The following is a 56280-nucleotide window of genomic DNA, read 5'->3' on the forward strand; positions in this document are numbered from 1 at the left end:
CGGTTGCGCAGACGGGCGGCCGCGCGGCGGGGCGGGCTGAGCCGGCGCGGGCTGACCCGCGGGCGGCGCCTGGCCCGGGGGCGGCGCCATCCCGGGTGCCGGCTGGCCCGAGGGTGCCGGCTGGCCCGGCGGCGGCGCCTGGCCGGGCGGCGGCGCTTTCGGGGCGGGCTTGGGCTGGACCGCCTGCGCCGGCATCGAGTTGAGCACCGGGCGGATGTACAGCCGGGCGGTCTGCCCGAGGTTGCGGGCCTCGTTGCCGTCGTTTCCCGGCACGGTGATGACCAGGTTGTCGCCGTCGACCACGACCTCCGAGCCCGAGACGCCCAGCCCGTTGACCCGCGCGCTGATGATCTGCTGCGCCTGGGCCAGCGCGTCGCGGCTCGGGCGCGACCCGTCCGGCGTGCGTGCGGTCAGCGTGACGCGGGTGCCACCCTGCAGGTCGATGCCGAGCTTGGGGGCGGCGCGCTTGTCCCCGGTCAGGAAGACCAGCAGATACACGCCGACAAGCAGCAACAAGAAGACCGACAGGTAGCGGGCAGGGTGCACCGGCGCCGAAGACGATGCCACGTTCCTTCTATCTCCTCGAGTATCGGTTCTTACCCCGGACTGAGCCTAGTGTCGTGCACGCGCCCGTCGCGCAAGCGGTCCGGCGCCGCGGCGTCGGACCGGGATTCGCGTCAGGATTCCCTGGGCAGGTGGCCCTCGTCGAATTCCGCCAGGTCGTCGGAGTCGTCGGCGCCGGCCAGGTCTTCGTCGTCATCGGGCAGGATCCGATCGCGGATGGCCAGCTTCATCCACGTCGTCACCACACCGGGCGCGATCTCCAGGTCGACGGTGTCGTCGGTGATCGCGACGACCGTCGCCTCCAAGCCCGACGTCGTGTGCACGCGGTCGCCCGGCCGCAACGACTCGTGCAGGTCGATGGTCGCCTGCATCGCGCGCTTCTGGCGTCGCGACGCGAAGTACATGAACCCGCCCATGATCAGCAGGAAGGGCAGGAACAGGATCAAACTCTCCATGAACGGGCCTGTCTTTTCGTAGTGGCATCGAAGGGCATTTGGTGCCGGGACGACCCGCGGGCCGCGCACCTCGTTACGGCCAGTGTGCCATTGCCGCAGGTCGCACCCGAGCCCCGCGGTGCACGGGAGGCCCGTCGAAGCCCGGCCGGATAGGCTTGGGTCGCGACGTGACAGGCGCGCCGCGGTGAGGAGAAAATCGTGGCCGGCCTCGAGCAGACCCGCCAGCTGGTCACCGAAATCCCCGGTCCCGCTTCGCTCGAACTCACCAAACGCCGCGCGGCGGCGGTGTCGCACGGGGTCAACGTCTCGCTGCCGGTGTTCGTCGCGCGCGCGTTCGGCGGCATCATCGAGGACGTCGACGGCAACCGGCTCATCGACCTGGCTTCCGGCATCGCGGTGACGACCGTCGGCAACTCCTCGCCCCGGGTGGTGGAGGCGGTGCGCGCGCAGGTCGCCGAGTTCACCCACACGTGCTTCATGGTCGTGCCGTACGAGCAGTACATCGCCGTCGCCGAAGAGCTCAACCGGATCACGCCGGGCTCCGGCGAGAAGCGCACGGTGTTGTTCAATTCCGGCGCCGAGGCGGTCGAGAACGCCGTCAAGATCGCCCGGTCCCACACCCGCAAGCCCGCCGTCGTGGCGTTCAACCACGCCTACCACGGCCGCACCAACCTGGCGATGGCGCTGACCGCCAAGTCCAAGCCGTACAAGAGCGGCTTCGGCCCCTTCGCGCCGGAGGTCTATCGCGCCCCCGTGTCCTACCCCTACCGGGACGGGCTGCTCGACAAGGAGCTGGCGACCGACGGCGAGAAGGCCGCCGCCCGGGCGATCGACGTGATCGAGAGCCAGGTCGGCGCCGACAGCCTCGCCGCCGTGATCATCGAGCCGATCGCCGGCGAGGGCGGGTTCATCGTGCCCGCCGAGGGATTCCTGCCCGCCCTGCTCGACTGGTGCCGCAACAACGACGTGGTGTTCATCGCCGACGAGGTGCAGACCGGGTTCGCGCGCACCGGCGCGATGTTCGCGTGCGAACACGAGGGCATCCAACCCGACCTGATCTGCACGGCCAAAGGCATCGCCGACGGGCTGCCGCTGTCGGCGGTGACCGGGCGCGCGCAGATCATGGATGCATCGCACGTCGGCGGTTTGGGGGGCACATTCGGCGGCAACCCAGTCGCTTGTGCGGCCGCACTGGCCACCATCAACACGATCGAAAGTGACGGACTGATCGAGCGTGCCCAACAGCTGGAACGGCTGATCACCGAACCGCTGTTGCGCCTGCAGGCCGGCGATGACCGCATCGGCGATGTGCGCGGTCGGGGCGCCATGATCGCCATCGAGTTGGTGAAGTCCGGGTCGGCCGAGCCCGATGCCGAGCTCACTCGGAAACTGTCCACCGCCGCCCACGCGGCCGGGGTCGTCGTGTTGACCTGCGGCATGTTCGGCAACATCATCCGGCTCCTGCCGCCGCTGACGATCAGCGACGAGCTGCTGAGCGAGGGGCTCGACGTGTTGGGCGGGCTGCTCGGCGACCTCTAGAACCGGGGATTCGATCGGGTGGCGTGGGCAATCTCACAACACCGGCCGGGGCACGGTCATGGTGGAATACCATTACTTTAGCTAACGTTCTATCCGTTAGCGCGTTGGCGCCAAACTACTCACTATCTTTCATTGCGAGGGAATTGTTTATGTCGACAATCAACCACGACGAGCGGCTCGAGCGCCGCATCGAGGACCTGACCGCAAACGACCCGCAGTTCGCCGCCGCGCGCCCGGACCCGGCCGTCGAAGCGGCCTTGGAGACCCCGGGGATGCGACTCCCGGACGTCATCCGGACCGTGATGGAGGGATATGCGGACCGGCCGGCGCTCGCGCACCGGGCGGCGGAGTACGTCGCGGACCCGGCGACCGGGCGCACCAGGCTCGAGCTGCTCCCCCGCTTCGAGACCATCACCTACCGTCAGCTTGGCGAGCGGGTCGCGGCGCTCGGCCGCGCCTGGGCGAACGACGAGGTGCACGTCGGTGACCGGGTCTGCGTGCTGGGCTTCAATAGCGTCGACTACGCCACCATCGACATGGCGCTGGCGACGATCAGCGCAATCTCGGTCCCGCTGCAGACCAGCGCGTCGCTGACCTCGCTGCAGCCGATCGTGACCGAGACCGAGCCCACCGTCATCGCGGCCAGCGCCAACCAGCTGCCCGATGCGGTCGAGCTGATCCTCAGCGGTCACCGGCCCGCGAAGCTGGTGGTGTTCGACTACCACCCCGAGGTCGACGACGAGCGCGAGGCGCTGGAAACCGCACGCGCGGGACTGGCGGATGCCGGCGTGGTGGTGGAGACGCTGACCGAGGTCCTCGAGCGCGGCAAGGCGCTGCCGGAAGCGCCGCTGCCGACCAGCGAGGAGCCCGACCCGCTGGCCCTGCTCATCTACACCTCCGGCAGCACCGGCGCGCCCAAGGGCGCGATGTACCCCCAGAGCAACGTCGCCAAGATCTGGCGCCGGGGCAGCAGGAACTGGTTCGGGGAGAGCGCCGCGTCGATCACCCTCAACTTCATGCCGATGAGCCACGTCATGGGCCGCGGCATCCTCTACGGCACGCTCGGCAACGGCGGCACCGCCTACTTCGCGGCCAAGAGCGACCTCTCGACGCTGCTGGAAGACCTCGAGCTGGTGCGGCCCACCGAGCTGAACTTCGTGCCGCGCATCTGGGAGACCCTGTTCGGCGAGTTCCAGCGCCAGGTCGAGCGGCGGCTGTCGGAAGGCGCCGACCGCCAGGCGGTCGCAGCGGAGGTGCTCGCTGAGCAGCGGCAGTACCTGCTGGGCGGGCGGTTCATCTTCGCGATGACGGGCTCGGCGCCCACCTCCCCGGAGTTGCGCACCTGGGTCGAGTCACTGCTCGAGATGCACCTGAGGGACGGCTACGGCTCGACCGAGGCCGGGATGGTGCTGTTCGACGGCGAGATCCAGCGGCCGCCGGTGATCGACTACAAGCTCGTCGACGTGCCCGACCTGGGTTACTTCAGCACCGACCGGCCCTACCCGCGCGGTGAGCTGTTGCTGCGGACCGAGAACATGTTCCCCGGCTACTACAAGCGGGCCGAGACCACCGCCAACGTGTTCGACGAGGACGGCTACTACCGGACCGGCGACGTGTTCGCCGAGGTCGCACCCGACAAGCTGGTGTACGTCGACCGCCGCAACAACGTGCTGAAGCTGGCGCAGGGCGAATTCGTGACCCTGGCCAAGCTGGAGGCCGAGTTCGGCAACAGCCCGCTGGTGCGCCAGATCTACGTCTACGGCAACAGCGCGCAGCCCTATCTGCTGGCCGTCGTCGTGCCGACCGAAGAGGCCCTGGCCCGCTGGGACCTGGACACGCTCAAGGGGAAGATCGCCGACTCGCTGCAGAACGTCGCGCGTCAGGCCGGCCTGCAGTCCTACGAGGTGCCGCGCGACTTCATTGTCGAGACCACACCGTTCAGCCTGGAGAACGGTCTGCTGACCGGGATCCGCAAGCTGGCGTGGCCGAAGCTGAAGCAGCACTACGGCGAGCGGCTCGAGCAGCTTTACGCCGAGCTCGCCGAGGGGCAGGCCAACGAGCTGGCCGAACTGCGCCGCAACGGCGCCGACGCGCCCGTGCTGGCGACCGTGAGCCGGGCCGCCGCGGCCATGCTCGGCACGGCGGGCACCGAGCTGACCCCGGACGCACATTTCACCGATCTCGGCGGAGACTCGTTGTCGGCGTTGACATTCGGCAATCTGTTGCGCGAGATCTTCGACGTCGACGTGCCGGTGGGCGTCATCGTCAGCCCGGCCAGCGACCTGCAGGCCATCGCCCGCTACATCGAGGGCGAGCGCCAGGGCACCAAGCGGCCCACGTTCGCCGCCGTGCACGGGCGCGATGCCACCACAGTGCGCGCCGGCGACCTCACCCTGGACAAGTTCCTCGAGGCCGAGACGCTGGCCGCCGCGCCCAGCCTGCCCAACCCCGCCGCCGAGGTGCGCACGGTGCTGCTGACCGGCGCCACCGGCTTCCTGGGCCGCTACCTGGCGCTGGAGTGGCTCGAGCGCATGGACCTGGTGGACGGCAAGGTGATCGCCCTGGTGCGCGCCAAGTCCGACGACGAGGCGCGCGCGCGGCTGGACAACACCTTCGGCGTCGGCTCTCCCCAGGGCGACCCGAAGCTCGTGGCGCACTACCAGGAACTGGCCGCCGACCACCTGGAGGTCATCGCCGGCGACAAGGGCGAGGCCAACCTGGGCCTCGACCAGCAGACCTGGCAGCGGCTCGCGGACACCGTCGACCTGATCGTCGACCCGGCCGCGCTGGTCAACCACGTGCTGCCGTACAGCGAGCTGTTCGGTCCCAACGCGCTGGGCACCGCCGAACTGATCCGGATCGCGCTGACCACCAAGCTGAAGCCCTACACCTACGTGTCGACGATCGGTGTCGGCGACCAGATCACGCCGGGCCAGTTCGTCGAGGACGCCGACATCCGCCAGATCAGCGCGACGCGGGCGATCAACGACAACTACGCCAACGGCTACGGCAACAGCAAGTGGGCCGGCGAGGTGCTGCTGCGCGAGGCCCACGACCTGTGCGGCCTGCCCGTCGCGGTGTTCCGCTGCGACATGATCCTGGCCGACACCACCTATGCGGGACAGCTCAACCTGCCGGACATGTTCACCCGGCTGATGCTGAGCCTGGTCGCCACCGGTGTCGCGCCCGGCTCGTTCTACGAACTGGACGCAGAGGGCAACCGCCGGCGTTCGCACTACGACGGCCTGCCGGTGGAGTTCGTCGCCTCGTCGATCTCCACGCTGGGCACGCAGGTGCTGGACAACGTCCCCGGAGGTGACGGTTTCCAGACGTACCACGTGATGAACCCGTACGACGATGGCATCGGTCTCGACGAGTACGTCGACTGGCTGATCGACGCCGGCTACGGGATCCAGCGCATTGCCGACTACGGCGACTGGCTGCGGCGGTTCGAACAGGCGATGCGGACGCTGCCCGAGCGGCAACGCCAGTACTCGCTGCTGCCGCTGCTGCACAACTACCAGAAGCCCGAGAAGCCGATCAACGGGTCGATGGCACCGACCGACCGCTTCCGCGCCGCGGTGCAGGAGGCGAAGATCGGCCCCGACAAAGACATCCCCCATGTCTCGGCGCCGGTCATCGTCAAGTACGTCACCGACCTGCAGCTGCTCGGACTGCTGTAAAGCGCCAGAAAGCAATCGCCCAGCCCCGACGGGGCTGGGCGATTGCCCTTTGTGTACGCGTTACTGCTGCGGGTGCGGCCAGCGCAGGTACGCGGCGTTGGCTCCCGACGCCGAGCGTTGGCGACGCCACCCCCGCTTCGGTTCCGGGTCGGCCGCCGAGCGCGGCTTGGTCAGCGCGCCCGAGGAAACCTCGGCCGGCTCGTACGCCGAATCCCGGTACGGCGCGACGCCCGGCGCCGCCGCGGCGCCCGCCGGCGCCAACGGCTGCACGTCGCGCGCCAGGCGCACGGCGGTGCGCGCCAACGCCACACCGGCCACGAAGATGATCAGCGCACCCAGGCCGGAGAAATAGGTGACCTCCAACACCGCGCGCTTGCGTTCGGTGGCGGCGACCGGGTCACCGGCGGAGCCGATGCCCAACAGCGGCGCGAGCTGACCACCGACGACGAACCAGGCGCCGGCCAGCACCGCCAGCCAACCGCCCAGCATCGCCGCCACCCGATTTCCGGCGACGATCAACAACAGACCGCCCAGCACGGTCGCGGCTCCCGGCAGGACCTCGAGCCACCCCCGGGCCGTACTCCATGCCCACTCCCGGTCGGGTGTGTAGGCGAAGTTGAAGCGCGGTCCGACAAACGGTATTAACGCCCCCCAGGCTCCCAAGATGACCAGGAGCAATCCGCTGACCGCGCCACGCGAGCGAGGCATGCTCAGCCCGCGGGATTGGCCGTCTTCTGCGTATTTCATGACATCCCCTCGTTGAATACCGGGCCTATTTCCGGCCGGAGATGGGTACCCGGCGTTTTCCAGTCGTAACCCATGGGGCGCGCGAAAGCCACCGCCCCCCGAGGCCATTGGGGCTGGTGAGGCCGGTGTTACTAGTGGAGCGCGAGGAGCAAGAGCACGATCGCGACGGCCGGAAAGGCGCCCTGGCTCACCGCCGCCCGCGCCTTGTCCGGCGCGGACAACAGCAGCACCACCGCGGCCGCGGCCATCGACCCGACGCCGGCGAAGGTCAACGCCGCGCCAACGGCGTTGTGCCGCAAGGCAATCGCGACGACGCCGACTCCGGTCACGACCGCCAGGAACAAGTTGTAGAAGCCTTGGTTGAACGCCAGCAGCTTGGTGGTCTCGGCCTCCTCGGCCGTGGTGCCGAATGCGGCGCGGGTGCGCGGCGAGGTCCAGGTCAACGATTCCATCACGAAGATGTACACGTGCAGTAACGCCGCGAGTGCGGCGAATATCAGGCCGGCAGTGAGCATCGCTCCTCCTCGTCGGTCGAGGCCTGCGGCGCGACGCAGGCATCCGCGTGTCTCGGCGTGCCGGTGGACTTTACCGACTTGCGGTTGCCCGGGCCGTCCCAACGCGAAAAGGCGCCGGTAGCTCAGCGCTACCGACGCCCCTCGCGTGACTGTTACCGCACTACACGCCGGCGTGGTGGTGCCGGTGGAACAAGCCGCCGCCGGCGCGCCGGCCGAAGAAGCCGTGCCCGCGGGGCTCAGCCGCCGCCCGGTCCGTCCGCGCCGCGGTCACGCCGCGCGTCTCGTCGTACATGGCCGGTTCACCCGCCGGCACGGCGCCGGCCGCCATCGCCGGTTCCGTCACCACGACGTCGCGCGCATGCCGCACCGCCAGGCGCCCCACGGCCGCCCCGCCCAGGAACACGATCAATGCCCCCAGGCCGGTGAAGCAGGTGATCTCGAGCAGGGCACGTTTCACGTCCGTCGCGGCCATCGGTTGCCCGACGTCGCCGATGCCCAGCGTCGGCGCGAACGCGCGGCCGACGATGAACCAGGCGCCGGCAACGACCGCCAGCCAGCCACCCAACACCGCATTCGCGCGGTTGCCGGAGAGCAGCACCAGCAGGCCGCCCACCGCGGCCGCGGCGCCGGGGAGCACCTCGAGCCAACCCTTGGCCGTGGTCCAGGTCCATGCCGGGTCGGACATGTAGGCCCAGTCGACGTTGGCCCCGAAGAACGGCACCAGCGCCCCCCAGGCGCCGAGAAGAACAAGGAGTAGCCCGGTCAGCGCGCCGCGGGTACGTGGCATGTACAGCGCGCGAGGGCGTTCGTAGTCGTGGCGCGTGGTCCTCATCAGAATCTCCTTCACAGGTATTGCTGCTGTGACCCTGGTTACCCCTGCCGGACCGCACGTAACCGACTGCGGACCACCTAGGTGTTTGCTGTGCGACCCCGCGGCGGCCGCGCCGAAGGTGTCCCGCGCCCGATTACCCGTGGTGGCGATGGCCTGAGCGGGCCGAACCGCGCGCTCGGCGGGCCTTTGAGGACTTGCTCGTCCGACAGGTCACGATTTGGTAATGGTCGGGTCCGCTAGTCGAACAGGCCCGGTTGCCCCAGCCCCGTGACCCCCGGCGGCGGGCTCATGCCCAGGTGCGTCCACGCCTGGGCGGTGGCCACCCGGCCGCGGGGCGTACGCGCGACCATCCCGGCGCGGACCAGGAACGGCTCGCACACCTCCTCGACGGTGGTGGCCTCCTCGCCCACGGCCACCGCCAGCGTCGACACCCCGACCGGCCCGCCGCCGAAGCTGCGGGTCAGCGCCGACAACACCGCCCGGTCCAGCCGGTCCAGGCCGAGTTCGTCGACGTCGTAGACCGCCAGCGCGGCCTTCGCGACGTCGCGGGTGATCACCCCGTCGGCGCGGACCTCGGCGAAGTCCCGGACCCGGCGCAGCAGCCGGTTGGCGATGCGCGGCGTGCCGCGCGAGCGGCGGGCGATCTCCTCGGCGGCCTCGGCGCCCAGCTCGATGCCCAGGATGCCGGCGGAGCGGGCCAGCACGCGCTCCAGCTCGGCCGGCTCGTAGAAGTCCATGTGTGCGGTGAAGCCGAACCGGTCGCGCAGCGGCCCGGTCAGCGCGCCGGAGCGGGTGGTGGCGCCGACCAGGGTGAAGGGCGCCACCTCCAGCGGTATCGACGTCGCCCCGGGACCCTTGCCCACCACCACGTCGACCCGGAAGTCCTCCATGGCCAGATACAGCATTTCCTCGGCGGGCCGGGCGATGCGGTGAATCTCGTCGATGAACAGCACGTCGTGCTCGACCAGGTTGGACAGCATGGCGGCCAGGTCACCGGCGCGTTCCAGCGCGGGACCCGACGTCACCCGCAACGACGACCCGAGTTCGGCGGCGATGATCATGGCCAGCGACGTCTTGCCCAGCCCGGGCGGACCCGACAGCAGGATGTGATCGGGGGTGCTGCCGCGGTTCTTGGCCCCCTCGATCACCAGTTGCAGCTGTTCGCGCACCCGGGGCTGGCCGATGAACTCCCGCAGCGAACGCGGCCGCAGGCTGACGTCGATGTCCCCCTCCCCGACGGCCAGCGCCGGGGACAGCTCGCGGTCGGCGAAGTCGTCCGTCATTTCGACTTGCCCAGCAGCGACAGGGCGGCGCGCAGGGCACCGGACGTCGTCGCGTCCTGCTCGGCGGCCAACACCTTGTCGGTGGCCTCTTCGGCCTGTTTGACCGGGAAGCCGAGGCCGACCAGGGCCTCCACCACCGGTCCCCGCACCGCGTGCCCGTTCACCACCGACGCGCCGCCCGGTGCGGCCGTCACCGCGCCGACCTTGTCGCGCAGCTCGAGCACCATCCGCTCGGCGCCGCGTTTCCCGATACCGGGAACCCGGGTCAGGGCGGCGACATCACTGTCGTGCAGCACCTGCCGCAGCGCCGCGGCGTCGTGCACGGCCAGCGTCGCCATCGCCAGCCGGGGCCCGACGCCCGACACCGTCAGCAGGGTCAGGAACAGGTCGCGGGTCTCGGAGTCTGGAAACCCGTACAGCGTCTGCGAGTCCTCGCGCACCACCATCGCGGTGATCAACCGGGCCTCGGTGCCCGTGCGCAGCGTCGCCAGCGTCGACGGCGTCGCGTTCACCCGGTAGCCGACGCCGGCGGCCTCGATCACCGCGTGATCGAGCGCCACCTCGAGCACCTCGCCGCGCACCGAGGCGATCATCGGGCGGCCTTCAGTCTGGCCAGATACTTGTGCCGCTGCTGTTCGGCCAGCGCCTCGGCGGCGGCCATCCGGGCCAGCATCGGCGCGCGCCAGCAATGACAGATCGCCAGGGCCAGCGCGTCGGCGGCGTCGGCCGGCGTCGGCTTGGCTTGCAGCGCAAGGATTTTCGTGACCATCGCGGTGACCTGGGCCTTGTCCGCGCCGCCGTTGCCGGTCACGGCGGCCTTGACCTCGCTGGGGGTGTGGAAGTGCACGTCGATGCCACGCTTGGCCGCCGCCAGCGCGACCACCCCGCCGGCCTGCGCGGTGCCCATCACCGTCGACACGTTCAGCTGGGAGAACACCCGCTCGATCGCCACGACGTCCGGCTGATGGGTGGCCAGCCAGTGCTCCACGGCATCGCTGATGGCCAGCAACCTCTTGGCCAGCGGCGCGTCCGAGGGGGTTCGCACCACGTCGACGTCCAGCGCGACCACGTTGCGCCCGCGCCCGGCTTCCACGACCGACAGCCCGCATCGGGTCAGCCCGGGGTCGACGCCCATCACCCGCATTGCCCGCTCCCACCTGTAGAACAGCTGTTCGATACCCTAGCGGGCGGGACCGACCGGCTCGCGGAGGACACGCGGCGGCAGCGCCCAATTCCCGGCCGGGAGGTTCCAGCGCCGAATCCGCCGAAAAGCTGTTAGCTTTAGCCGACGTTCGCTCGAGCAAGGTGGCAACGGAAGGGCTCGCGTGGGATCACTGCTGGTCATTATCGCGATCGTGCTGTTCATCGCGTCCATCGTGGTGCTCGTCATCGCTTTGCGACGTCCCAAGCAGCCGGGCCCGCCCCGGGGACGTCAGGACCCGCTCTCGTTCAACGCGATGCCGGAGTTCGGCCCCCGCCAGCTCGGCCCGGGCGCCATCGTCAGCTACGGCGGAGTCGACTACGTGGTGCGCGGGTCGGTGACGTACCGCGAGGGCCCGTTCGTGTGGTGGGAGCACCTGCTGGAGGGCGGCGACCAGCCGATCTGGTTCAGCGTCGAGGAGGACGACGGGCGCCTCGAGCTGGCGATGTGGGTCAGCCGCAAGGACGTCCGGCTGCAGCCGGGTGACCAATATGTCGTCGACGGGGTGACGTTTCACGAGTCCGAACGCGGTCGCGCCTCGTTCACCACGGAGGGCACCACGGGTCTGCCGGCGGGCGGCGAGATGGAGTTCGTCGACTGCGCCAACTCCGACGAGTCCGCGCTGCTCTCGTTCGAACGCTGGGCACCGGGCACGCCGTGGGAGGTGTCGACCGGCAAGCCGGTGCTGACCGGCGAGCTGACGGTGTATCCCGCGCCCCCGCTCTCCCCGTCCTCCTAGGAGCGCGTCGGTGCCGCTTCACCAGCTCGCCGTAGCGCCTTCGGACGTCTCGGGCGAAAACCTCGGGCTCGCCCTCAACGCGCCCGCACCGCCACCCCTGGCGACCTGCCTGCTGGCCCACCCCGCCGGCGGCGCGCTGCTGCTCGGGGTCCTCGGCGCCTCGCACGTCGTCACGGTGGAGCACGCCGCGGGCCGGTTCTCCGAGGAGGTCTCCTGCACGGCGCGCGGCCACGGCGTCGACCTGCCGGAGCGCACGGCCACCGCCGGCTACTCCCTGGAATCCCGCACCGACACGTACGGCGAGGCGACCTTCCGCCGCATTGCCGGTGATCTCCGTGACCGGTGCGCGCGCGAAAAGGGTTGGCTCGGCGGCTCTTTTCCCGGTGACGACGCCGCGCTGACCGCGTTGGCCGCCGAGGCCGACGGTGCCGGCTGGCGCTGGCAGACCTGGCACCTGTATCCGGCCGCCCGGGTGGCGTCGGGCGGCATGGTGGTGCACACGGCGAGCCGGTGGCATCCATGAGCCGCAACCGCCTGTTCGCGATCGCGGGCGCGCTCGCGGTGGCCGCCGTCGCCTGCCTGGTGCCCGGAATCATCTTGCTGCAGAAGAACATCGGGTCCTACATCGCCGGCCACTACCACGAGTACGCCCACGACGCGAACGGGACGCGCTACGAGTGCAGCGGTTCCCCCGACGACGTGGCCGACACGCTCGCCGAATACGAGGCGCCCCAGGCCCGCGCCGCCAACGGCGACAACGAGTACCTGCGCTACAGCAACAACATCGTGATCGTCGGCCCCGACGGCAACCGCCCGTGCAGCATCCGCGTGGAGGGCCTGAACGCCGGATACAGCCACGGCGCCTTCATCTTCCTCGGCCCCGGCTTCACCCCCGGCTCCCCCTCGGGCGGCGCCGGGGGCACCCCGGGTGGCCCCGGCGGAACCAAGTGACGGCCCACCACCACAAAGGAGAGAACCATGTACCTCGCCGTCGAGATCGGCACCGTCGACCTCAATCCCGTCCTGAGAGGCGCAGTCGCGACGATCCTGTACTTCTGTGTCGGCATGGCGGTACTTCTCGTCGGGTTCTTCGCGGTCGACGTGTTGACCCCCGGCAATCTGCGCCGACTGGTGTTCATCGACCGTCGGCCCAACGCCGTGGTCATCGCGGGCGCGATGTACATCGCCCTGACCGTCGTCATCGTCACCGCCATCGCGAACAGCTATAGCCAGCTGGGTCAGGGGCTGGTCGGCGTGGCGGTGTACGGGCTGATGGGCGTGATCCTGCTCGGAATTGCTTTGGTGGCAATGCATCTGCTGATCCCGGGCAGCTTCCACGAGCACGTCGACGAGCCGGAGCTGCATCCGGGATCGTTCGCGGTGGCGCTGATCCTGCTCGCGGTGGGATGTGTCACGGCCGCCGCCGTGTCATGACATCGGTTGATCTGCCGGCGCCGGAAGTGCGCCGGCCCGCGGATTCCTCGCTGCGCTGGCGGGCCGTGCTGCTGGCCGCGGTCGCGGCGTGCGCGGCGTCCGGGATCGTCTACGAGCTCGCGCTGCTCACGCTGGCGGCGAGCCTCAACGGCGGCGGGATCGTCGCCACGTCGCTGATCGTCGCGGGCTACATCGCCGCGCTCGGCCTAGGCGCCCTGGTGATCAAGCCGCTGCTGGCGCACGCGGCCATGGCATTCATCGCGGTGGAGGTGCTGCTGAGCATCGTCGGCGGCTTGTCGGCCGCGGCGCTCTACACGGTGTTCGCCTTCATCGACGACGAGTCGATGTGGATGCTGGCGGTGGGCACCGCCCTGATCGGTGGGCTGGTCGGCGCCGAGGTGCCGCTGCTGATGACCATGCTGCAACAGGGGCGGGTACGCCCCGAAAAAGACCAGGCTCCCGACACCGGCCGGACCCTGGCCAACCTCAACGCCGCCGACTACCTCGGCGCGTTGCTGGGCGGGCTGGTCTGGCCGTTCCTGCTGCTGCCGCAGCTGGGCATGATCCGCGGCGCGGCGGCCACCGGCATCGTCAACCTGCTGGCCGCGGCGGTTGTGGCGGTGTTCGTGCTGCGCCCGATCGTATCGAGGAGGCAGCTGCTGGCGGCGCTGTGCGCGCTGGCCGCGGCGCTCGCGCTGTTGGCCACGCTGCTGGCGCGTTCGGCCGACATCGAGACGACGAGCCGCCAGCGGCTCTACGCCGACCCGATCATCGCCTACCGGCACTCGGCGTATCAGGAGATCGTGGTGACCCAGCGCGGGAACGACATGCGCCTCTACCTCGACGGCGGCCTGCAGTTCTCCACCCGCGACGAGTACCGCTACACCGAAAGCCTGGTCTACCCCGCGCTCGGGGCCGGCGCCCGATCCGTCCTCGTGCTGGGTGGCGGCGACGGCCTGGTGGCCCGCGAACTGCTGCGGCAGCCGGGCATCACCGACATCGTGCAGGTGGAGCTCGACCCCGCGGTGATCCAGCTGGCGCGCACCACCATGCGCGCGGCCAACGGCGGTTCGCTGGACAGCCCGCGGGTCAAGGTGGTGATCGACGACGCGATGCGCTGGCTGCGCGCACCGCACCCGGACGTCATCCCGGCCGGGGGCTTCGACGCCGTCATCGTCGACCTTCCCGACCCCGACACCCCGGTCCTGGGCCGGCTCTATTCGACCGAGTTCTACGCGCTCATCGGGCACGCGCTGGCCGCCGACGGCCTCATGGTGGTGCAGTCGGGCAGCCCGTTCTCGACGCAGACGGCGTTCTGGCGCACCGCCTCCTCGATCCGGGCGGCCGGCTACACGGTGACGCCGTACCACGTGTACGTGCCGACGTTCGGCGACTGGGGTTTCGTCCTGGCGCGCCGCGGGGGCGGCGCCCCCACGCCCGTCGTGCCGCCCAACGCGCCGCCGCTGCGCTTCCTCAACCAGCACGTGCTCGACGCCGCCACAGTGTTTCCCGACGACACCCGGCCCCGCGCTTTGGACCCGTCGACGCTGGACAATCCGCGCATCGTCGACGACATGCGGCACGGGTACGACTAGGGCGTTTCAAACTTCGCCGGCGCTTTTTCGCGTCTCGCGGCGCACACTGAGCAGCGAGCGCCGGACATCTCGCGGTTTCTGGTGTTGGCATCGGTAGCCCACCGCTACCGGTGTACTTGCAAAGCGACGCCACCTAGGCGACCCGCCGGACGCAAGCCGAAGGAACGCACATGGATATCGCCAGAAAAATGTTGCGGGCCGCGGCCGGCCTGCTTCTCTCAGCCGGCCTTGCAATCGCAGGCATCGGACTGACCCAGGGCATCGCGTATGCCAATAAGGGCCCGTTCACGTGGTGTCCAGGGCAGTCCATGGAGTGGCCGAGCGGGCCGAATTCGTCCCGCGGTGTCGCACAGAACTACGTCTGGGATATGTCTGTGTGCCACACGTGGTACATCGTCGCCGACGGGTGGGGCAACGTTCCGCGGATCGCGCTCAGCGGACAGCCGACGCTGCAAAGTTCACACACCTGGGACGGCGACAATCCGCCGCCCGACAATCCCTCGGGCGTGAATTGCGGCCCGGGTTGGTGCCCCGTGCCGCCGCACTATGACCCGGGGTTCCACGGATAAGCCGGTGACGGGAGAGCAAGGAGTCGACATGAGCATCAACGAACGGTCTCCCGCGTCGCGCCCGTTCGTGGCGTCCTGCTCGATCTACTCGCCCAATTGGGCCAAACTGACCGGCAAGCGCGCGACGATCTACATCCAGATCGGCTTTTGGGCGATCGTTTTGAGTGTCGTGCTGATGATGGTTGGACGCACCTTTGGCAACTCGCGCGGCTCCCACCGGTCCCTCCCGAACGTTCCCGGCCCGGTGATCGCCTACGGCTGGCTGGCGTTGTTGGCCGTTTTGGGGTTCGCCCTCGGCGCCCTGTTCCTTTGGCGATGGCGCCGCAAGTACCACCTGGACGTCACACCCGAGGGGCTCACGATCGACGGGGGTCGGGGCGATTTCTACTCATTCGCTGACGCCCAGCTAGGCCTGTGGGCGAGTACGGGGCTGGCGCTTCATCTGCGACGGGGCCGCCACCGATTCATTCTCGGCGGACGCGGCTGTCGCGTTGGACCGACGACACCGCTCAGTGCCCCGCCGGCGCCGCTCGTCGACGCCTGGTTGTCCCAGCCGGAGTTCGTCGCGATGTTGTCCCTGAGCGGCCGCTGGCGCGGCTTGGCTGTGGGCGAACCCGCACCGGGGGATCCGGTTCGCTGTGTGCTGTTTCCGAACCCTTTGTTGATCCAGCAGATGGGGCCGTTCGCGCTGATGAAGAAACAGCGATTGACGCAATCCCTGTCACAGCCGCAGCTGTTCGTCGACGTCGATGACGACACGATCCGGGTGATCGACGCGGACAGCAACGCGCTTACCGCCTCGGCATCGCTCTCGCAGGTGACCGCGACCAGGGCCACCTACCGGCTCGACGATGTTGCCGGCCAGTACTTTTCCACGATGCCCGCTGTGACCCTTGGCGTTCCCGGTTCCCAACCACTGACCATCGGATGCCGGGACTTCAGCGGGCTGAAGCAGCGATTCCTATGGGGCGAAAACGTGGCCATGATCAACGACCCTCCGGCTTATGCCGTCTCGGGCGCCGACTGGATGACGCTGACAGAAAAGCTCCACTTGGCCTCGTAATGCCGACGACCGGCCGACCCTCAGTCCTCGTCGAGGGCGGCCAGAACCTCGTCGGACAGGTCGACGTTGGTCCAGACGTTCTGCACGTCGTCGCTGTCTTCCAGGGCGTCGACGAGCTTGAACACCTTCCGGGCGCCGTCGACGTCCACCGGCACGCTGACCGAGGGCTGGAAGCTGGCCTCCGCGGACTCGTAGTCGATGCCGGCGTCCTGCAGGGCGGTCCGCACGGCGACCAAGTCCGTTGGCTCCGAGATGATCTCGAAGCTTTCGCCCAGGTCGTTGACGTCCTCGGCGCCCGCGTCCAGCACGGCGGCCAGCAGGTCGTCCTCGGTCAGCCCGTTCTTCTCCAGGGTCACCACGCCCTTGCGGGTGAACAGATACGACACCGAGCCCGGATCGGCCATGGTTCCGCCGTTGCGGGTCACCGCCACCCGAACCTCACCGGCCGCGCGGTTGCGGTTGTCGGTCAGGCACTCGATCAGCACCGCCACGCCGTTGGGCCCGTAACCCTCGTACATGATCGTCTGGTAGTCGGCGCCGCCGGCTTCCTCCCCGGCACCGCGCTTGCGGGCGCGCTCGATGTTGTCGTTGGGCACCGAGGTCTTCTTCGCCTTCTGGATGGCGTCGTAGAGGGTCGGGTTGCCGGCCGGGTCCCCGCCCCCGGTACGGGCGGCGACCTCGATGTTCTTGATCAGCCGGGCAAACTCCTTGCCCCGGCGCGCGTCCTTGACGGCCTTCTGGTGCTTGGTGGTGGCCCACTTGGAATGGCCGCTCATCGGTGTCTCTTACCTCTTCTGTCTTCGAAAGTTCGCCAGACGAGTCTACGTGCACGTCGAGCGTGGGCTTTATGTACGTGATCGGCCCCGAATTCGTCCATAGGCCCCACACTCGATGCAGCGGGCGCCAGCGTTCAGGCGACGCCGTTGACGATGTCCACGAAGAGCTGGTGGACGCGGCGATCGCCCGTCATCTCGGGGTGAAACGCCGTCGCCAACTTGGCGCCCTGCCGCACCGCGACCGTGTGCCCCGACGCCTCGGCCAGCACCTGCACCTCGGCACCGGCGCGCTCGACCCACGGGGCGCGGATGAACACCGCGCGCACCGGGCCGTCCAGACCGGCGAACGGTATGTCGCCCTCGAACGAATCGACCTGACGCCCAAAGGCGTTGCGGCGCACCGTCATATCGATCGCACGCAGCGGCAGCGCCTCCCGGCCGCCCGCGCCGGCGTCGAGGATCTCGCTGGCCAGCAGGATCATGCCCGCGCACGCACCGTAGGCGGGCAGCCCCTCGGCGAGCAGCCCGCGCAGCGGCTCCAGCAGGTCGAGGTCGAGCAGCAGGTGGCTCATGGTGGTGGACTCGCCACCGGGAATGACCAGCCCGTCGACCTTCTCCAGCTCGTCGCGGCGCCGCACCGGCATCGCCTCGGCCCCGGCTTCGTCCAGCGCGGCCAGGTGTTCGCGGGTGTCCCCCTGCAGCGCCAGCACCCCGATTCGGGGACCGCTCACGGCTGGAATCCGAGCTGGAAGCGGGTCAGCCCCTCCTGCATGACCGCCGCCACCATCTCGCCGGACTGGGTGAAGATCTTGCCCTGGCACAGCGAGCGGCCGCCGCTGGCCGACGGCGACGACTGGTCGTAGAGCAGCCACTCGTCGGCCCGGAACGCGCGCATGAACCACATCGCGTGGTCCAGCGACGCCACCTGCAGGTGCTCGCGCACGTCGAGGTGGTTGACCTGCGCCGATCCCAGCAGCGTGAGGTCGCTCATGTAGGCCAGGGCGCAGATGTGCAGCACCGGATCGTCCGGCAGCGGGTCACGGTGGCGAAACCACACCTGCTGCTGGGAGGCCTTGCCGGGCGACAGCTGCAGCTGGTCGCGCGGCACGATGCAGACGTCCCACTCCTCGAACTGCTTGAATCCGGCGTCGTCGAACACCTTGATGGAGTCCAGGCCGGGCAGCCCCTCGGGCGGGGGCGCGGCCGGCATCACGTCCTGGTGGTGGATGCCCTCCTGGTCGGTCTGGAAGGACGCCCCCATGCTGAAGATGATTTCCCCGTGCTGGATCGCGTTGACGCGCCGGGTGGCGAACGACCCGCCGTCGCGGGTGCGCTCGACGATGAAGACCGTGGGCTCGTTGGCGTCCCCGGGCCGCAGGAAGTAGCCGTGCAGCGAGTGCACCTGGTAGCGCGGGTCGACGGTGCGCACCGCCGAGACGAGCGACTGGCCGGCGACGTGGCCGCCGAACGTGCGCTGGAAATATCCCGACTCCGGGCTGAACACCCGACCGCGATAGATGTTGACCTCGAGTTGCTCGAGATCAAGGATCTCTTCGATCGCCACTGACTGTTCTTACCAGCCGCGTTCGGCCAGCCGATGGGGCTGCGCGATCTGCTCGACGTTGATGCCCACCATCGGCTCGCCCAGGCCGCGCGACACCTTGGCCAGCACGTCCGGGTCGTCGTAGAACGTGGTGGCCTTGACGATGGCGGCGGCGCGCTGCGCGGGATCCCCCGACTTGAAGATGCCGGAGCCGACGAAGACGCCCTCGGCGCCCAGTTGCATCATCATGGCCGCGTCGGCGGGGGTGGCGATGCCGCCGGCGGTGAACAGCGTGACGGGCAGCTTGCCGGCGCGGGCCACCTCGACGACGAGCTCGTACGGCGCGCGCAATTCCTTTGCGGCGACGTATAATTCGTCCTCCGACATCGAGGTCAGCCGTCGGATTTCACCGCTGATCGCCCGCATGTGCGTGGTCGCGTTGGAGACGTCTCCGGTGCCGGCCTCGCCCTTGGACCGGATCATCGCCGCGCCCTCGCTGATGCGGCGCAGTGCCTCGCCCAGGTTGGTCGCCCCGCACACGAACGGCACGGTGAACTTCCACTTGTCGATGTGATGGGTGTAGTCGGCCGGGGTCAGCACCTCGGACTCGTCGACGTAGTCGACGCCGAGGCTCTGCAGGATCTGCGCCTCGACGAAATGCCCGATGCGCGCCTTGGCCATCACCGGGATGGTGACCGCGGCGATGATGCCCTCGATCATGTCCGGGTCGCTCATCCGCGACACCCCGCCCTGGGCGCGGATGTCGGCGGGCACCCGTTCCAGCGCCATCACCGCGACGGCGCCGGCGCCCTCGGCGATGCGGGCCTGCTCGGGGGTGACGACGTCCATGATGACGCCGCCCTTGAGCATCTCGGCCATGCCGCGCTTGACCCGCGCGGTTCCGGTGCGTCCGCTGCCGTTCGGTGACGCGGCGGTATCCACTGCTGATCTCCTTCAACCGTTGTCGCCCCAGTCTAGTGGGGGGCGCGACACGGATTTGCCAACCGCCGAGCGACAAAGGGCCGATTGGCCCTAGGCCCCGAAATCGAGCCCTTGCTACACACGTCTTCGTTAGCTTGCTCACACCGTTGCTGCGAGGCGACGGATAGCGGGGCCACGTAGTTGCGGGACGGCGGCCGTCGACCGGGCTGAGGAGGGGTCGGGATGGTGCCGGATTTTGGGCTGCTGCCGCCCGAGATCAATTCCGGTCTGATCTATGCCGGTCCGGGCTCGGGGTCCGTGCTGGCCGCCGCGTCCGCGTGGGCGGGGTTGGCCGCCGAGCTGGGCTGGGCGGCGTCGTCGTATGCGACGGTGGTCGCGGCGTTGGCGGGAGGCCCGTGGCTGGGTCCGTCGGCCGTCGCGATGGCGGCCGCGGCCAGCCCGTTCGTCACCTGGTTGGCGGCCACCGCGATCGAGGCCGAGCAGGTGTCGACCCAGGCGATGGCGGCGGCGGCCGCGTACGAGGCGGCGTTCGCGATGACCGTGCCGCCGCCCGTGATCGCCGCCAACCGCGCCCAGTTGATGACGTTGGTCGCGACGAACTTCTTCGGTCAGAACACCCCCGCGATCATGGCCACCGAGGCGCAATACACGGAGATGTGGGCCCAGGACGCCGCCGCGATGTCCGCCTACGACGCCGCCACGCTGGCGGCGGCCGCCCAGTTGACGGCCTTCACCGAACCGCCCGACGGCCTGGGCGCCGCCCCTCAGGCCGTCGACAGCCTCGCGACCGCCGCGGATTCGGCGGCGACCCAGACGCAATCGGTCACGTCGGCCGCCCAGCTGATGTCGTCGCTGTTCGACTCGTTCGGGCTCTCGCCGTCGTCGGCCTCGGGGCTGTCGCCGCTGGAGATGCTCTCGATGAGCGGCGAATTCGCGCTGCAACCCATGAGCATGCTGATGAGCCAGCTCGTCGGCCAGTTCATGGGTGGCGCCAACCCGTTGATGAGCGGCGCCGTCGGCGGCATGCCGTCGATGGGTTCGGTATTGGCGTCCGCCGGTTCGGCCATGGGGACCACGAGCCCGTCCCAACTCGGCGCCCCCGCGGTGCTGGCGGACGTCGGACGGGCGGGTTCCGTTGGGGCGCTGTCGGTTCCGCCGAGCTGGACCACCGAGGTGCAGGCGACGTCGCCGACTGGGCCGGTTGCCGGGTTACCGGCCACCGGCGTTAGCCAGGTGACGCCCAACCTGCCGAGGGTGCCGTTCAAGCCCGCGGTCAGCACGGGTGGGCGCGGGGTGGCCGGGGTTGCCCCGGCGGCCGAGGCGTCGCGCTCCGGCGTGGTGGCGCGCCCGGTGGTCGGCTAGGCGGGCGGCGATGCGATGTCGTATGTGATCACGGCCCCGGAGACGTTGACGGCGGCCGCCGGCGATTTGCAGGGAATCGGTTCGGCGATCGCCGCCGCCGACGGGGCGGCGGCCACCCCGACGACCATGGTGTTCCCCCCGGCCGCGGACGCGGTGTCCCTGCGCACCGCGGCTCTGTTCGCCACGTACGGCCAGCGCTACCAGGAGCTAGCGACGCGCGCGGAAGCCTTCCATCAGCGGCTCGTGCAGACACTGCTCGGCAGCAGCGATTCGTATGCCCAGGCCGAAGCCTCCAACGCGGCCGCCACGCAACTGACGCCGGCGCTGCCCTCGCAACAGACGGTGAGTGGAGGCTTGAGCTTGGCCAGCCAAGCGCCAAGCACCCCGACGACGACGTCGTCGACCAACGTGGCGTTGATCATGGGCGGTACCGGGAACCCGCAACCCACCCCCTCCTACGTGACTTCGGTCTACAACACCTACATCGCGCCGCATTACCCCGGCTATACGCCGGAGGGCCTGACCACGCCGGAGGACTTCTGGCCCGTCACCGGCCTCACGAGCGAAACGTTCGGCCAGTCGGTCCGACAGGGCGTGACGATACTGAACAATGCGATCCTGACCGAAACCGGCGCAGGCAATCATGTTGTGGTCCTGGGTTATTCGCAAAGCGCCACCATCGCCACCCTGGAAATGCGCTATCTGGACGCCCTGCCCGCAGCCATCCGGCCGAGTTCGGACCTGCTGTCGTTCGTGTTGCTCTCCGACCCGAACGTTCCGGGCACCGGTATCCTGACGCACTTCATCCCCGGCTTCGGGGCGTTTCACGTGGTGACCCCGGTGGACACGCTCTACCAGACCGCCATCTACACGCTGCAATACGACCCCGTCGCCTACTTCCCGCGGTCGATCTTCAACATTGCGGCCGACCTCAACGCCCTGTTGGGCTTCCCCTACCTGCACGGGACCTACCCGACTCTGAGCGCGGCGCAGGTCGCCACGGCCATCCAGACGCACATCGGGATGACCACCTACTACCTGATTCCCACACAAAACCTGCCCCTCCTGGACCCGCTGCGCCTGATCCCCGTCTTCGGCAACCCGCTGGCCGACCTGCTCCAGCCCTTCCTGCGGCCGTTCGTCGACTTCGGTTACGCCACCGGCCTTCCCGGACCGTTCCAGACCCTCTCGGTCACCGTTGCCGGTGGCCTGAGCCCGGTTGGCGCGCAGGCGATTCCGGAATCACTGTCCGCAGGGTTGAGCCTGCCACCGGAGTCGCTGGCCGCGGGGTTGAGCCTGCCGCCCGACCTCCATGTCGCGATCGACGGGTTCTAGCGGTCAGCGGATGGATTGCAGCGGGCCCGGGACCCGGCCGCCGGCCAGCGCGGCCGCGTCGTTGAGCAGTTCAACGAGCTGCATCGGGTACACCGTCTCGCCGGCCGCCGCCAGCCGGAGGATGTCCGCGGCATCGCACCAGCGGTGACCGTGGATATAGCTGTGTTCCAAATTCGTTCGGCCCGCATCGGAGGGCTCGAACCGGCGGGTGCGGTAGACGAAATAGAACTCTTCACTGTCGATCAGGGAGCCGTTGAACTCGAACACCTCGTCGCGCCGCCAGACGGGGCCGACCATCTCGCCGGGTGCGACCCGCAGCCCGGTCTCTTCGGCCAGTTCCCGGGCGGCGGCCTCGGCCAACCGCTCCCCCTTGTGCACCTCGCCGCCGACGGTGATCCACCATTTCGGCGCTTCGTTCTTGAGTGGGTCGCGGCCGATCGCCGGATCCGATCCGCGCAGCAGCAGCACCGCGCCCGTCTCGTCGAGCAGGACGACGCGCGCCGACGTGCGGTGGTTGAGCACCCCGTGGTCGCCGTGGGCCAACGCGTGCGGCCGCTCGACGATTTCGAAATAGCTGGGTAGCGCGGCGGTCCCGCCGAGGCGAAGGGTTCGGACCAGGAACCGCTCGCGCAGTGCAAGGGTGTCGCGGACCGCGTCGTTGTGGAAGCGGCGGGCCAGCAGCACCCGGGCCTCGCCCACGGCCAGCTCGGCGATCAGCCCGGCCGGCAGCGATGCCGGGTCGACGATCGCGAGCGCGGCCGACAGCTGGTTCTCGCAAGCCTCGCGGTCCTGCCGCGGCGCGGCCTCGGCGGCGTCGGCCAGCGCGGCCAGCCGCCTGCCCTCGGAGGCGCCGCCGTACGCGTCGATGGCGACCGCCCGGGCGACCACCGCGCGCCGCGCCAACGCTCCGTCGAGCGCCTGCCACGACAGGTCGTAGCGGACGTGCAGCCGGTCCAGCCGGTTCGCCGTCTGATAGGCCCAGGCGCCCAAGATGGCCAGCAGCCCGACCAGCACCGCGATGGCGACCATCCACGTCATCAGCCGGCCACCTCGACCTTGGCGCCGGACGCGGCGACCGTCTCGTAGACCCGCATGATCTGGCTGGCCACCACCGACCAGTCGTAGCGCTGGACGGCCGCCGCACCGGCGGCCACAAAGCGTTCGCGCAGCACATCGTTTTCTAGCACCGAAACCAGGGCGTCCGCGAGCGCAGCGCCGTCACCGACGGGCACCAGGCACCCCACCTCGCCGTCGAGCAGCACCCGCCGAAAGGCGTCCAGGTCGCTGGCCACCACCGCGGTGCCGGCGGCCATGGCCTCGACCAGAACGATGCCGAAGCTCTCGCCGCCGACGTGCGGAGCGCAGTACACGTCGGCGCTGCGCATCGCCGACGCCTTCCCGGCATCGTCGACCTGACCCAAGAAGCGCATGTGCTTCACCAGTTCGCCTGCCTGGCCACGCAATTCGTCCTCATCGCCGCGACCGACGATGAGCAGTTGCACGTCCGGAAACCGCTGAACCACCCTGGGCAGCGCATCGAGCAGGACCGACATCCCCTTGCGCGGCTCGTCGTAGCGGCCCAAGAACAGCACCGTCTTGCCGGGCCGCGGGTAGCCGTCCAGCGGCGGCGCGGAGGCGAACGAGTCGACGTCCACCCCGTTGGGGATCTCGACCGCGTCGGTGCCCAGGGCCTCCATCTGCCAGCGGCGGGCCAGATCGGAGACCGCGATCCGCCCGACGATCTTTTCGTGCATCGGCCGCAGGATGCCCTGGAAGACGGTCAGCGTCAGCGACTTGGTGGTCGAGGTGTGAAACGTCGCGACGATGGGCCCCTCGGCGATGTTGAGGGCCAGCATCGACAGGCTGGGCGCGTTGGGCTCGTGCAGGTGCAGGACATCGAAATCACCCAGCATGAGCCACCTCTTCACCTTGCGGTGCGTCGCCGGGCCGAACCGCAGCCGGGCCACCGAGCCGTTGTACGGAATCGGAACGGCCTTGCCGGCCGAGACGACGTAGTCGGGTAAGACCGCTTGCGGCGACGCCGGCGCCAGCACGCTCACCTCGTGCCCGCGGCGGCGCATCACCTCGGCCAGCTGCAGGACGTGCGACTGCACCCCGCCCGGTACGTCGAACGAGTAGGGGCACACCATCCCGATTCGCATCAGGTCTCCCGGAGGCGCGCCCGTTTAGCGTCGGACAGGTCGGCCAGCCACTGGGGTTGCAGCATGTGCCAATCCTCGGGGTACGCGGCGATGTTCTTGGCGAACTGGTCCGCCAAGGCCTGGGTGATCGCGCCGACGTCGCCGCTGCTGCAATCCAGCGGCGGCTGCATCCACACCCTCGAGCGGTCGTCCTCGAACCAGCAGTGCGACGGCAGCAGCGCCGCCCCGGTCTCGATCGCGAGCTTCGCCGGGCCCGCCGGCATCCGGGTGGGTTCGCCGAAGAAGTCGACCTGAACCCCGGTGCGGGTGAGGTCTCGCTCGGCCATCAGGCACACCACCCGGTTGGCCCGCAGCCGCTCGCACAACACCTCGAAGGGGGGCCGTTCGCCCCCGGATAGCGGCAGCACCTCGAAGCCGAGGCGTTCGCGGAAGGCAATGAAACGCCGGTACAGCGACTCGGGTTTGAGCCGCTCGGCAACCGTGGTGAAAGTGCCGTGTGTCTGCGCGAGCCACACCCCGGCCATGTCCCAATTGCCACTGTGCGGCAACGCACATATCGCGCCGCGGCCCGTGGCCAGCGCCGCCGCCAGATTGTCTTGCCCGTCGACCGAATCGTGGAGCTGGCTCGCCAGCTTGCGGTGGTCCATCGTCGGCAGCCGGAACGCCTCCCGCCAGTAGCGGGCGTAGGAGGCCAGCGAGGCCCGCATCAGCTCGTCGGGCACCTCGGCGGGCGGCACGCCGATGACACGGGCCAGGTTCTTGCGCAACTGCTCGGGGCCGCCGCCGCGGGCGGCGTAGCGCGCTCCCGTGTCAAACGCGGTGCGCGCCGCGAATTCCGGCATCGCCCGCACAGCCATCCAGCCGGCCGCGTATGTCCAGTCGGTCGCGGTGCGAGTCACCAGGCCGCCGATCATGGCTGACCCGTTCTCGGCATGCGCTCCGTCGCGCCGGGCGAGGTCCACACCGTGCGCATCCGCTGCAGGCAGGTGACCACGCTGGCCGCCGCCAGCAGCCACATCGCCACCGGCAGCGCCGGCGGCCAGGCCACAAACGGGAAGTCCGACACCCCGGCGCCGACCAGCACGATGATCAAGCGTTCCGGGCGTTCGATGAGGCCGCCGTCGCCGCGCAGCCCGCTGGCCTCGGCCCGCGCCTTGATGTAGGAGATCACCTGCGACGTGACGAGGCAGATCAACGTCGCCACCGCCAGCAGCTTGTCGTGCAGCCCGAAGGCCGCCCACCACAGCAGCCCGCAGAACACCGCCCCGTCGCTGACCCGGTCGCACGTGGCGTCCAGCACGGCGCCGAACCGGGTGCCGCCCCCGCGCTCGCGGGCCATGGCGCCGTCGAGCATGTCGAACAGCACGAAGAACCAGACGACCAGCGTGCCGATGAACAACTTGCCCATCGGGAACAGCGTCAGCGCCCCGGCCACCGCCACGATGGTGCCCAGAACGGTGACCGCGTCCGGTGTCAGCCCGATCCGCAGGCACGCCCGGGCGGTCGGTGTGGTGAGCCGCGCGAACGCCGCTCGCGTCAGGAACGGCACCTTACTCATGACTGGTTAGCCCACTCCGTGGCCAGCAACCGGCGGGTTTCGCGCAGCAACTGCGGGATCACCTTGGACCCGCCGATGATGGTGATGAAGTTGGCGTCGCCGCCCCAGCGCGGCACGACGTGCACGTGCAGGTGTTCAGCCAGCGACCCGCCCGCCGAGGTGCCCAGATTGAGGCCGACGTTGAAGCCGTGCGGCCGCGACACGTTCTTGATGACGCGAATAGCCTTCTGTATGAAGGCCATCAGCTCCGCGCTCTCCTCGACGGTGAGGTCCTCCAGCTCGGACACCCGCCGATACGGCACCACCATCAGGTGCCCCGGGTTGTAGGGGTAGAGGTTGAGGACGGCGTAGACCAGTTCGCCGCGGGCGACCACCAGGCCTTCCTCGTCGGACAGTTGCGGGATGTCGGTGAACGGTTGCTCGGTCTTGCCGTTATCGCGCTTCATCGGCGCTTCGGCGAGATACGTCATCCGGTAGGGCGTCCACAACCGTTGCAGGTGGTCGCTCTGGCCGACACCGGTGTCCAGGATGGTGTCGTCGACGCGGTCGTCGGGATCACTCACCGCCGGTTACCTTCACGAGTTCGGCTGTAGGGACGGCGTTTTCGCGATCCGCGATCCAAGCCACGATGGCGTCGACGGCGCTGTCGCGGGGCACGCCGTTGATCTGGGTGCGGTCGCCGAAGCGGAAACTCACCGCCTCCGCCTGGACGTCGCGGTCACCGGCCAGCAGCATGAACGGCACCTTCTGGCCGGTGTGGTGGACGATCTTCTTGGCCATCCTATCGTCGCTGCCGTCCACCTCGACCCGCACTCCGTGCGATTTCAGCTGCGCGGCAACGCTGTTCAGGTAGGGCAGGTGTTCGTCGGCGACCGGGATGCCGACCACCTGCACGGGCGCCAGCCACGCCGGGAAGGCCCCCGCGTAGTGCTCGGTGAGGATGCCGAAGAACCGCTCGATCGACCCGAACAGCGCGCGATGGATCATCACGGGCCGCTGCCGAGTTCCGTCCGGGGCGGTGTACTCCAGCTCGAAGCGTTCCGGGAAGTTGAAGTCCACCTGGATGGTCGACATCTGCCAACTACGGCCCAGCGCATCGCGGGCCTGCACGGAAATCTTCGGGCCGTAGAACGCGGCGCCGCCGGGGTCGGGAACCAGTTCCAGGCCCGACTCGGCCGCCACCTCGGCAAGCGAGTTGGTGGCCTGCTCCCACATCTCGTCGGTGCCGACGAACTTCTCCGGGTCCTTGGTGGAGAGCTCCAGATAGAAGTCCTCCAGGCCGTAGTCGCCCAGCAGTTCGAGCACGAACCGCAGCAGCGACGCCAATTCGCCGTGCAGCTGCTCGCGGGTGCAGAAGATGTGCGAATCGTCCATCGTGAACCCGCGCGCCCGGGTGAGCCCGTGCACCACACCGGACTTCTCGTAACGGTAGACGGTCCCGAACTCGAAGAGCCGCAACGGAAGTTCGCGATAGGAACGCCCTCGCGACCGGAAGATCAGCGTGTGCATCGGGCAGTTCATCGGCTTGAGGTAGTAGTCCTGCCCCGGCTTGCGCACGGTGCCGTCCTCGCCCAGTTCGGCGTCCAGGTGCATCGGCGGGAACATCCCGTCGGCGTACCAGTCCAGGTGGCCCGAGGTGTGGAAGAGCTGCGCCTTGGTGATGTGCGGGGTGTTGACGAATTCGTAGCCGGCCTCGATGTGCTTGCGCCGCGAATACTCCTCGAGCTCCCTGCGCACCACGCCGCCCTTGGGGTGGAAAACGGCCAGCCCGGAACCGATCTCGTCGGGGAAGCTGAACAGGTCCAGCTCGGTGCCCAGCTTGCGGTGGTCGCGGCGCTGCGCTTCCGCGAGCAGCTCGAGGTGGCGGTCCAGCGCCTCCTGCGACTCCCACGCCGTGCCGTAGATGCGTTGCAGGCTGGCGTTCTTCTGGTCGCCCCGCCAGTAGGCGGCGGAGCTTCGGGTCAGCTTGAACGCCGGGATGTGCTTGGTGGTCGGGATGTGCGGTCCGCGGCACAGGTCGCCCCAAACCCGTTCGCGGCTGCGGGGATTGAGGTTGTCGTAGGCGGTGAGCTCGTCGCCGCCCACCTCCATGATGTCTGGGTCACCGGACTTGTCGTCGACGAGTTCGAGCTTGTAGGGCTCGTTCGCCAACTCCGCGCGCGCCTGGTCCGTGGACTCGTAGACCCGGCGCTCGAACAGCTGTCCGTCTTTGACGATCTGGCGCATCCGCTTCTCCAGCGCCGCCAGATCCTCGGGGGTGAACGGCTCCGCCACGTCGAAGTCGTAGTAGAAGCCATCGGTGATGGGCGGCCCGATCCCCAACTTGGCGTGGGGGAACATTCCCTGGACGGCCTGGGCCAACACGTGCGCGGCCGAATGCCGGATGACGCTGCGGCCCTCGTCGGTGTTGGCGGCGACGGGGACGACCTCGACGTCGGCGTCGGGCACCCAGCTCAGGTCGCGCAGCTTGCCGTCGGCGTCGCGCACCACCACGATCGCGTCCGGCGCCCCCCGGCCCGGCAGCCCAGCCTCGCGGACCGCGGCGGCCGCCGTAGTGCCGGCGGGAACCCGGATGGGGGCCTGCGGCGATCGCAAGCCCGGCTCGGCCGGGCGCTGCGGGTCGCCGCCATCGGCCTGCGGCGATCGCAAGCCCGGCTCGGCCGGGCGCTGCGGGTCGCCGCCATCGGCCTGCGGGGTGGGCTGTGCGGCGGCACTCATCGGGTCAATTCTCCAGGCTTGGGCATGTCGGAACGATCGCGACCATGCTATCCGTGTGGCCGACCGCGGCCCCACACCGCCGGGCCGCCACTGATTGACCCCTCGATCGAAGTGCGCCTACCGTGCCAGCGTGGTTACCACCATCGAACGGTTGGCCGGGTGGGCCGCTGACCTTCGTCTCGACGATGTCCCCGACGCGGTGGTCGACCTGTGCCGTACCCAACGCCGATCCGTGTTCGCGGCCACGGCCGCATCGGCCGGCGACGTCGCGTCACGGCGCGTGCTCGCCGGCGTCGAAAGCTGGGCCGGCGACGGGCCTGCGGTGGTGCCGGGATTGCACCGTTCCGTCGCCGTCGACGACGCCCTCTACGCCGCGGCCGCGTTGTCGATCGCGCTCGACTTCGACGACTACATGTGCTTCGCGCACGCCGGCCACTCCGCCGTCTGGGTACCGGTACTCCTGGCCGCCGAGACCGGCGCCTCGGCGGCCGAGCAACTCACCGCCCAGGTGGCGGCCAACGAGCTCGAGGCCCGCTTGGGGGGCGCCTGCCTGCTCGGGCCGCTCAATGGCCAGCTGTGGTCGTTCGTGCATGCCGCCGGAGCCGCCGTCAGCGCTGGGCTGCTGCTCGGACTCGATGCGGGACGGTTGGCCCATGCCCTGGCCCTTGCCCTCTACCAGGCTCCGCGCCCCACCGTGCCGGGCTTCATGGCTCCCGATTCGAAGCTGCTGACGGCCGCGGAACCGACTGTGGCCGGCGTCCGGGCCGCCCGACTCGCCGGCAGCGGCGTCACCGGTCCGCTGGACGCCCTCGACCACCCGCAGGGCTTCTTCGATGCGTTCTCCTACGCGCCGCTGCCCGCACTTCTGGGTGGTCTCGGCTCCGGTTGGGCGACACGGACTCTGAGCGTCAAGCGGTATCCGGGCTGCGCTTATGTCGACACGGCCGTCGACGCGCTGCACAAACTCGGGCCGCCACCAGCCGCCGAAGTCGCGTCGGTGGTCGTCGATGCGGGCGTGCTGACCTGCGGGATGGATGCCATGTCGCACGGGTACGCGGCCGGCCGCGTGCCCACACCGGTGACCATCAACTTCTCGATCCCGTGGACCGTGGCCGCCGCGCTTGTTGCCGGGCGGCTCACACCGGACGAAGTCAACGAGGAATGGCTGGCCGGCCACCACCGCGAGCTCGCCGAGGTCGCCGCCCGGGTGTCGTTGCGGCACGACTGGTCGCTCACCCTGCGAACGGCCGGAGCGATGGCACCGCTTCTTCCGGTTCGCGCCATGACGGCCGGCACGCCGACGCGCCGGCTGCTCGGCGCCGTCCGGCGAACTCGCCGGGAACACAAGGGCGTTCGCTTCGCCCTCGGCGACAGCATCGCTCTACTCCGCGCCCTGCGGGACGGCGGACTCGGCGCGGCCGGGCGAGCGGCGACGGGACAGTTGTGGGCGCCGGCAGCACTCGACGCATTCACGATGACTTTCCCGGCCCGGGTGCGGGTCAGGCTGCGCGGCGGCCGGGAGTTGGCGGCCGAATGCGATGTTCCCCACGGCGGAGCCGGCAACGTGAAGACCAGTCCCGACGCGGTCAGCCGTGAAAAGCTTTTGGGCAGTGGACCTGCGGTGTGGGGCCAAAAGCGGTCCGACGACATCTTCGCGGGGATCGACGCCGACACCGACGACCTGTGGCGCCTGCTCGCTCGTCAGGGCTGACCGGGCTTGAGCCGGACGAACAGGGCGTCGGCTTCGGTCAGCAGCGTGTCGCCGTCGGTCAACCGGCCGGACACGAAGATCTTGCGACCGTCGACCCGGTCGACGCCGGCGTCGAAGTGCAATTCCTTCTCGATCGGCACGATGTGGCGGTAGTCGATCTTGAGGTAGGCGGTGCGCTGGTAGGGACCCCCGGTCAGCACCGAGGACGTCAACCCGAGCACGCTGTCGAACAACATTCCCAGGCATCCGCCGTGCACGGCGCCGTTGCGGCCGAGATGGAACCGGGCGAACCGGGCGGAGCCCTGGATGCGGCCGTCGTCGGTCTTGCGGGCCTTCATGGGCACGCTCAGGATGTTGCCGCGCATCGGCAAGTCCATCCGGCGCCCCGACGGAGAGTTCCATTCGTCGGCGTCGAACGGGCTCAGCAGCGCCGACACCTTGTCCAGCAGGTCGGCGGCCTCGGTGATCACCGCGTCGGGGGCGTCCACGGCGCGGGCGTGGTCCTGCAGGGTGCGCACGGCGTCGATGAACCTGCCGTAGTCGGGGCCGCCCTTGGTCGTCGGCTCCGGCGGATTGAACCCACCGCCGGGATGCCCGGCCTGTCCGCTGGTCACCCGGACACCGTATCCGGGCCACGAGACTGCAACTACGGACGGGCCGACCCGCGAAACGCGTCGTGGAATACAGTTTCGCGGGCCAAACTGAGAGTCAGACCGTCTGTTGAGCCCCGGCCGCCGAGAGGGTGTCGAACTCCTCGTCGGACAGCGTGATCTCGGCGGCGGCGACGTTCTCCTCCAAATGCGCCACCTTCGACGTGCCCGGAATGGGCAGCATCACCGGCGACCGCTTCAGCAGCCAGGCCAGCGCGAGTTGCGACGGGCTCGCGTGGTGCTCGGCGGCGATGCGCTGCAGCGGGCCGTCGGCGGCTGCCAGCGGCCCGGCCGCCAGCGGGAACCACGGGATGAACCCGATGCCCTGCTCGGTCGCGGCGTCCAGCAGCGGTTCGGCGCCCCGGGCGGACAGGTTGTACATGTTCTGCACCGAGACGATCTCGGTGATCTTCTGGGCCTCCGCCAGTTGGTCGACGTTGACCTCCGACAGGCCGATGTGGCGGATCTTGCCTTCGTTCTTCAGCGTCAGCAGCTCGCCCACCTGGTCGGCCAGCGGGAAGTCGCGGTCGATGCGGTGCAGCTGGAACAGGTCGATGGTGTCGACGCCGAGGCGGCGCAGGCTCATCTCGCATTCCTGGCGCAGATAGCTCGGGTTGCCCAGCGGGATCCAGACGTCCGGTCCGGTGCGCAGCAGGCCCGCCTTGGTCGCGATGACCAGCCCGTCGTACGGGTGCAGCGCCTCGCGAATGATCTCCTCGGCGATGTAGGGACCGTAGGAGTCGGCGGTGTCGATGAAGTTCACGCCGAGTTCGACGGCGCGCCGCAACACCCTGACGGCCTCGTCGCGGTCAGCCGGCGGCCCCCAGACGCCCTTCCCGGTCAGGCGCATGGCGCCGAAGCCGAGCCGGTTGACGGTCAGGTCGCCGCCGAGGGTGATCGTTCCGGACGCTTCTGCAACGGTTTTCGAGTTCTGTGCGGTCACTTTTACGACCGTACGCCGGAAATGTCGGCGCGCATCCCGGCGTGGCAAGCTGGGCGGGTGGACTTAGCAGCGCTCGAGGGGCTCCCGCTGACCTACACCGAGGTGGGCGCGACGGCCTCCGGCACGCTGCCCGCGGGTTACGGCCACCTGCACACCGAGACCCAGATCGGCACGGGCCGGCAGCGCTTCGAGCAAGCCGCCCACGCCGTCATGCGCTGGGGCATGCAGCACGGGGCTGGCCTGCGGGTGAAGGCCAGCTCCGAGGTCGCCGAGCTCGACACGGTGGTGGTGGTGCGCATGGGTTTCCTGCCCGCGCCGTGCCGGGTCGTCTATGTCGTCGACGAACCCGACATCCGCGGATTCGCCTACGGCACCCTGCCCGGACACCCGGAATCCGGCGAGGAACGCTTCGTGGTCCGGCATGACCCCGTCACCTCCACGGTGTTCGCGGAGGTGACGGCGTTCTCGCGGCCGGCCACCTGGTGGAGCAAGGCGGCGAGGCCGGTCGTGTCGGTGGCCCAGCGCGTCATCGCCAAGCGCTATCTGCGCGGCGTCTGAGCCGATCACCGGCGTGGCCGACGCCCTGGCGCCGCACGAGCCCGACGCCCGGCTATGCCCCGGGCAGGACCGCTGTTGCGTCGTGCTGACCCCGGGCGACGGGTAGCCCGCCGTTACTTACCCCAGCCGGACAGCAAACGCTCTGCGCCCGAACACATTTCGTCGATCACCTCGGCGACCGGTGCGTCGTCGCGGATCATCCCGACGCCCTGACCGGCGTCCACCGGGGCGACCCGGCGGTCGTCGGCCGCGATGGACGCCGCGAGTTGGTCGCAGGCCTGCGGGTCGAGCGCGTCCTCCTTGCCGGTCCAGCGCTCGACGAAGTCGTTGGTCAACACCCGGGACGGGAATCGCGCGGGCCACGGCCGGGCCTGGGCGACGTCGAAGGCCCGGGTGACCGCGGTGTCGGTGGCCCGGGCCGCGATCAGTGCGCGGCGGCTGCCGTCGCCGGAGAGCGCCTCGGGACAGGCGGCCAGGCGGGTGCCCACCCACGCGCCGCTCGCCCCGGCGGCCAGCACGGCGGCCAGGCTGCGCGCCGACGCGACCCCGCCGCCGGCGAGCACCGGCACCGAGACGGCATCCAGCACGCTGTCGAGCAACGGCAGGGTCGCGAGCTTCGTCTCCCCGTGCCCGCCGCCCTCCGAACCCCGGGCCACCAGAATGTCGACGCCGGCATCGGCCGCTTCCCGCGCCCCGAGGCCGTCGTACACCTGGGTGGCGGTCGGGATCCCGGCGTCGTGGGCTTTGGCGACCCATGACCAGTCGGTGCCGAAACTGACCGACAGCAGCGCCGGCCGTGCGGCCAGGGCGTCGTCCAGCAGACCCGCCTCGGTGCGCATCACCCAATCGACCAGGCCGATGCCGAACCTGCCCCGCACGTGCTCCAGCTGGGTCCGGAGCAGTTCCCTCGTCGCGACGCTGCCCATGCCGACCATGCCCAGACCGCCCGCGGCCGTGACCGCCGCGGCCAGCCGGCCACCGGCGACCCCGCCCATCGGCGCGTTGACGATCGGTACCCGCAGCCCGAAGTCCCGTGACCAGGGCGTGGAAAGCATCGGCTAGTGAGCCGAGGGGATGGTCTTGAGGACGGTCAGCATGACCACCGAATCCTCGACCGCCTGCAGGGCGTGCCGTTCCCGCGGGATCGCGACATAGTCGCCGGCCTTGCCGTCCCACGCGTCGGCGCCGGTGGTCAGGCGGACGTGACCCTGCAGCACCTGCAGCGTCGACTCACCCGGGTTGTCGTGCTCGGAAAGTTCGTGGCCGCCAAGCAAAGCCAGCACCGTCTGCCGGAGCTCGTGGGTGTGGCCACCGTGGATGGTGTGGGCAGCCCGCCCGCTGTGCGATTCCTTGGCCTCGGCCAGCTTTTCGGATGCGAGGCCGGTCAACGAGATCGATTCCATAGCTGAGTCCTTTGCGGTTGAGCGGAGGCGATCAGGCCGTCAGTAGCAGTATCCCCGCCACGACGAGCGCGCCAACCTTGACCACCTCCAAGGCCACATACACGTAGTGGGCTCGGGAACGCGGCCCCTCCGACCCGGCGAGCACACTGTCGGATCGCCGCGTCAATCGCGGGCGCACCGCGATCAACTGCAGGGCCAGCGCGCCGACGGCGACGAAGATCGCCGCGGCGGTGCCCGCCCGCGTCGGGCCGGCGACCACGATCGCCAGGACGACAAGGGCGAAGCAGACCTCGACGGTGTTGAGAGCGCGAAACACCAGGCGCCCGATGCCGAGCCCGATCTGCAAGGTCACGTTGGGCGCGCGGAACTTCAGCGGTGCTTCCAGGAAGGAAATGGCCAGCACCATGCCGAGCCACACGAAGGTGACGGCGACGGCGATCGCCGGGCCGGTGCTCATGTGGCCGCGTTCTGCAACGCCAGGTGCGCCACACACAGATCCGGTTCGACGAACGCGTCGAGCCGCTCGACTGACACCGGCGCCCCCCAGGCCTCCATGGCGCCCTGCATGAGGCCCAGGTGCACGGGACAGACGACGGTGGTCCGGTTTTCGGCCAACTCCAGGAACGGGCAGTGCCGCAGGCCGACCTGTTGGTCCCCGTCGGCCGCCCGGCGCTCGGGCGCGAAGCCGAGCTCGTCGAGCATGTTGACCAAATGGTCGATGGCGTCGTCGGCGCTGGCGGGCCGCGTGGGCACCGCTTCCAGGCTGGATTCCAGTTTGTGCCCCCAGGCCCGGCCCGCGGCCTGGGCCTTGGCGCCGGCATCACGTTCTCCGGCGAACGCCGTGGCCAGGATCTCGGCGAGCAGGCGGTAGTGCCGCGTGCCGCCGCGGTCCATCTGCCGGACGGCGCGGAACATCAGCGGAGGGCGGCCCGGCCCCTTGCGGCCCGGTTCGACATGCTCCACTTGCCCGTCGCCGACCAGGCTGTCGAGGTGAAAGCGAACGGTGTTCGGGTGCACGCCCAGCATTTCGGCGATCGCGGCGATGCTCATGGGGTCGGGTGATCTGCGCAAGACCCGCAGCACCTCGCGGCGCCGGCTGGCGGATTCCCCGATCGACGGGGGCGGCAACTTCACGGGACCCTCACGCTCCTTCCGCTTGGTCGGCCCTCGGCTGAGCGGCCACCAAAGGCGTGTCTACACCGAGCGGCCCCAGCTTGGCCGCCCCACCTGGAGATCCCAAGGGGGCGTCGCGGCCCGGCAGCGTCTCGGCGAAGAACGCCTCATTGTCGGCCAGGTACGGTCTGAGCTCCTCGGGCAGGTCGTCTTCGTAGTAGATGGCGTCGACCGGGCACACCGGTTCGCACGCGCCGCAGTCCACGCATTCGTCGGGATGGATGTAGAGCGCCCGTCCACCCTCGTAGATGCAGTCGACGGGGCACTCCTCCACACAGGCACGGTCCATCACGTCGATGCACGGCTTTCCGATCACGTACGTCATGCGGCTGAGTTTACACAATGACTCTTGTAAAAACGAGGGCCTAGGGAGAACATCCGCCGGCATAGCGGTCGACGGCCTAAACGCTTTGGGCCGACGCCGGTTTCGCGTCTTCGGGATGGGCGAGCCGGTATACCTCGATCAGCCGCGCCACATCGGTGGGGGTGACGATGCCGACCACCTGGTCGCCCTCGAACACCAGGGCGCGGCTGCGCGGACCGGCGGGCGCCATGCGCTCCAGCAGGGCGGTCAGCGGCTCCTGGGGAGCACCGGAGGGCACCTCGTGCAGCGGTTGCGCGACGTCGCCGACGGTGGTGGTGGTGCGCCGCCCGGGCGCGACGTCCCGCAACTGCCGCAGCGTGATCAGCCCCGAGACCGCGCCACTCCGGTCGACGACCGGGTACGCCGAGTGGCGGTCGCCGAGCACGTAACGCTGGACGAAGTCGTCGACGGTGATCCACCCGGGAGCGGTATGCGGCCGGTCCGTCATGGCGTCGGCGACGCGCACCCCCGAAAACATCTGCTGGGTCGATATCCGCATCTCCTCTTCGCGACTGGCCGCGAAGATGAACCAACCGATGAAGGCCAACCAGACGCCGCCGACGAGGCCGCCCAACAGGAATTCCGCCAAGCCCAACCCGATCAGGATGAACGCGACCACCCGGCCGGCGTGCGCGGCCCCGATGCTGGCGCGCACGCTGTCGCCGTGGCGGCGCCACAGGAAGGCGCGCAGCACCCGGCCACCGTCCAAGGGCGCGCCCGGAAGCAGGTTGAACAGGCCCAGCAGCAGGTTGATGCCGGCCAGCCAGGAGGCGACGCCGACCACGATGGGGGCGGCGCCGGCCATCGGCAGCACCACAACGAGGCCGCCGAAGAGGGCCGCCAGCGCAAGGCTGGTGGCCGGGCCGGCAATCGCGATCCGCAACGCCGCCCGGGGTGTCTTCGCCTCGCCGCCCAGGGTCGTCACACCGCCGAACAGCCAGAGCGTCACGCTCCCCACGGCCACCCCGGCGCGGCGGGCGACCACGGCGTGCGCCAGTTCGTGCGCCACCAGCGAGGCCAGCAACACCAGCGCGCCACACGCCCCGGCCGCCCAGTAGGCGACCGGCGAATACCCCTTGACGCTGCCGGGAAGGGTGCTTGCCAGGCTCCAGGTGAACAACCACAGAATGACCAGCACGCTCCAGTGGACATTCACCGGAAAGCCGGCGATCCGCCCCAGCGGGATCGCATCGCGCACCTCAAACCTCCAAAGTCGTTGCGGCCGGGCGATTCGACCGCCGTCTCCTCTCCGAAAGTAGGGCGGCGCCGGGGTCGTCACTAGGGCCGTTGGACCTCGCTGGCGCCGCCGATCGGCCTACTTTGGACACGGTCAAAACTCGCACCGCCGTCCCAGGCAACCGCCGCTGAACGTGGCGTCGGCGGCGAGCAGCGCCTGGTCGGAACCGACGTAACTGAGCACCTGTCCTTCCCGGGTGCCGTAGCGGTAGACGGTGATGCCTTTCACTTTGGCCTTCCACGCGGCCAGGTAGATCGCGCGGATGTCCTCGACCGTCGACTCCGCCGGCAGATTGACGGTCTTGGAGACCGCGGCGTCGACGTGCCGCTGCACGGCGGCCTGCATCCGCAGGTGCCATTCCGGGGCGATTTCCGCCGCAGTGGGGAACGCCGCGCGCACCTCGGGGGGCACGTGCGGGTCTCCGCGCACGCCGCCGCACCGGGCGATCTCGGCGATGAGGTCGGGATGGTAGAAGCCTCGGTCGCGGGCGAGGCGGTCGAAGCACGGGTTCACTTCGAGCAGCCGTCGCCCGATGACGGCACGCACGTAGGCGATCGCGAACATCGGCTCGATCCCCGCGCTCGTGCCGGCGATCAGGGAAATCGTGCCGGTCGGTGCGATCGAGGTGAGCTGGGCGTTGCGCCGTGGCGCCGACCCCGCAAACCGGCTGTCGCCGAAGGCCGGAAACGGTCCGCGTTCCTCGGCCAGTCGCTCCGAGGCGGCGTGCGCAACCCGGCCGATGGTGCGGGCGATCCGCCCGGCCAGTCGAACGCCCCGTTCGCTGTCGTACGGAATCCCCAGGCCGGCCAGCATCTCGGCCAGGCCCATCACGCCCAGCCCGACCTTGCGTGTGGCCGTGGTGGCCGCCTCGATCTCGGGGAACGGGAAGCGGCTGACGTCGATGACGTCGTCCAGGAAGCGCACGGCGAGTTCGGCCACCGCCGCGAGGCGGTCCCAGTCGACGCCACCGCCGGTGACCATCCGGGCCAGGTTGATGGACCCCAAGTTGCACGATTCGTAGGGCAACAGCGGGACTTCGCCGCACGGGTTGGTCGCCTCGATCCGGCCCAGCGCCGGCGTGGGATTGGCGCGGTTGATCGTGTCGAGGAACACCAGCCCCGGATCCCCACACCGGTGCGCCGCCTCGCAGATCGCGGTGAACAGGTCGGCAGCGGAGACGGTCGCGACCGTCGCGCCGGTCCTCGGGTTGACCAGGCGGTGGCTGCGGCCTGCCCCGACGGCGCGCAAGAACTCGTCCGTCACCCCGACCGAGAGGTTGAACTGGTTGAGCTCGCTCGGCGAGCCGGATTTGGCGGTGACGAAGTCGTAGATGTCGGGGTGCGACACGTCCAGCACGGCCATGGACGCGCCGCGCCGGCGACCGCCCATCGAGATGACCGCGGCGGCGTAGTCGAAAAGCCGCAGAAACGACAGCGGCCCGCTGGCCGTGCCCCCGGTGCGGGCCACCAGGTCACCGGCGGGCCGCAGGTGGCTGAACGCGTAGCCGGTCCCTCCCCCGGCCTGGTGGATGTCCGCGCCTTGGGCGAGCGCGGAGAAGATCGAGTGCAGCGAATCCTGCACCGGGAGAACGAAACAGCCGGAGAGCATGCCCAGCTCGGTACCGGCGTTCATGAGCGTCGGCGAGTTGGGCAGGAACTCGAGGCCGCGTAGCATCGCCGAAAATCGTTGGGACCACATGGCCGAGGACCCGCGACGGTACCGCTCCTCGGCTGCCGCGACATGGTTCGCGACGCGGTCCATCATTTCGCCGGTCGACTCCACGGGCCTGCCACGGTCGTCTCGCCGCAGATAGCGTTCGCCCAGCACCGTCACGGCCGCCACACTCAATTTCAGTTCATCGCGCACGCCTACCAGCTCTTTGGTCGCGCGCAGCTCGGCATGCTGCTGGCGGTAGACGACGTAGGCGCGGGCCACGTCGTCCAAGGCGGCCGCCCCCAGCTGCGCCTCGACCAGATCCTGGATGTCCTCGACCGTGGGAATACCGCTGCGGGACCGACCCACCAGGGCGTCGGCTACCGACCTGGCGAGCGCACCGGCCAGGTCGGGGTCGCGATGCCCGGCCTCGCGCGCTGCCCGGGCGATCGCCGTTTCGATGCGGCCCAGGTCGAACGGCACCAGGCGCCCGTCCCGGCGCCGGACGCTCGACGGCCACCGTGCGGACCGCGCTGTCCCGACCATCACCCGAGTATCCCCGTCGCGCCAAAAGTCGTCGCCCGAAACGGGATAAGGACTTCCGTCCCTACCCTGGCGCCGGCTCGCGTGGTCGGATCGAAGGTGTCCGTTTCAGGCAAGTGACAACACAAGTGACAACATCTGTAGGAGAAGACAATGACCACCAGCCTGCCCGCGGCCCAAAAACCGCACCCGCTGTTCCCCGAGTTCTTTTCGGCGTTCCCGTCCTTTGCCGGACTCCGTTCGATGTTCGACACCCGGCTCATGCGGTTGGAAGACGAAATGGTCGACGGCCGCTACGAGGTGCGCGCCGAGATCCCCGGCATCGACCCGGCCAAGGACATCGATATCACCGTCCGCGACGGTCAGCTCACCATCAAGGCCGAGCGCAGCGAGAAGAAGGAATTCGACGGCCGATCGGAATTCTCCTACGGCTCGTTCGTCCGCACCGTGTCGCTGCCGTCCAACGCCAACGAGGACGACATCAAGGCCACCTACGACAAGGGCATTTTGACTGTTTCCGTGCCGGTTTCGCAGCCCGCACCCGAGGAGAAGCACGTCAAAGTCGCCGCCAAATAGCCGGCTGAAGTGCGGGCCCGGGCAGCGTCGCCCGGGCCCGACCTGCTGGTTGCGCGGGCGGATTCCGGTGATGACTTTGGGCCCTATCCGCAATCTTCGCGTGACGCAATAATGGCGACGTCTGACGTAATTTTGCTGGTGCGATTTGCGGCCGAACAAAGGAGCATCACGGCTATGGGCAATAGCCCGACGATGTTGTTGACCGACTCTGACGTGGACGCCCTGGCTTCGGAATTCCTGCAGTCGCGGTATCTCGGCCCGATTTATGCCGACTGGTCCCCCGATCGACGCCTGGACACGTTCCTGCGGCGCCGTGGCCTGTCTCGCGTTGCCGACGACGGCGACCTGGCCAACAGCGTCCTGGAACGAATCATGGTCCACGTGGGCCGTACCTCGCGGTTGGCGCGAGGCTGATCGTTTCCCGCGGGTCGCGCCACGCGAGGCCCTGCCGGGCTCAGTGGCGTTGTTCCGAAGGCAGGTAACGTTTCTCGACGGCGTCCACCAGTTGCTGGCGGATGCGTTCCAGATCGGCGGCGCGACGGGCTTCCAGGTCGTCCTCCCAGGCCGCCACCCGCGTCGCGAGCTCCTTGTCGGCGATGGTGCCTTCCAGCCAGTGGGAGAAGTCGCCCCGTTCGAGATGGTATTCGAGCGCTTGCTGGTCGAGATGCCGCAACGCGACCGTGAAGTCATGCATCGTCGCGGCCGGGGCGATGGGCAGGCCGTCAGGGTTGTGGAAGTAGAACCGCCGCTCCGGCGGAAGGTGGATGTCGGCGTATTTGTGCCGGTGCCGGACGTGCCTGGTGTGGCGTTCCCCGATGGTGAACTCGCGGGGTGGCCCCGAGCCGAATCGGATGGTGGCGCGGCGCCGGGAGGCGAGGTCCGTGGCCGCGTCGGACCTGGTGAGCTCCAGCACGACGTCGCTGCTGTCGGCCTCGTGGGCGGGCAACGATGCCGGGACGAACGAGCACAGGACGTAGCCGCCGCGGCGTGCCCAATGAGCTTCCTCCCCCATGCCGAGGAGGTGGGCCTCGTCGTACACCACCCAATGCGGGTAGCCGTACCGTTCGCGGTGCGCCTCGGCGGTCGATCGGAGCCGATGCACGTAGTCGGTCTTGCCCGGCTCGGCGAGTCCCGACAGATCGACCACCATGCCGGAGTTGGGACGCAACGCGTTGACCAGCTCGGCGGGTTCCGGGAGGTGGTGGCCGCCGTCGACGACCTGCACGTGGCCGAGCTGCTGCAGCTGCAGGTGATCACCCTCGGGGTCGATGACCAGAACGCAGTAGCCGGCCGAGACCCATCGCTCCGCCATCAGGCCGACGAGATAGCTCTTGCCCGACGCGGCCGGGCCGGTGACCAGGATCCGCGCCTGGCTCCCCGGCAACCTGGTGGGGGTCCCGTCCTCGAACGTTCCGATCTCGAGCCAGTGGCGCGACGGGCAGAATCGTTCCGCCCCAGAAAGATACGGGCTGTTCAGCAGTCCGGCGACACCGCCTCCATCCGGCTCGTCCAGGACCACGTCGGCGAATCGCCGCAGCGACGAGACGGCGTTGGCCACCGCCGCACCGACCTCGGCTACCGCCAGTAACGACAGATCGTTCTCCGCGTCGCCCACGGCCACGGTGTTGTGGGGCGACAGGTTCATCGCCTCCAGGAGCGCGGTCAAGCCGGTGCCCTTGGTGATGCCCGCCGGCAGCACCATCAGGGCGGCCCGGTTACGGACCAGCTGGTAGTCCATTCCCAGCTCACCGATCACCTCGGCGACGTCCGCGACGTGCTCACCGTCGACGGCCACCAGCACCTCGCCCCGCCGGAACGGGATCCCCCGATCGTTGAGCGCTTCATCGAGCTCCGGACCCACCGCCGGCGTGAGCGACCGGGCCTCCCCGTCGAACCACACCACGGCACCGTTCTCCAGCACCAACGCATCGACGTGGCCGGCCAACTGAGGGAACTCGGCGTGCAATTCGGCCCCGATGCGGCCCGTGACCACCACGATCGTCAGGCCGCCGCCGCGTGCCCGGTCGATCGCCCGCAGGACCTCTGGATCCAGTTTGCCGCCCGACGTGAGGGTGCCGTCGAGGTCGACCGCGACCACCTTGAAAAACGCCAAAGCCTCGCCCACCTGTATTCGCCGAACGCAATCCGAATGCTGGCGCCGGGAGATCCGATCTCCCGATGCCCGTGCTCAACGTATGGCCGGCCGCCCGTGGCCTTCTAGGGCCGTTCGTCCCGTTCCGCTTTGACGAGTGGCCCGGACGCGTCACGGCGCCGAGCCGTCAGGCGGCGCCCAGCGCATCCTCCAACTCAGCCAGCGACTGCTCGGTCAGGGGTATCAGCGTCTCGATGTCGGGCACCACGTCGCGGCCCGCGGCGTAGCCGAATCCGACCCGGTCGGCGTAGGAGCACGTCGTGATGTTGAGCCCATGGCCGTCGTAGACCGTCGAAACCGGATACATTTCCTCGATACGCGCGCCGTTCCAATACATTTCGGCAGCCGGGCCGCGAACGTGCGAAATCGGCAGGTTGTATCCGGTGCGGATCTTCGGCGTGAACGGCAGCAGCGGGCCGATCGCCGTCGTCGCGATGCTTCCGGCGTTCGTCAGCAGTGACGCCGCCGCTCCCCGTTTAGCCACCCAGTGCTTTCCCTCCGACATCGATCGGTGAATGGCATCGAGCCGGGCCAGTGGGTCATCCAGATCGGTGGCCAGCGGGCACATCCAGAGCCCGAACCTGTTGCCATGTCGATCGTCTGGCGATTCGCCCTCACGGTCGCGCACCGTGATGGGGCAGGCGGCCACCAGTGACCGCTTGGGCAGCTCCCCGATATCCAGCAACCAGCGGCGCACCACCCCGGCGGCCATCGCGGTGAGGACGTCGTTGACGGTCACGCCGGCCGCCTGCCGCACGGCGTTGATGCGATCGTTTGCCCAGCTGCCCGCGGCCACCGCGCGCTCGGGGCCCAGGCGGGCGTTGAACCGGGTGTAGGGCGCCCCGAGGGGCAGCGCGGTGGTGTGCCCGACCAGGGCGTCCAGCACGGTGGCGATCTCGCCGGTGGCCACCCGCCCGACCAGCCCCGCCCCCGACACGGCGGCGCCGGTGAGCGACCGTAGCGGCGACAACAACCGGGAGATCAGCCCGCCCGACTCCGGCGACGACCCCGCGGGCTCGCCACAGGAGTCGGCATAAAACGGTGCCATCGAGCGCCGGTCCGGGTCGTCGCTGAGCGCATCGGTGATCATCCGGAATCCGGCCACACCGTCGACGACGGTGTGGTGCACCTTGATGTAGAAGGCGAACCGGCCCCCGTCGAGGCCGTCGATCAGATACGACATCCACATCGGCCGTGACCGATCGAGGCCCAGTGCGTCCAGCTCGCCGATCAGCCGCCACAAACCGTCCCCGGAGACGGTGCGACGCTGGCAATGTCGGCTGATATCAACGAGATCCATGTGCCGCCAGACCCACATGCCACCGGTGTCCACACCGCGGTGCGGATACTTGCGCAACCGGGGATCGATCGAGCCGTTCCCGGCCAGCGTCATCCGATGCAACTCGTCGACGTAGTCGGGCCCGGCGTCGCCGGGCGGCGACAGGATCAGCACGGCACCGACGTGCATCGGGTTGGACACCCACTCCGCGGTCATCATCGCCGCGTCGAGCGGATCCAGCGGGTTCATCGTCGAACCTCCGCGGCTAGGCGGGGCGGTCGTGCTCGTCTACGGTACCGGTCAGCAGGCCCGACTGCTGCAACGCCGCCTCGACGAACCGCTGCACCGGTCGCGCGCGGAAGAATCCGGTGTGCCCGCCGCGGTACCAGACGATTTCGGGTTTGCCCCAGTGCTCCCAGAGGCGGACGACCTGCTCGCGTGGGTGCACCACCTGATCGGCGACGCCCGCGTAGATGAACCGGCCCGGCATCGGCACGAGCGGGGCCAGTGACAGGGGTGACGTCATCCGTCCGATGGGCTCGGCGAGTTCGATCGTCTGGCGGCGGGGATCGCCGGCGGCAAGCCCGGAGTGCCGACTGAGCAGGCCGACCAGGTCCGCGACCGGGACACCGAGGATCGCGCACGTCAGCCCGGTTTCGAGGCTGGCGACCAACGCGGTGATGTAGCCGCCCAGCGACAAGCCGTTCAACCCGATCTGCGATTCGGGCTCTTGGCGGCGTATCCAGGACAGCAACCGCCGGATGTCCCACACCGCCTGCCCCGTCGCATGTACGTCGTCGAGGACGTCCTCTCCGGGGAAGACCGCGCCCTTCGGGAGGCCCCTGGCGCGGGGCCCGTGCATCGGGAGGACCGGCATGACGACGTTCAAACCGAGATCTTCGTGCAACCGCCAGGCCCGGAACAGGGCGAGATCCAAAGCGGCTCGGCCCATTTCGGTTCCGTGGATGCACACCAGCCATGGCCGCGGTTGCGGATGGCGAAGCAGCAGGGCGTATTCGCGGTTGTTCGCGGTGTAGCCCATCCACCGGTCCGCGCCCGGCTCGCCGGGCCGGGGCAGATACCCGCTGTCGAAGGACATGCGATAGAAGGTGCGCTTGCCCTTCTTGACCTTTCGCACGTCGACGTCCGAAAGCGGCGGCGGGGCACCGAAAAACCTCTTGGGGTTGTCGAGCCATCCGCGGTCGCCGTAGAACTTCAGCCCGGCGACCACCTCGCTCGTGATCCGCTCGAATTCTTCGGGGCGGCTGACCGGGCGTCGCGCCTTCAGGCCCAGCAGGACGACCTCGTCGCGAAACGCCTGCGCCGCCAGGGCGAGGGTGGGTCGCGCGATGGGAAGCTCGTCGGGCGCCTGGCTCAGGTAGTCGCGCCACGACTCGGCGACGTACCGACCGGTGCTGGTGAACGGTTTGACGGCGCTGCCCAGGCCGACGCCCCCGGGCGGGGTCAGAGGCAAAGGGCCCGGGCGCCGGGGAGCACCGTTGTTGGTCGATACCGCCATGGTGGCAAGTTAGCAGGCGCGCAAATCGGCGTGTTAGGGACTTACGGCCCGGTCACGGCCGCGAAAGTCCTTGGCCGTCAAGCCGAGGGCCGGCGCCCCGGCCCGGAGCCCCCTGACCGGGCGCGAAGGGCCTTCCGTCACTCGTGTCAAAACAACCGCAAGCAAGCATCGAGGCGGTCCGCAACGCGCATCAAGTTCTTCCGGAACGTGGTCCGAAGCGCCGGTCAGGCCGTCAGCAAGCGCGACGACTGAACCTCGCCCGCACGGGCTGCCCGCTCATTCGACGTCCGGCTCCCCGGACAGCAGCAGGATGGCTTCTCGCGCGGCACGCTGCAGTTCGACCGCCGCGGTCCAGCTGTTGCCTGAGGGCCTGATGGGCTCACCGACGGTGATGTCGATGGCCCCATGTCGCGGGAAGTGGTGTTCTGGACGCAGGATGGTCCGCGTCCCGCGAATCCCCACCGGGGTGACGGCCACCCCGGTCCGGGCGGCCACCACGAAGGCACCCATGTGAAACGGCCGCAGGCCGGGCGCGCGGGCCAGGCGGCCTTCGGGGAAGATGACGAGCGACTGGCCGGCACGCACCAGCCCGGCCAGCCGGTCGGCGTCCGCCACACCGTGTTCGCGCTCGTGGCGCTCGACGAACTGGTGACCCAGCCGCCTCAGTACGAATCCGTTGATCCCTTGATGCTCAAGGACTTCGGCGGCGACGAAGCGAAACGATTGCGGCATGACGCAGGCCAGCGCCAACGGATCGATCCAGCTGGGGTGGTTGGCCACCGCGATTGACGCGTCCGGGGGAAGGTGGTCAAGGCCGTGCACGGTGATCGCGGTTCCCGTGAGACGGGCCAGCAGCCGGACCGCCGCCCGCGCCACCTGCCACCGCCACCGCGCGCGTGGGAGCAGCAGCACCAAGACGGCGACCGACAACCCCAGCATGGTGTACACCGCCCACGCGTAGCCGGCGAAGGCCAGATCCGCCCCGGCGCGCCGGGTGCGGCGCAGCGACGGTGCCGCGCCGCGCAGGCGGAGCCGGGCCAGTTCCCACCACAGCGCGCGCGGTCGCGCGCCGATCTTGCCGGCCTGGTAGATGGCCCGGCTGGCGGACCGGCGGATCTTGCCGCTGGATGTCTTCAACACCGTGCGCGGCGGCGCCAGCACCACATCGTCGGGCGCTACCCCGAGCAGATCGACTGTGGTGGCTGCGATTTCGGAGCGTAGTGCCGCGCGTGCGTCGTCCCGCAGCGCTCGCGTCTCGGCCATGACGACGAGCCGCTCGGGGCCGCCGGAGGGATCGGGAGAGGCGAACACCGCGACACAGCCCTTGCGGACACCTTTGATGCCGCCCACCGCTTCTTCCAGTTCCGCGGGGTGCAGGTTGCGCCCGGCCCGGATGATCATGTCCTTGATCCGGCCGGTCACGTAGACGTCGGCCTCGACGGTGTACCCCAGATCGCCGGTGTCGAGCCAGCCGTCGTGGAACAGTGCGCGCGTCGCCGCCGGGTTGTTGAAGTAGCCTGCTGTCGCCGACGGCCCGCGAAACTCGATGCGGCCTTCGCGGCGGTCGCTCAACTCGTTGCCGGCGGCGTCGACGATGCGGATTTCATGTCCCGGCAGCGGCCGGCCGCAGGCGACGAATCGTCGGTCCCGCTCCCCGGGCCTGGCGGGCTCGGCCCGCCCGGACCTTGCAAAGGTGTCTCGGCGGATGCGGTCGATCACCGGACCGCGGCCGGGCGGCGGAAACGCCAGTCCCACCGACGACTCCGCCAGCCCATACACCGGGGTCATCGCTTCCCGGCGAAATCCATACGGGGCGAAGCGATCACCGAAGCGCTCGATGGTGTCGGCGCTCACCGGTTCGGCACCGTTATAGGCCAACCGCCAGCTGCTGAGGTCCAGTCCCTCGATCTCGTCGTCGCGGATCTTCGACAGACACAGTTCGTAGGCGAAATTGGGTCCGGCCGACATGGTGGCGCGGTTGGCATGAATCGCCCACAGCCATCGCGACGGGCGGATCAGGAACGCCTGCGGGCTCATCACCACCAGCGGCACACCGAAGTACATGCAACCGAGCCACGCACCGATCAGGCCCATGTCGTGGTAGAGCGGCAGCCAGCTGACGAACGTGTCCGACCCGGTCACCCCGGCGGCCTGACCCATCACCCGGATGTTGGCGAGCAGGTTGCGGTGTGTGAGTGCGACGCCTTTGGGCTGCCCGGTGCTGCCGGAGGTGTACTGCAACAGTGCGAGGTCGTCCGCCCGCGGCCGGGCAAGCGGTCGTGTGGCGCCTTCGCCTGCGCGCGTGAGGGATTCGGGTACGACGACGTGACGCAGGCTTTCGACATTCGAGCGCAGCAGGTGGCCGAGGGTGACGGCCTCTTCAACCGTGACGAGCAGCGTGGCACGGGCGTTGCTGAGGATGCCTGCGGTGCGGCGCAGGTGATCCGGCAGCTGGGACGGGCGCGCCGGCGGGTAGACCGGGACGGGCACGGCGCCGGCGAGGACCACGCCGGCGAAGGTCACGAAATACGCCCTCGAGGTGGGCAACATGATCGCGACCGCCTCGCCCGGCGCCACGTCGTGTGCGATCAGCCCGGCCGCCACGGCCGCCGCCTCCCGGTGCAGGGCGCCATAGGTCATGTCGGAGCCGTTCGGGGGGTCGCCCGTGTCGTCGAGGATGCGCAGATGGGTCCGGTCGGGCGTGGCATCGGCGTGCCAACCGAGCATGTCGTTGAGGCTCTGCGCGGACTCCGGCGTCGAAGCGGGCGGCGCGGTAGCCGGCAACGAAACGACACCACGGCCCACCCGCACCGCAGGACGGCCGCGCGCCAGGGCCGGATTGAGGGCCGTCACCAGGTCGCGCGGCGTCTCGGCACTGGACAGGATGTGCGGCGGCAACGCCACCCCGAACTTGTCCTGGACCCGCAGCAACAATTCCGCCAGCTCCAGGCTGCCGATGCCGAGTGTGTCGAAGGGGCTATCGAGCGTCACCGATGGCGACGCGGCCTGTGGGTGAACCTCTTCGACGAGGCCTCGCACCAGGGCCAGGACCGGAGGAGCGCAGTCTTGGGTCGCCATTGGTCACGAAGCGGCCGGGGATCCGAAAGCGCACCCGATGAGCGACTCCATGGCACGACTCCTCGAACTGCAATCCTCGAACTGGCGAATCAGTCCTCATGGTGCGGGCGTGCCCGGCTTTCCGGTAAGGGCGCAAAGCCATCAAACCGCGGGGCGTTTGTCACTCGGGGCGCTAGTCGAATGCATGGATCACCTGGCGGGCCACCTGCCCGATCTGCTGGTACATGGCGCGATCGAGGGGCAGATCGCGGAAACGGGGGATCTCCCCCGTCGTGGTGACCACGCCCGGTTCCTCGTGCGCCCAGTGGGCGTCCACTTTGTCGCCCAACGCGCGCGCGGGCGGATTGTCGGACAGCACGCGGGCGTGGAACCGCTTGATGCCGTCGACGCGGGCCGCGACCGCCAGTGCGCCCAGCAACAGCGTGCCGATTCCACGGCCCTGGTAGCCGTCCGCCACGGTGAGCGCGACCTCCGCCGAGGCCGGATCGTCTTGATCCCGGACGAAACGGGCGTCAGCGACGACCGGGCCCGTCACGCCGTCGGTGACGACCCAGACGAAGTGGTCGACATAGTCGACCTCGAACAGATAGGTCAGCCGCGCGTCGGTCGGGGCGCCGCCCTGGTACCGCCGGTACAGGGTCTCGCGCGAGAAGGAACCGCTGCTCTTGAACCGCTCGGCGTCACCGGGCAGGACGGGGCGCAACGAGAGCGCGGCGCCGTCTTTGGTCGATACCGGGATGGGGGCGACGTAAGCGGCCAGCCGCTGCCGCGCGGTACGCAGCAACCTCTCGGCGATAACCGGCATGGCCAGCATGAGGTCGAAGGCGGCGCTGTATCCGGTGTAGCCCGACACGTCCTCCCGCGCGGTCACCGTTGCCGTCCGGCTCGCGTGGCGCAGCAAAGCGATCTCGCCGACGACGGTCGCGCACGACAGCTCGGTGGTGATCACCCGCCCCTTCGGGCCGACATGCCTGATGGCGACCGAGCCGGACGCGATGATCGCGAATGATTCCGCTGGCTCCCCCTGCCGCATCAGGACCTCGCCGGCGGCGGCATGCAAGGGCTCGAGGAGGGTAGCCAACCCCGCGAGGTCCTTCGCCTCGATATCGGCGAACACCGGCAGCGCCGCCAGTTCCTCGGCGCTGACAGACATCACAGCGGGCCACCCGTCAGCCTCAGACTCCGTCCCGAGTCACACCCCGATTGCGAATCCATTGCTAATGCGGTCATCTCGCCGAATTCGGAATCCAGGACCCTTGAAACGAGTAACGTGGCCATGCACCATCCGCGATGTACGGTACGCGACCGGCACCGCCATCGCCGGAGAAGTAAGTAGGTGACCGCAGTGACAAAAGACCCTGCCGGACTGGGACTTCGGCAGGCCGGAAGTAAGACCAAAGCCTTTCGGTAATCGTGCTCTTGGCCTCTACGGCCGGACCTTCGGGACTGGTCGAATGGATCGTTACGGCTAATGGGGAGGGGACATGAATACAGCGAAGTGGCGGCAGCATTGGCCTCAGCGTAAGCCCACGGCCGCGATCTATCAGCTGACCGATCGCCTCCACGAGGGACATGTCGCCCGCGTGCCCGCCAATCAGATTCCCGAAACCGTGTCCGCCTGGCTGGCCGAACTCGGTGCCCACAGCCCCTTGGTCGACGACCTCGAGCGCGCCGTTCGAGGCGGCGACTGGTCCGCGGCACACGCCCTGGGCGAGTGCCTGTCCATCGAGATAGCCCCGACGGACTGACAACCGCCGCCGGTCGGACGCGGTCCCCGGGGACGTTTGCCGACCTTCCACGTGACTTTCGTCTCTATCGCCGGACCGCCACCCTCCGCAGGATCGAATCATATGCCGGTGCAGCACGCCACCGGTTCCCGTTCGGCAACAATGGATTCGAGCTATGAAAGCATCACTCGCCTCAACGGAGAGGCCCGATTTCCGCAAGATCGAGAACCGCGCGCCGTCGGTGGCACAGATGTTCGTCAACCGCGTCGCCGCCACCCCGCACGCGGAGGCCTTTCGCTACCCACAAGACCACACCTGGGCAAGCGTGACCTGGCAGCAGGTCGGCGAGCGCGTCAATAATCTCGCCGCGGGCCTGATCTCGCTGGGAATCGAGCACGAGGATCGGGTCGCGCTCGCGTGCGCGACCCGTTACGAGTGGGTGCTCGTCGACTTCGCGATCATGTGCGCGGGCGCCGCGACCACCACGGTCTACCCGACGACCAACGCCGGCGATGTCGCCTACATCGTCGCCAACTCCGGCAGCCGGGTGGTGGTCGCCGAGAACCAAACTCAGCTGGACAAGCTGCTCGAGCACCGCGCCGAACTGCCCGATGTGCGCAAGGTCGTCATGATCGACGGCAACGGCGACGGCGACTGGGTGATCTCCCTTTCCGACCTGGATCTGTTGGGCAAGCAACTGCTTGCCGATTCACCCGACGCCGTCAACCAGCGGATCGCCGCCGTCGGCCCCCAACAGCTGGCCAGCCTCATCTACACCTCCGGCACCACCGGGCGGCCCAAGGGTGTGCGGTTGACGCACGGGGCGTGGACGTACACCGCGGCGGCCATCGATTCGCTGGACATCCTGGGCCCCGACGACCTGAATTTCCTCTGGCTGCCGCTGGCGCACGCGTTCGGCAAGGTGATGCTGGCGTTGCCCCTGCAGATCGGTTTCCCCACGGCCATCGACGGCCGGGTCGAGAGGATCATCGATAACCTCGCGGCCCTGCGCCCGACCATTATGGGCGCGGCGCCGCGCATCTTCGAGAAGGCGCACGCCCGCATCCAGGACATGGCCGCCGAGCAGGGCAGGCTCAAGAAGATGGTCTTCGATTGGGCGATCGGGGTCGGCCTGAAGGTGTCGAAAGCCCGGCAGGCCGGCAAGGCTCCCTCGCTGGCGTCGTCGCTGTCCTACAAGGTCGCCGACCGGCTGGTGCTCTCCACGATCCGGGAACGGTTCGGCGGGCGCCTGCGGTTCTTCGTCTCCGCGGCCGCGGCCCTCGACCGCGACGTCGCGCAATGGTTCGACGCGGTGGGCATCATCGTGCTCGAAGGCTACGGGCTGACCGAGACGGCGGCCGCATCGTTCATCAACCGCCCCAACGCATACCGGTTCGGGACCGTCGGCCGGCCCTTCCCGGCCACCGACGTCAAGATCGCCGACGACGGCGAGATCTTGCTCAAGGGGCCCGGTCTGATGACCGCCTACCACGGCCTGCCGGACGCCACGGCCGAGGCGCTCGACGGGGACGGCTGGTTCCACACCGGCGACATCGGGCAGATCGACGCCGACGGGTTCCTGCGGATCACCGACCGCAAGAAGGACATGTTCAAGACCTCGCAAGGCAAGTACGTGGCGCCGTCGGCGATCGATGCGCGGTTCAAAGGCTCTTGCCCGTACGTGAGCGAGATCGTCGTCTACGGCGAGGGCAAGCCATACTGTGTCGCTCTGGTCAGCCTCGACACCGAGGCCATCACCGACTGGGCCGACAAGAACGGTCTGGCGGGTAAGTCGTTCGCCGAGATCGCGCATGACGACAAGACCCAGGAGCTGATCGCCGGCTACATCGACGCCTTGAACGCCGAGCTGAATCGCTGGGAGCAGATCAAGAAGTTCACCATCGCCGACCGCGAATTCACCGTGGAGTCGGGCGATCTGACGCCCAGCATGAAGCTCAAGCGCAAGGTGGTCATCGAAAAGTTCGCCGACCCCCTGGACGCCCTGTACGGGTGAACGGCGCCTCTACCGTTCTTGGTAAAGCTACGGCTGGACCGAGACGACGGTGACGGTTCCCGACCAGTAGTCGCCGACGTAGAGCCGTTCGCCGTCCGCGCTCACCGCCAGCGCTTCGGGATGACCGTCGAAATCGATGGTGTCCGTTACGCATTGGGCGATGGTGTCGACGATCGACACGCTGCGCCCGCCGAAGTTGCTCACATAGGCGTATTTGCCGCTCGGGCTGATCCGCACACAGCGCGGCAGGTCCCCGGCCGGCATTCGCTCCGCTTCGCCGGCGACCGTGTCGATCACCGACAACGAACCGCTGTTCACCACAAACGCCCGCAAGCCATCCGGCGTGATTTGCGCCTCGATCGGCTTGTCTCCCAGGTTGATTGACCTGACGTCGAAGGACACGAGATCGATTGCCGAGACACGGCAATGGTCATAATGTGTCGCGCACAGCAGCGACCCGCCGATGGTGATCATGTCGGGCGCGCCGATCAGGTCAACCGTGTGGATCACCGCATCCGTTGCGGTGTCGATGACCGCGAGCGAACCGGCGTCGTATTGGCGGTGGTGATCGCTGGGTCGGCACAGCCCCACGTACAGGCGTTGGCGTTCGGCGTCGGCCACCAGGCCGGTGACGACGCGGCCGTCGAACGCGGCCACGGCGCCGCCGATGGCGGCGCCCTCGCCGAGCGCCCACACCAGCCCTCGATTCGCGGCATTGCCGGCCGCGTAGACCACCGCCCCATCCGGTGTGTCGACCTGCTGCACGCAGCACGCGCCGGGAATGACACCGACGCGGTGGTCGGATATGTCGATCACCGAGATCGAGCCGCCGTGGTTGACGGTGTACAGCCGGCTGCCGTCGGCGCCCATCGTCAGCGCCCTGGGATGCGCCCCGACCGGGATCGCGCACGAGACCTCGTGCTGGCTGCTGATGAATGCCACCGAGTCGCTCAGCGCCGCGTAGCCAACCGAGTTGCCGGGATTGGCGGTGAGGTCGTGCAGCCGGTCGTCGAATGTCACCTGTGCGATGACGGATCCCCCGGTTCGTCGTTCCACCCGTCCCATCGTTGGCAAGCCGGCGGCGAGGAAGTAGGGAAGAAAGTCATCGAAACGACCGCTTCGGTCCGGGAAGCGGCGCCAGGCGTCGCGGCCGCGCAAGGTCTGGGACCTTAGACCCGCAGCCAGGGGCCAACGGCCCTCGTGTCGTCACTGTCGTGCTCCATACGGTCGGGTGAACAGCAAAAGACGACGCAAGCAGTGGAGGGATGGCATGCACGCAGATCGCCTTAAGGGGCTGGCGAAGGCGCAGGGCCCGTTCGTGTCGGTGTACTTCGACGACTCGCACGACACCTTGGACGCCGCCGAGCAGCTCGAAGTGAAGTGGGGCGACATCCGCAGGCAACTCGAGGACATGGGCGCGGGCACGAACGTCCTGGGCCTGCTCGAGCAGGCCGTGCTGCATCATCGGCCCGCCGTCGGTCGGCGGGGCCGCGCCGTGATCGCGACGGGCGATCAGGTGCTGGTCGACGAGCCGCTGATCGCCCCACCGGCGGCCACGGTGGTGCGCCTCTCCGATTACCCGTATGTCGTGCCGTTGATCGGTATGCAGGTGCAGCACCCGACGTACGTGTTCGCCGCGGTCGATCACACCGGGGCGGACATCAGCCTCTTTCAGGGCGGTGCCGTCACCTCGAAGACTGTCGACGGTGGCGGCTACCCGGTGCATAAGCCGGTCACGGCCGGCTGGAACGGGTATGGCGACCTCCAGCACACCACCGAGGAGGCGATCCGGATGAACTGCCGTGCGGTCGCCGACGAGCTCACCCGGCTGGTGGACGAGGCGGACCCCGAGGTGGTGTTCCTCAGCGGGCAGGTGCGTTCGCTCGCGGACGTGACGGTCGAGCTGCCGGAGCGGGTGGCCGTCCGGGTCGTGCAGCTGCACGCCGCCGCCCGCAAGACCGGTATCGACGAGAACGAAATCCGCGAACTGACCGCCGCCGAGTTCGAACGCCGTCGAAGCGCCGAAATGGCCGGCGCCGCCGAACGATTCGAAGCCGAACAGGGACGCCACTCCGGGCTGTCGGTCGACGGCCTGGCCGCCGTGTGCGCGGTGCTGCGCGACGGGAACGTCGACACGCTGCTCGTCGGCGACCTGGGCGACGCCACGGTGGTTACCGGCCAGGCGCTGACCACGATCGCTCCCGATGCCGATGCGCTGTCCGAGCTGGGTGAACCGGTGAAACGGGTGGCCAGGGCCGACGAGGCGTTGCCGTTCTGCGCGATCGCGGTCGGCGCCTCCCTGGTGCGGGCCGGCAACCGGATCGCGCCCGAGGCCGGCGCCGGCGCGTTGCTGCGGTATGCCGCGACCGACAGAGTCGCGGGTCGCCGAACTTAGGGAGCTCACCATGAGGCGTTTCATCGACCGGGCCGACGCGGGACGCCAATTGGCCTCGCGGATGGGATATCTGCGCGGGCAGGACGTTGTGGTGCTCGGCCTGCCGCGCGGCGGGGTTCCGGTGGCCTTCGAGGTCGCCAAGGCGCTGCACGCCCCCCTCGACGTGCTGTTGGTGCGCAAGCTCGGAGTGCCCTACCACCGCGAACTCGCGTTCGGCGCGGTCGGCGACGGCGGAGTTCGGGTATTCAGCGACGCCGTGGTTCGCGAGGCCCGGCTCACCCACCAGGAGATGGCTGCGGTCGAGGCCCAGGAGCTGGCCGAGCTGCAACACCGGTCGGAACGCTTCCGCGGTGCGCACCAACCGGTTCCGCTGGTCGGCCGGATCGCGCTGATCGTCGACGACGGCATCGCGACCGGCGCCACCGCACAGGCCGCCTGCCAGGTGGCCCGGGCCGAGGGGGCCAGCAGGGTGGTGTTGGCCGTTCCCATCGCGGCGGCGGAGACCGCCCGGCAGTTCGCTCAATACGCCGACGAGGTGGTGTGCCTGGAGACGCCGGTGCCGTATCTGGCCGTCGGCCAGGGATACCGGCACTTCCCTCAGACCTCGGATGACGAGGTGGTCGCCCTGCTCGAAAGCGCGCGAGACGATTTCGGGGTGGTCGCCGCCGACACCGATGATCCGCCGCTGCGCGACGAGGAGATCTGGGTGCCGACGGGACCCGTTGCGGTGGCCGGGCACCTGACCATTCCCGAGCGCCCCAAGGGTGTCGTGGTATTCGCCCACGGCAGCGGCAGCAGCAGGCACAGTCCGCGCAATCGCTTTGTCGCCGAGGTGCTCAACAACGCCGGCTTCGCCACCGTGCTCTTCGACCTGCTCACCCCGGCGGAAGAACGCAACCGCGCCAATGTATTCGACATCGCGCTGCTCGCGGGTCGCCTGGTGGACGTGACGGGCTGGCTGGCGGGGCAGCCCGACACCGCCGCATTGCCGGTCGGCTACTTCGGCGCCAGCACCGGGGCGGGCGCGGCGCTGAGCGCCGCCGCCCATCCCGGGGTCAAGGTCGCCGCGGTCGTCTCGCGCGGCGGCCGGCCGGATCTGGCCGGGGACGCGCTGAGCCACGTTGACGCCCCGACGTTGTTGATCGTGGGCGGACGCGACGAGATGGTGCTGGCGCTCAACCGGCAGGCCCAATCGAAGATCCCGGTCGAGTGTGAGGTCGCTGTGGTGCCGGGCGCCACCCACCTCTTCGAGGAAACGGGCGCCCTGGCGCAAGTGGCTGTGCTCGCGCGCGACTGGTTCACCGAGCACCTCGCGCAGCTGGAACACTGAATCCGTTTGCACCCCTGAGGATTTCCGTTTGCACGGAGCATTTCCGTTTGCACGCCTGTGAGGGTTTGGGGCGGCGGTCCCGGACGGGGGGATGCCGGGACCGCCGCGGATTCAGTTGGTCTATCGGTGTTCAGCCTGCCGGTGTGATCAGGCCGTAGTGCCCGTCGTAGCGGTGATACAGCACGCTGCCACGGTCGCGGGCGGTGTCGACGAAGAACAGGAAGGGCAGGCCGAGCAACCCGATCCGCTCGATGGCTTGCTCGACGTCGAGCCGCGGGGCGGGCTGCGGGCTGACGGTCAGCGGCAGACGGGACGGCGCCAGCTCGCCGGCGGCCGGATTGACCTGTGCCAGGCGGTATTCCGTCGGCCCGCCGCGATACAGGACGCTGTCTTGGCGGGTGCCCTGCTCGGTGAAGAGGTGGAAGTCGTAGTCGAGCTGTTCCATCTCGTGCGCAGCTTCTTCCACCGTGCAGGTCGGCAGGCTGTATGACTTGTGCCGCATGATTCGGCGTTCGTCTTCCGGCCGCGGGAAGTACTCCGGCCGGTGCGTCGGCTCGCTCTCGTGCCGCCATTCATGCGGACCGCGGCGGGGCACACCGGCCCGTTTGGCCTCCCAGTGCTCGGCGGCGCGCTCCAGCTGGCGGCGTAGCCGCGCCTCGAGCCGATCGATCGCCTCCCGCTCGGTGGTGCCTTCGACCTGCGCACGCACCGGCCGGCCGTTGACGTCGAGGTTCGCCTGAGCGATGACGCGGCGAGCCACGGCGGGGTCACCGTGCTCGCTCAGCCTGACGTGGGCGTCCAGCACCGGTTCGTGGGTGAGGTGGCTGAGCTCGCCGATCTTCGTGCGTGCGTAGTCCTCGGCATCGGGCAGCTGACCGTGCGTCGTCACCCGCACCTCGAATGCGGCCGGCAGATCGGGGCGTTGTCTCATGATGGCTTTCGTTCTCCGTCGTGTCGCTCAGTGATGCAGGCCCGTGACGGGCTCGTGCGTACTGGCCTGGATGTCGGTGGATGTCGCGGCGAACAGCTGGTTCGCCAGATCGGACAGCGCGCGGGCGATGGCCAGCTCGTCGCCGATGGCGGCCACCGGCGGGTCGGCCGGATCGAGTCGCGCCAGGCCGGTGCCCACGAGCGTCTTGCCCGCCCACGACAGTCGTGCCTTGGCCCGCGTCCGTTCGTCGCGCTCTTCGACCAGCACGTCGATGTGGCATTGCTTGGTGCCGTCGTCGGTGTTCGTCATCGCCAGATCTCCTCGGGTTGCCGAGCGTTTCCTCGGCGCTATTGATGCGACCACTTCGTGCCTGTGCCCGAGTAGGGGCGGAAGTCCCGAATCGCCGGGCCGTTCGTCGGCCACGCCACG

At 69.3% G+C, this 56280-nt stretch carries 53 protein-coding genes and 2 pseudogenes; 20 read left to right on the plus strand and 35 right to left on the minus strand.

Annotated features, from left to right (window positions below):
- A pseudogene (locus tag A5713_RS16265) lies at positions 1 to 567 on the minus strand (protein translocase subunit SecD); the annotation flags it as partial.
- Positions 568 to 677: 110 nt separating this feature from the next.
- On the minus strand, positions 678 to 1019 hold the full coding sequence (gene yajC / locus A5713_RS16270; protein WP_068097086.1) for a preprotein translocase subunit YajC: 342 nt from the start codon (positions 1017 to 1019) through the stop codon (positions 678 to 680).
- 198 nt (positions 1020 to 1217) lie between these two features.
- On the opposite strand from yajC, the gene gabT reads away from it, so the two are divergent.
- Both gabT and car read left to right on the plus strand, forming a co-directional pair.
- On the plus strand, positions 1218 to 2558 hold the full coding sequence (gabT, locus tag A5713_RS16275; protein WP_068097089.1) for a 4-aminobutyrate--2-oxoglutarate transaminase: 1341 nt from the start codon (positions 1218 to 1220) through the stop codon (positions 2556 to 2558).
- Positions 2559 to 2707: 149 nt separating this feature from the next.
- Positions 2708 to 6241, plus strand: coding sequence for a carboxylic acid reductase (car, locus tag A5713_RS16280; RefSeq protein WP_068097092.1), 3534 nt, complete (start codon positions 2708 to 2710; stop codon positions 6239 to 6241).
- Positions 6242 to 6301: 60 nt separating this feature from the next.
- Here car and A5713_RS16285 read toward each other — a convergent pair whose 3' ends face one another.
- From A5713_RS16285 to ruvC, 6 genes are all read right to left on the minus strand, one after another.
- Positions 6302 to 6988: a hypothetical protein gene (locus tag A5713_RS16285; protein ID WP_067918874.1), complete on the minus strand. Its 687-nt coding sequence runs from the start codon at positions 6986 to 6988 to the stop codon at positions 6302 to 6304.
- 131 nt (positions 6989 to 7119) lie between these two features.
- Complete coding sequence (locus tag A5713_RS16290; protein ID WP_068097095.1) at positions 7120 to 7503, minus strand: DUF1304 domain-containing protein; 384 nt, start codon at positions 7501 to 7503, stop codon at positions 7120 to 7122.
- Positions 7504 to 7663: 160 nt separating this feature from the next.
- Positions 7664 to 8335, minus strand: a complete 672-nt coding sequence (locus A5713_RS16295; protein WP_068097206.1) for a hypothetical protein — start codon at positions 8333 to 8335, stop codon at positions 7664 to 7666.
- 236 nt (positions 8336 to 8571) lie between these two features.
- Positions 8572 to 9618, minus strand: a complete 1047-nt coding sequence (gene ruvB, locus A5713_RS16300) for a Holliday junction branch migration DNA helicase RuvB (RefSeq protein ID WP_068097099.1) — start codon at positions 9616 to 9618, stop codon at positions 8572 to 8574.
- Positions 9615 to 10211, minus strand: coding sequence for a Holliday junction branch migration protein RuvA (gene ruvA / locus A5713_RS16305; protein WP_068097102.1), 597 nt, complete (start codon positions 10209 to 10211; stop codon positions 9615 to 9617). Before ruvA ends, ruvB begins: the two co-directional genes overlap by 4 nt.
- Entirely contained in the window at positions 10208 to 10762 is a 555-nt protein-coding gene (gene ruvC, locus A5713_RS16310) for a crossover junction endodeoxyribonuclease RuvC (protein WP_068097105.1), read from the minus strand. Before ruvC ends, ruvA begins: the two co-directional genes overlap by 4 nt.
- 181 nt (positions 10763 to 10943) lie before the next feature.
- Between ruvC and A5713_RS16315 the strand changes: the two genes are divergently transcribed.
- From A5713_RS16315 to A5713_RS16345, 7 genes are all read left to right on the plus strand, one after another.
- The gene (locus tag A5713_RS16315) at positions 10944 to 11558 is read left to right on the plus strand and encodes a DUF4178 domain-containing protein (RefSeq protein ID WP_068097108.1); all 615 of its coding nucleotides are present in this window, start codon (positions 10944 to 10946) and stop codon (positions 11556 to 11558) included.
- Between the two features lie 10 nt (positions 11559 to 11568).
- Positions 11569 to 12081: a DUF2617 family protein gene (locus A5713_RS16320; RefSeq protein ID WP_067918868.1), complete on the plus strand. Its 513-nt coding sequence runs from the start codon at positions 11569 to 11571 to the stop codon at positions 12079 to 12081.
- Positions 12078 to 12509 carry a DUF4247 domain-containing protein gene (locus A5713_RS16325; RefSeq protein WP_068097111.1) on the plus strand — a complete coding sequence of 144 codons (432 nt, stop codon included), beginning with the start codon at positions 12078 to 12080 and terminating at the stop codon, positions 12507 to 12509. Before A5713_RS16320 ends, A5713_RS16325 begins: the two co-directional genes overlap by 4 nt.
- 27 nt (positions 12510 to 12536) lie before the next feature.
- Entirely contained in the window at positions 12537 to 12992 is a 456-nt protein-coding gene (locus A5713_RS16330; RefSeq protein WP_067918866.1) for a DUF350 domain-containing protein, read from the plus strand.
- Positions 12989 to 14587 carry a polyamine aminopropyltransferase gene (locus tag A5713_RS16335; RefSeq protein WP_068097209.1) on the plus strand — a complete coding sequence of 533 codons (1599 nt, stop codon included), beginning with the start codon at positions 12989 to 12991 and terminating at the stop codon, positions 14585 to 14587. The genes A5713_RS16330 and A5713_RS16335 overlap by 4 nt, the downstream gene beginning before the upstream one ends.
- A gap of 368 nt (positions 14588 to 14955) precedes the next feature.
- Positions 14956 to 15156: a hypothetical protein gene (locus A5713_RS29255; RefSeq protein WP_231980454.1), complete on the plus strand. Its 201-nt coding sequence runs from the start codon at positions 14956 to 14958 to the stop codon at positions 15154 to 15156.
- Between the two features lie 28 nt (positions 15157 to 15184).
- Entirely contained in the window at positions 15185 to 16219 is a 1035-nt protein-coding gene (locus tag A5713_RS16345; protein WP_068097117.1) for a hypothetical protein, read from the plus strand.
- 20 nt (positions 16220 to 16239) lie between these two features.
- Here A5713_RS16345 and A5713_RS16350 read toward each other — a convergent pair whose 3' ends face one another.
- From A5713_RS16350 to pdxS, 4 genes are all read right to left on the minus strand, one after another.
- Positions 16240 to 16995 carry a YebC/PmpR family DNA-binding transcriptional regulator gene (locus A5713_RS16350; protein ID WP_067751758.1) on the minus strand — a complete coding sequence of 252 codons (756 nt, stop codon included), beginning with the start codon at positions 16993 to 16995 and terminating at the stop codon, positions 16240 to 16242.
- Between the two features lie 134 nt (positions 16996 to 17129).
- Positions 17130 to 17726 carry a pyridoxal 5'-phosphate synthase glutaminase subunit PdxT gene (gene pdxT / locus A5713_RS16355; protein ID WP_068097120.1) on the minus strand — a complete coding sequence of 199 codons (597 nt, stop codon included), beginning with the start codon at positions 17724 to 17726 and terminating at the stop codon, positions 17130 to 17132.
- Entirely contained in the window at positions 17723 to 18559 is an 837-nt protein-coding gene (tesB, locus tag A5713_RS16360) for an acyl-CoA thioesterase II (RefSeq protein ID WP_068097123.1), read from the minus strand. Before tesB ends, pdxT begins: the two co-directional genes overlap by 4 nt.
- A gap of 9 nt (positions 18560 to 18568) precedes the next feature.
- Positions 18569 to 19417, minus strand: coding sequence for a pyridoxal 5'-phosphate synthase lyase subunit PdxS (pdxS, locus tag A5713_RS16365; protein ID WP_231980461.1), 849 nt, complete (start codon positions 19415 to 19417; stop codon positions 18569 to 18571).
- A 285-nt stretch (positions 19418 to 19702) separates the two neighbouring features.
- Between pdxS and A5713_RS16370 the strand changes: the two genes are divergently transcribed.
- The gene (locus A5713_RS16370; protein WP_068097127.1) at positions 19703 to 20842 is read left to right on the plus strand and encodes a PPE family protein; all 1140 of its coding nucleotides are present in this window, start codon (positions 19703 to 19705) and stop codon (positions 20840 to 20842) included.
- Positions 20843 to 20857: 15 nt separating this feature from the next.
- On the plus strand, positions 20858 to 22177 hold the full coding sequence (locus tag A5713_RS16375; RefSeq protein WP_067918599.1) for a PE-PPE domain-containing protein: 1320 nt from the start codon (positions 20858 to 20860) through the stop codon (positions 22175 to 22177).
- Positions 22178 to 22180: 3 nt separating this feature from the next.
- Here the strand turns inward: A5713_RS16375 and A5713_RS16380 are convergent, their stop codons facing one another.
- The 6 genes from A5713_RS16380 to thrS are packed head-to-tail and all read right to left on the minus strand — an operon-like array spanning position 22181 to position 28615.
- Positions 22181 to 23215, minus strand: a complete 1035-nt coding sequence (locus A5713_RS16380; protein WP_068097130.1) for an NUDIX hydrolase — start codon at positions 23213 to 23215, stop codon at positions 22181 to 22183.
- Positions 23215 to 24339, minus strand: coding sequence for a glycosyltransferase family 4 protein (locus A5713_RS16385; protein WP_068097132.1), 1125 nt, complete (start codon positions 24337 to 24339; stop codon positions 23215 to 23217). Before A5713_RS16385 ends, A5713_RS16380 begins: the two co-directional genes overlap by 1 nt.
- Positions 24339 to 25253: a phosphatidylinositol mannoside acyltransferase gene (locus A5713_RS16390; RefSeq protein ID WP_067918668.1), complete on the minus strand. Its 915-nt coding sequence runs from the start codon at positions 25251 to 25253 to the stop codon at positions 24339 to 24341. The genes A5713_RS16385 and A5713_RS16390 overlap by 1 nt, the downstream gene beginning before the upstream one ends.
- The gene (gene pgsA / locus A5713_RS16395) at positions 25250 to 25897 is read right to left on the minus strand and encodes a phosphatidylinositol phosphate synthase (protein ID WP_068097136.1); all 648 of its coding nucleotides are present in this window, start codon (positions 25895 to 25897) and stop codon (positions 25250 to 25252) included. The genes A5713_RS16390 and pgsA overlap by 4 nt, the downstream gene beginning before the upstream one ends.
- The gene (locus A5713_RS16400; protein WP_067918606.1) at positions 25894 to 26460 is read right to left on the minus strand and encodes an HIT domain-containing protein; all 567 of its coding nucleotides are present in this window, start codon (positions 26458 to 26460) and stop codon (positions 25894 to 25896) included. The genes pgsA and A5713_RS16400 overlap by 4 nt, the downstream gene beginning before the upstream one ends.
- Positions 26453 to 28615: a threonine--tRNA ligase gene (thrS, locus tag A5713_RS16405; RefSeq protein WP_082972997.1), complete on the minus strand. Its 2163-nt coding sequence runs from the start codon at positions 28613 to 28615 to the stop codon at positions 26453 to 26455. The genes A5713_RS16400 and thrS overlap by 8 nt, the downstream gene beginning before the upstream one ends.
- A gap of 130 nt (positions 28616 to 28745) precedes the next feature.
- Here thrS and A5713_RS16410 point away from each other — a divergent pair, with 130 nt between their 5' ends.
- Positions 28746 to 30326 carry an MmgE/PrpD family protein gene (locus A5713_RS16410; RefSeq protein WP_068097139.1) on the plus strand — a complete coding sequence of 527 codons (1581 nt, stop codon included), beginning with the start codon at positions 28746 to 28748 and terminating at the stop codon, positions 30324 to 30326.
- Here the strand turns inward: A5713_RS16410 and A5713_RS16415 are convergent.
- Together A5713_RS16415 and A5713_RS16420 are read right to left on the minus strand one after the other, a co-directional pair.
- The gene (locus A5713_RS16415) at positions 30317 to 30940 is read right to left on the minus strand and encodes a PaaI family thioesterase (protein ID WP_068097142.1); all 624 of its coding nucleotides are present in this window, start codon (positions 30938 to 30940) and stop codon (positions 30317 to 30319) included. The two genes, A5713_RS16410 and A5713_RS16415, sit on opposite strands and share 10 nt — an antisense overlap.
- Positions 30941 to 31034: 94 nt before the next feature.
- Positions 31035 to 31919, minus strand: a complete 885-nt coding sequence (locus tag A5713_RS16420) for an aldo/keto reductase (protein ID WP_068097145.1) — start codon at positions 31917 to 31919, stop codon at positions 31035 to 31037.
- A gap of 57 nt (positions 31920 to 31976) precedes the next feature.
- Between A5713_RS16420 and A5713_RS16425 the strand changes: the two genes are divergently transcribed.
- Together A5713_RS16425 and A5713_RS28350 are read left to right on the plus strand one after the other, a co-directional pair.
- Complete coding sequence (locus A5713_RS16425) at positions 31977 to 32477, plus strand: DUF1990 family protein (RefSeq protein ID WP_068097148.1); 501 nt, start codon at positions 31977 to 31979, stop codon at positions 32475 to 32477.
- A gap of 4 nt (positions 32478 to 32481) precedes the next feature.
- Positions 32482 to 32583 (plus strand): annotated as a pseudogene (locus tag A5713_RS28350) (transcriptional regulator); the annotation flags it as partial.
- 7 nt (positions 32584 to 32590) lie between these two features.
- Here A5713_RS28350 and A5713_RS16430 read toward each other — a convergent pair.
- The 7 genes from A5713_RS16430 to A5713_RS16460 all read right to left on the minus strand — a co-directional run bounded on the left by A5713_RS16430 (position 32591) and on the right by A5713_RS16460 (position 38853).
- A complete protein-coding gene (locus A5713_RS16430) occupies positions 32591 to 33532 on the minus strand; it encodes a nitronate monooxygenase family protein (RefSeq protein ID WP_068097151.1) in 942 nt (313 codons plus the stop codon).
- Positions 33533 to 33535: 3 nt separating this feature from the next.
- Entirely contained in the window at positions 33536 to 33880 is a 345-nt protein-coding gene (locus A5713_RS16435) for a cupin domain-containing protein (protein WP_067918620.1), read from the minus strand.
- A 31-nt stretch (positions 33881 to 33911) separates the two neighbouring features.
- Positions 33912 to 34337 carry a hypothetical protein gene (locus A5713_RS16440; protein WP_067918621.1) on the minus strand — a complete coding sequence of 142 codons (426 nt, stop codon included), beginning with the start codon at positions 34335 to 34337 and terminating at the stop codon, positions 33912 to 33914.
- On the minus strand, positions 34334 to 35014 hold the full coding sequence (locus A5713_RS16445; RefSeq protein ID WP_067918623.1) for a metalloregulator ArsR/SmtB family transcription factor: 681 nt from the start codon (positions 35012 to 35014) through the stop codon (positions 34334 to 34336). Before A5713_RS16445 ends, A5713_RS16440 begins: the two co-directional genes overlap by 4 nt.
- 7 nt (positions 35015 to 35021) lie before the next feature.
- Complete coding sequence (gene fdxA, locus A5713_RS16450) at positions 35022 to 35378, minus strand: ferredoxin (protein ID WP_067918625.1); 357 nt, start codon at positions 35376 to 35378, stop codon at positions 35022 to 35024.
- A gap of 76 nt (positions 35379 to 35454) precedes the next feature.
- Positions 35455 to 36615 carry a site-2 protease family protein gene (locus tag A5713_RS16455; protein WP_068097155.1) on the minus strand — a complete coding sequence of 387 codons (1161 nt, stop codon included), beginning with the start codon at positions 36613 to 36615 and terminating at the stop codon, positions 35455 to 35457.
- A gap of 132 nt (positions 36616 to 36747) precedes the next feature.
- Positions 36748 to 38853, minus strand: a complete 2106-nt coding sequence (locus A5713_RS16460) for an adenosylcobalamin-dependent ribonucleoside-diphosphate reductase (RefSeq protein WP_068097158.1) — start codon at positions 38851 to 38853, stop codon at positions 36748 to 36750.
- A gap of 150 nt (positions 38854 to 39003) precedes the next feature.
- On the opposite strand from A5713_RS16460, the gene A5713_RS16465 reads away from it, so the two are divergent.
- Complete coding sequence (locus A5713_RS16465; protein ID WP_067918629.1) at positions 39004 to 39426, plus strand: Hsp20/alpha crystallin family protein; 423 nt, start codon at positions 39004 to 39006, stop codon at positions 39424 to 39426.
- A gap of 198 nt (positions 39427 to 39624) precedes the next feature.
- Positions 39625 to 39840, plus strand: a complete 216-nt coding sequence (locus A5713_RS16470) for a hypothetical protein (RefSeq protein WP_197509063.1) — start codon at positions 39625 to 39627, stop codon at positions 39838 to 39840.
- Between the two features lie 40 nt (positions 39841 to 39880).
- Here the strand turns inward: A5713_RS16470 and A5713_RS16475 are convergent, their stop codons facing one another.
- The 5 genes from A5713_RS16475 to A5713_RS16495 form a co-directional block, all read right to left on the minus strand.
- On the minus strand, positions 39881 to 41551 hold the full coding sequence (locus tag A5713_RS16475) for an HAD-IIB family hydrolase (RefSeq protein WP_231980456.1): 1671 nt from the start codon (positions 41549 to 41551) through the stop codon (positions 39881 to 39883).
- A 154-nt stretch (positions 41552 to 41705) separates the two neighbouring features.
- Positions 41706 to 43106: a wax ester/triacylglycerol synthase family O-acyltransferase gene (locus A5713_RS16480; protein WP_068097161.1), complete on the minus strand. Its 1401-nt coding sequence runs from the start codon at positions 43104 to 43106 to the stop codon at positions 41706 to 41708.
- A gap of 16 nt (positions 43107 to 43122) precedes the next feature.
- A complete protein-coding gene (locus A5713_RS16485; RefSeq protein WP_067918636.1) occupies positions 43123 to 44376 on the minus strand; it encodes a S9 family peptidase in 1254 nt (417 codons plus the stop codon).
- 276 nt (positions 44377 to 44652) lie between these two features.
- Positions 44653 to 47454: an AMP-binding protein gene (locus A5713_RS16490; protein ID WP_068097164.1), complete on the minus strand. Its 2802-nt coding sequence runs from the start codon at positions 47452 to 47454 to the stop codon at positions 44653 to 44655.
- A gap of 172 nt (positions 47455 to 47626) precedes the next feature.
- Positions 47627 to 48607: a GNAT family N-acetyltransferase gene (locus A5713_RS16495; protein WP_067918640.1), complete on the minus strand. Its 981-nt coding sequence runs from the start codon at positions 48605 to 48607 to the stop codon at positions 47627 to 47629.
- Between the two features lie 331 nt (positions 48608 to 48938).
- Between A5713_RS16495 and A5713_RS16500 the strand changes: the two genes are divergently transcribed.
- Positions 48939 to 49202, plus strand: a complete 264-nt coding sequence (locus A5713_RS16500) for a hypothetical protein (protein WP_067918642.1) — start codon at positions 48939 to 48941, stop codon at positions 49200 to 49202.
- A 154-nt stretch (positions 49203 to 49356) separates the two neighbouring features.
- A complete protein-coding gene (locus A5713_RS16505; protein WP_068097166.1) occupies positions 49357 to 51195 on the plus strand; it encodes a long-chain fatty acid--CoA ligase in 1839 nt (612 codons plus the stop codon).
- Between the two features lie 27 nt (positions 51196 to 51222).
- Here the strand turns inward: A5713_RS16505 and A5713_RS16510 are convergent, their stop codons facing one another.
- A complete protein-coding gene (locus A5713_RS16510; protein ID WP_142393443.1) occupies positions 51223 to 52251 on the minus strand; it encodes a YncE family protein in 1029 nt (342 codons plus the stop codon).
- A gap of 214 nt (positions 52252 to 52465) precedes the next feature.
- Between A5713_RS16510 and A5713_RS16515 the strand changes: the two genes are divergently transcribed.
- Both A5713_RS16515 and A5713_RS16520 read left to right on the plus strand, forming a co-directional pair.
- Entirely contained in the window at positions 52466 to 53590 is a 1125-nt protein-coding gene (locus A5713_RS16515) for a hypothetical protein (protein ID WP_068097173.1), read from the plus strand.
- Between the two features lie 10 nt (positions 53591 to 53600).
- Positions 53601 to 54920, plus strand: a complete 1320-nt coding sequence (locus A5713_RS16520; RefSeq protein ID WP_068097176.1) for a phosphoribosyltransferase — start codon at positions 53601 to 53603, stop codon at positions 54918 to 54920.
- A 130-nt stretch (positions 54921 to 55050) separates the two neighbouring features.
- On the opposite strand, the gene A5713_RS16525 is transcribed toward A5713_RS16520, so the two are convergent.
- Positions 55051 to 55851 (minus strand): HPF/RaiA family ribosome-associated protein, encoded by an 801-nt coding sequence (locus A5713_RS16525; protein ID WP_068097179.1) that lies wholly within the window; start codon positions 55849 to 55851, stop codon positions 55051 to 55053.
- Between the two features lie 27 nt (positions 55852 to 55878).
- Positions 55879 to 56160: a DUF1876 domain-containing protein gene (locus A5713_RS16530; RefSeq protein WP_067918654.1), complete on the minus strand. Its 282-nt coding sequence runs from the start codon at positions 56158 to 56160 to the stop codon at positions 55879 to 55881.
- Positions 56161 to 56280: the final 120 nt, after the last annotated feature.

Origin of the sequence: Mycobacterium sp. E2497 (genome assembly GCF_001668695.1) — a bacterium.
Classification (GTDB): Bacteria; Actinomycetota; Actinomycetes; order Mycobacteriales; family Mycobacteriaceae; genus Mycobacterium.

What these genes read in the sequence shown, in the direction of transcription:
- A5713_RS16465 (WP_067918629.1), top strand. Translation starts at nt 39,004, where the DNA reads ATGACCACCAGCCTGCCCGCGGCCCAAAAACCGCACCCGCTGTTCCCC.
- A5713_RS16495 (WP_067918640.1), bottom strand. Translation starts at nt 48,607, where the DNA reads ATGTCTGTCAGCGCCGAGGAACTGGCGGCGCTGCCGGTGTTCGCCGAT.
- A5713_RS16385 (WP_068097132.1), bottom strand. Translation starts at nt 24,339, where the DNA reads ATGCGAATCGGGATGGTGTGCCCCTACTCGTTCGACGTACCGGGCGGG.
- yajC (WP_068097086.1), bottom strand. Translation starts at nt 1,019, where the DNA reads ATGGAGAGTTTGATCCTGTTCCTGCCCTTCCTGCTGATCATGGGCGGG.
- A5713_RS16525 (WP_068097179.1), bottom strand. Translation starts at nt 55,851, where the DNA reads ATGAGACAACGCCCCGATCTGCCGGCCGCATTCGAGGTGCGGGTGACG.
- A5713_RS16370 (WP_068097127.1), top strand. Translation starts at nt 19,703, where the DNA reads ATGGTGCCGGATTTTGGGCTGCTGCCGCCCGAGATCAATTCCGGTCTG.
- A5713_RS16515 (WP_068097173.1), top strand. Translation starts at nt 52,466, where the DNA reads ATGCACGCAGATCGCCTTAAGGGGCTGGCGAAGGCGCAGGGCCCGTTC.
- pgsA (WP_068097136.1), bottom strand. Translation starts at nt 25,897, where the DNA reads ATGAGTAAGGTGCCGTTCCTGACGCGAGCGGCGTTCGCGCGGCTCACC.
- A5713_RS16500 (WP_067918642.1), top strand. Translation starts at nt 48,939, where the DNA reads ATGAATACAGCGAAGTGGCGGCAGCATTGGCCTCAGCGTAAGCCCACG.
- A5713_RS16505 (WP_068097166.1), top strand. Translation starts at nt 49,357, where the DNA reads ATGAAAGCATCACTCGCCTCAACGGAGAGGCCCGATTTCCGCAAGATC.
- A5713_RS29255 (WP_231980454.1), top strand. Translation starts at nt 14,956, where the DNA reads ATGTCTGTGTGCCACACGTGGTACATCGTCGCCGACGGGTGGGGCAAC.
- A5713_RS16290 (WP_068097095.1), bottom strand. Translation starts at nt 7,503, where the DNA reads ATGCTCACTGCCGGCCTGATATTCGCCGCACTCGCGGCGTTACTGCAC.
- A5713_RS16530 (WP_067918654.1), bottom strand. Translation starts at nt 56,160, where the DNA reads ATGACGAACACCGACGACGGCACCAAGCAATGCCACATCGACGTGCTG.
- A5713_RS16330 (WP_067918866.1), top strand. Translation starts at nt 12,537, where the DNA reads ATGTACCTCGCCGTCGAGATCGGCACCGTCGACCTCAATCCCGTCCTG.
- A5713_RS16345 (WP_068097117.1), top strand. Translation starts at nt 15,185, where the DNA reads ATGAGCATCAACGAACGGTCTCCCGCGTCGCGCCCGTTCGTGGCGTCC.
- A5713_RS16285 (WP_067918874.1), bottom strand. Translation starts at nt 6,988, where the DNA reads ATGAAATACGCAGAAGACGGCCAATCCCGCGGGCTGAGCATGCCTCGC.
- A5713_RS16440 (WP_067918621.1), bottom strand. Translation starts at nt 34,337, where the DNA reads ATGAGCACCGGCCCGGCGATCGCCGTCGCCGTCACCTTCGTGTGGCTC.
- A5713_RS16430 (WP_068097151.1), bottom strand. Translation starts at nt 33,532, where the DNA reads ATGCTTTCCACGCCCTGGTCACGGGACTTCGGGCTGCGGGTACCGATC.
- A5713_RS16480 (WP_068097161.1), bottom strand. Translation starts at nt 43,106, where the DNA reads ATGAACCCGCTGGATCCGCTCGACGCGGCGATGATGACCGCGGAGTGG.
- A5713_RS16325 (WP_068097111.1), top strand. Translation starts at nt 12,078, where the DNA reads ATGAGCCGCAACCGCCTGTTCGCGATCGCGGGCGCGCTCGCGGTGGCC.
- fdxA (WP_067918625.1), bottom strand. Translation starts at nt 35,378, where the DNA reads ATGACGTACGTGATCGGAAAGCCGTGCATCGACGTGATGGACCGTGCC.
- A5713_RS16350 (WP_067751758.1), bottom strand. Translation starts at nt 16,995, where the DNA reads ATGAGCGGCCATTCCAAGTGGGCCACCACCAAGCACCAGAAGGCCGTC.
- ruvB (WP_068097099.1), bottom strand. Translation starts at nt 9,618, where the DNA reads ATGACGGACGACTTCGCCGACCGCGAGCTGTCCCCGGCGCTGGCCGTC.
- car (WP_068097092.1), top strand. Translation starts at nt 2,708, where the DNA reads ATGTCGACAATCAACCACGACGAGCGGCTCGAGCGCCGCATCGAGGAC.
- A5713_RS16375 (WP_067918599.1), top strand. Translation starts at nt 20,858, where the DNA reads ATGTCGTATGTGATCACGGCCCCGGAGACGTTGACGGCGGCCGCCGGC.
- A5713_RS16520 (WP_068097176.1), top strand. Translation starts at nt 53,601, where the DNA reads ATGAGGCGTTTCATCGACCGGGCCGACGCGGGACGCCAATTGGCCTCG.
- A5713_RS16295 (WP_068097206.1), bottom strand. Translation starts at nt 8,335, where the DNA reads ATGAGGACCACGCGCCACGACTACGAACGCCCTCGCGCGCTGTACATG.
- A5713_RS16435 (WP_067918620.1), bottom strand. Translation starts at nt 33,880, where the DNA reads ATGGAATCGATCTCGTTGACCGGCCTCGCATCCGAAAAGCTGGCCGAG.
- ruvA (WP_068097102.1), bottom strand. Translation starts at nt 10,211, where the DNA reads ATGATCGCCTCGGTGCGCGGCGAGGTGCTCGAGGTGGCGCTCGATCAC.
- pdxS (WP_231980461.1), bottom strand. Translation starts at nt 19,417, where the DNA reads ATGGCCGAGATGCTCAAGGGCGGCGTCATCATGGACGTCGTCACCCCC.
- ruvC (WP_068097105.1), bottom strand. Translation starts at nt 10,762, where the DNA reads ATGCGGGTGATGGGCGTCGACCCCGGGCTGACCCGATGCGGGCTGTCG.
- A5713_RS16485 (WP_067918636.1), bottom strand. Translation starts at nt 44,376, where the DNA reads ATGGCGGTATCGACCAACAACGGTGCTCCCCGGCGCCCGGGCCCTTTG.
- A5713_RS16380 (WP_068097130.1), bottom strand. Translation starts at nt 23,215, where the DNA reads ATGACGTGGATGGTCGCCATCGCGGTGCTGGTCGGGCTGCTGGCCATC.
- A5713_RS16460 (WP_068097158.1), bottom strand. Translation starts at nt 38,853, where the DNA reads ATGGTCGGGACAGCGCGGTCCGCACGGTGGCCGTCGAGCGTCCGGCGC.
- A5713_RS16490 (WP_068097164.1), bottom strand. Translation starts at nt 47,454, where the DNA reads ATGGCGACCCAAGACTGCGCTCCTCCGGTCCTGGCCCTGGTGCGAGGC.
- A5713_RS16335 (WP_068097209.1), top strand. Translation starts at nt 12,989, where the DNA reads ATGACATCGGTTGATCTGCCGGCGCCGGAAGTGCGCCGGCCCGCGGAT.
- thrS (WP_082972997.1), bottom strand. Translation starts at nt 28,615, where the DNA reads ATGAGTGCCGCCGCACAGCCCACCCCGCAGGCCGATGGCGGCGACCCG.
- A5713_RS16390 (WP_067918668.1), bottom strand. Translation starts at nt 25,253, where the DNA reads ATGATCGGCGGCCTGGTGACTCGCACCGCGACCGACTGGACATACGCG.